The 53,460-nt window shown below is 64.0% G+C and carries 44 protein-coding genes and 8 tRNA genes; 35 read left to right on the forward strand and 17 right to left on the reverse strand.

What is annotated here, in order from left to right; genetic code table 11:
• The 4 genes from DOM56_RS14235 to DOM56_RS14250 form a co-directional block, all read right to left on the reverse strand.
• A partial coding sequence (locus tag DOM56_RS14235; protein WP_110709787.1) for a NahK/ErcS family hybrid sensor histidine kinase/response regulator occupies positions 1-3,853 on the reverse strand: 3,853 nt, incomplete at its 3' end.
• Positions 3,854-3,949: 96 nt separating this feature from the next.
• Positions 3,950-4,465, reverse strand: coding sequence for a hypothetical protein (locus tag DOM56_RS14240; RefSeq protein WP_110709788.1), 516 nt, complete (start codon positions 4,463-4,465; stop codon positions 3,950-3,952).
• 92 nt (positions 4,466-4,557) lie between these two features.
• Entirely contained in the window at positions 4,558-6,339 is a 1,782-nt protein-coding gene (locus DOM56_RS14245; protein ID WP_110709789.1) for a sodium:solute symporter family protein, read from the reverse strand.
• A gap of 6 nt (positions 6,340-6,345) precedes the next feature.
• Positions 6,346-6,606 (reverse strand): DUF4212 domain-containing protein, encoded by a 261-nt coding sequence (locus tag DOM56_RS14250; protein WP_110602498.1) that lies wholly within the window; start codon positions 6,604-6,606, stop codon positions 6,346-6,348.
• Between the two features lie 785 nt (positions 6,607-7,391).
• Here DOM56_RS14250 and DOM56_RS14255 point away from each other — a divergent pair.
• From DOM56_RS14255 to ttcA, 3 genes are all read left to right on the forward strand, one after another.
• Positions 7,392-9,209 (forward strand): putative nucleotidyltransferase substrate binding domain-containing protein, encoded by a 1,818-nt coding sequence (locus tag DOM56_RS14255; RefSeq protein ID WP_110709790.1) that lies wholly within the window; start codon positions 7,392-7,394, stop codon positions 9,207-9,209.
• Positions 9,210-9,220: 11 nt separating this feature from the next.
• Positions 9,221-9,838, forward strand: a complete 618-nt coding sequence (locus DOM56_RS14260; protein WP_110709791.1) for a 3'-5' exonuclease — start codon at positions 9,221-9,223, stop codon at positions 9,836-9,838.
• Between the two features lie 85 nt (positions 9,839-9,923).
• Positions 9,924-10,778, forward strand: coding sequence for a tRNA 2-thiocytidine(32) synthetase TtcA (gene ttcA, locus DOM56_RS14265; RefSeq protein WP_110602503.1), 855 nt, complete (start codon positions 9,924-9,926; stop codon positions 10,776-10,778).
• An 82-nt stretch (positions 10,779-10,860) separates the two neighbouring features.
• On the opposite strand, the gene hpxO is transcribed toward ttcA, so the two are convergent.
• Positions 10,861-12,033, reverse strand: coding sequence for an FAD-dependent urate hydroxylase HpxO (gene hpxO, locus DOM56_RS14270; RefSeq protein ID WP_110709792.1), 1,173 nt, complete (start codon positions 12,031-12,033; stop codon positions 10,861-10,863).
• Positions 12,034-12,213: 180 nt separating this feature from the next.
• Between hpxO and DOM56_RS14275 the strand changes: the two genes are divergently transcribed.
• From DOM56_RS14275 to DOM56_RS14330, 11 genes are all read left to right on the forward strand, one after another.
• Entirely contained in the window at positions 12,214-12,918 is a 705-nt protein-coding gene (locus DOM56_RS14275; protein ID WP_110709793.1) for an alpha/beta family hydrolase, read from the forward strand.
• Positions 12,919-12,995: 77 nt separating this feature from the next.
• Positions 12,996-13,071, forward strand: a tRNA-Val gene (locus DOM56_RS14280).
• 69 nt (positions 13,072-13,140) lie between these two features.
• Positions 13,141-13,217 (forward strand) — tRNA-Asp (locus tag DOM56_RS14285).
• 118 nt (positions 13,218-13,335) lie between these two features.
• Positions 13,336-13,412, forward strand: a tRNA-Asp gene (locus tag DOM56_RS14290).
• A gap of 45 nt (positions 13,413-13,457) precedes the next feature.
• Positions 13,458-13,534: transfer RNA gene (locus DOM56_RS14295), tRNA-Val, on the forward strand.
• A 4-nt stretch (positions 13,535-13,538) separates the two neighbouring features.
• Positions 13,539-13,615, forward strand: a tRNA-Asp gene (locus DOM56_RS14300).
• A gap of 319 nt (positions 13,616-13,934) precedes the next feature.
• Positions 13,935-15,947, forward strand: coding sequence for an NADPH-dependent 2,4-dienoyl-CoA reductase (locus DOM56_RS14305; protein WP_110709794.1), 2,013 nt, complete (start codon positions 13,935-13,937; stop codon positions 15,945-15,947).
• 265 nt (positions 15,948-16,212) lie between these two features.
• Positions 16,213-17,262, forward strand: coding sequence for a low specificity L-threonine aldolase (locus DOM56_RS14315; protein WP_110602511.1), 1,050 nt, complete (start codon positions 16,213-16,215; stop codon positions 17,260-17,262).
• Positions 17,263-17,601: 339 nt separating this feature from the next.
• Positions 17,602-19,524, forward strand: a complete 1,923-nt coding sequence (locus DOM56_RS14320; RefSeq protein ID WP_110602513.1) for a PrkA family serine protein kinase — start codon at positions 17,602-17,604, stop codon at positions 19,522-19,524.
• 109 nt (positions 19,525-19,633) lie between these two features.
• Positions 19,634-20,914, forward strand: a complete 1,281-nt coding sequence (locus DOM56_RS14325; RefSeq protein WP_110602515.1) for a YeaH/YhbH family protein — start codon at positions 19,634-19,636, stop codon at positions 20,912-20,914.
• A gap of 44 nt (positions 20,915-20,958) precedes the next feature.
• Positions 20,959-22,515, forward strand: a complete 1,557-nt coding sequence (locus DOM56_RS14330; protein WP_110709796.1) for a SpoVR family protein — start codon at positions 20,959-20,961, stop codon at positions 22,513-22,515.
• 27 nt (positions 22,516-22,542) lie between these two features.
• Here the strand turns inward: DOM56_RS14330 and DOM56_RS14335 are convergent, their stop codons facing one another.
• Positions 22,543-22,899 (reverse strand): high-potential iron-sulfur protein, encoded by a 357-nt coding sequence (locus DOM56_RS14335; RefSeq protein WP_232822312.1) that lies wholly within the window; start codon positions 22,897-22,899, stop codon positions 22,543-22,545.
• Between the two features lie 146 nt (positions 22,900-23,045).
• Between DOM56_RS14335 and DOM56_RS14340 the strand changes: the two genes are divergently transcribed.
• The 3 genes from DOM56_RS14340 to DOM56_RS14350 all read left to right on the forward strand — a co-directional run bounded on the left by DOM56_RS14340 (position 23,046) and on the right by DOM56_RS14350 (position 24,725).
• Entirely contained in the window at positions 23,046-23,522 is a 477-nt protein-coding gene (locus DOM56_RS14340) for a methylated-DNA--[protein]-cysteine S-methyltransferase (RefSeq protein ID WP_198655797.1), read from the forward strand.
• Positions 23,523-23,588: 66 nt separating this feature from the next.
• Positions 23,589-23,864, forward strand: coding sequence for an Lrp/AsnC ligand binding domain-containing protein (locus tag DOM56_RS14345; RefSeq protein ID WP_110602523.1), 276 nt, complete (start codon positions 23,589-23,591; stop codon positions 23,862-23,864).
• A gap of 6 nt (positions 23,865-23,870) precedes the next feature.
• Positions 23,871-24,725: a DNA/RNA non-specific endonuclease gene (locus DOM56_RS14350; RefSeq protein ID WP_232822313.1), complete on the forward strand. Its 855-nt coding sequence runs from the start codon at positions 23,871-23,873 to the stop codon at positions 24,723-24,725.
• 101 nt (positions 24,726-24,826) lie between these two features.
• On the opposite strand, the gene DOM56_RS14355 is transcribed toward DOM56_RS14350, so the two are convergent.
• From DOM56_RS14355 to DOM56_RS14365, 3 genes are all read right to left on the reverse strand, one after another.
• Positions 24,827-24,913 (reverse strand) — tRNA-Leu (locus tag DOM56_RS14355).
• Positions 24,914-24,960: 47 nt separating this feature from the next.
• Positions 24,961-25,047, reverse strand: a tRNA-Leu gene (locus DOM56_RS14360).
• A gap of 43 nt (positions 25,048-25,090) precedes the next feature.
• Positions 25,091-25,177 (reverse strand) — tRNA-Leu (locus tag DOM56_RS14365).
• A 270-nt stretch (positions 25,178-25,447) separates the two neighbouring features.
• Here DOM56_RS14365 and rnr point away from each other — a divergent pair.
• From rnr to DOM56_RS14415, 10 genes are all read left to right on the forward strand, one after another.
• Positions 25,448-27,883 carry a ribonuclease R gene (gene rnr, locus DOM56_RS14370; RefSeq protein WP_110709800.1) on the forward strand — a complete coding sequence of 812 codons (2,436 nt, stop codon included), beginning with the start codon at positions 25,448-25,450 and terminating at the stop codon, positions 27,881-27,883.
• Positions 27,884-27,923: 40 nt separating this feature from the next.
• Entirely contained in the window at positions 27,924-28,739 is an 816-nt protein-coding gene (gene rlmB / locus DOM56_RS14375; protein ID WP_110709818.1) for a 23S rRNA (guanosine(2251)-2'-O)-methyltransferase RlmB, read from the forward strand.
• 233 nt (positions 28,740-28,972) lie between these two features.
• Entirely contained in the window at positions 28,973-29,392 is a 420-nt protein-coding gene (gene rpsF, locus DOM56_RS14380) for a 30S ribosomal protein S6 (RefSeq protein WP_110602534.1), read from the forward strand.
• 26 nt (positions 29,393-29,418) lie between these two features.
• On the forward strand, positions 29,419-29,646 hold the full coding sequence (gene rpsR / locus DOM56_RS14385) for a 30S ribosomal protein S18 (RefSeq protein ID WP_035472385.1): 228 nt from the start codon (positions 29,419-29,421) through the stop codon (positions 29,644-29,646).
• 45 nt (positions 29,647-29,691) lie between these two features.
• Entirely contained in the window at positions 29,692-30,543 is an 852-nt protein-coding gene (locus tag DOM56_RS14390) for a hypothetical protein (RefSeq protein WP_110602536.1), read from the forward strand.
• A 16-nt stretch (positions 30,544-30,559) separates the two neighbouring features.
• A complete protein-coding gene (gene rplI / locus DOM56_RS14395; protein ID WP_071231349.1) occupies positions 30,560-31,006 on the forward strand; it encodes a 50S ribosomal protein L9 in 447 nt (148 codons plus the stop codon).
• A gap of 169 nt (positions 31,007-31,175) precedes the next feature.
• On the forward strand, positions 31,176-32,561 hold the full coding sequence (gene dnaB / locus DOM56_RS14400) for a replicative DNA helicase (protein WP_110709801.1): 1,386 nt from the start codon (positions 31,176-31,178) through the stop codon (positions 32,559-32,561).
• 63 nt (positions 32,562-32,624) lie between these two features.
• The gene (locus DOM56_RS14405) at positions 32,625-32,918 is read left to right on the forward strand and encodes a hypothetical protein (RefSeq protein ID WP_110602539.1); all 294 of its coding nucleotides are present in this window, start codon (positions 32,625-32,627) and stop codon (positions 32,916-32,918) included.
• 75 nt (positions 32,919-32,993) lie between these two features.
• The gene (locus DOM56_RS14410; protein ID WP_110709819.1) at positions 32,994-34,766 is read left to right on the forward strand and encodes a bifunctional diguanylate cyclase/phosphodiesterase; all 1,773 of its coding nucleotides are present in this window, start codon (positions 32,994-32,996) and stop codon (positions 34,764-34,766) included.
• Between the two features lie 183 nt (positions 34,767-34,949).
• Entirely contained in the window at positions 34,950-35,252 is a 303-nt protein-coding gene (locus tag DOM56_RS14415) for a DUF6482 family protein (protein WP_110709802.1), read from the forward strand.
• A 224-nt stretch (positions 35,253-35,476) separates the two neighbouring features.
• On the opposite strand, the gene DOM56_RS14420 is transcribed toward DOM56_RS14415, so the two are convergent.
• Positions 35,477-37,039 (reverse strand): cryptochrome/photolyase family protein, encoded by a 1,563-nt coding sequence (locus DOM56_RS14420; RefSeq protein WP_110709803.1) that lies wholly within the window; start codon positions 37,037-37,039, stop codon positions 35,477-35,479.
• Positions 37,040-37,149: 110 nt separating this feature from the next.
• On the opposite strand from DOM56_RS14420, the gene hemH reads away from it, so the two are divergent.
• Positions 37,150-38,133, forward strand: a complete 984-nt coding sequence (gene hemH, locus DOM56_RS14425) for a ferrochelatase (RefSeq protein WP_110602545.1) — start codon at positions 37,150-37,152, stop codon at positions 38,131-38,133.
• A gap of 14 nt (positions 38,134-38,147) precedes the next feature.
• On the opposite strand, the gene DOM56_RS14430 is transcribed toward hemH, so the two are convergent.
• From DOM56_RS14430 to DOM56_RS14455, 6 genes are read right to left on the reverse strand one after another with little or no spacing between them, the layout of a single operon-like run.
• Positions 38,148-38,540, reverse strand: coding sequence for a Na+/H+ antiporter subunit G (locus DOM56_RS14430; protein WP_198655798.1), 393 nt, complete (start codon positions 38,538-38,540; stop codon positions 38,148-38,150).
• Between the two features lie 11 nt (positions 38,541-38,551).
• Complete coding sequence (locus tag DOM56_RS14435) at positions 38,552-38,821, reverse strand: K+/H+ antiporter subunit F (protein WP_110602547.1); 270 nt, start codon at positions 38,819-38,821, stop codon at positions 38,552-38,554.
• Positions 38,818-39,315, reverse strand: coding sequence for a Na+/H+ antiporter subunit E (locus DOM56_RS14440; protein WP_110602549.1), 498 nt, complete (start codon positions 39,313-39,315; stop codon positions 38,818-38,820). The genes DOM56_RS14435 and DOM56_RS14440 overlap by 4 nt, the downstream gene beginning before the upstream one ends.
• The gene (locus DOM56_RS14445) at positions 39,312-40,829 is read right to left on the reverse strand and encodes a monovalent cation/H+ antiporter subunit D (protein ID WP_110602551.1); all 1,518 of its coding nucleotides are present in this window, start codon (positions 40,827-40,829) and stop codon (positions 39,312-39,314) included. The genes DOM56_RS14440 and DOM56_RS14445 overlap by 4 nt, the downstream gene beginning before the upstream one ends.
• A complete protein-coding gene (locus DOM56_RS14450; protein WP_110602553.1) occupies positions 40,826-41,176 on the reverse strand; it encodes a Na+/H+ antiporter subunit C in 351 nt (116 codons plus the stop codon). The genes DOM56_RS14445 and DOM56_RS14450 overlap by 4 nt, the downstream gene beginning before the upstream one ends.
• Entirely contained in the window at positions 41,176-43,980 is a 2,805-nt protein-coding gene (locus tag DOM56_RS14455; protein ID WP_110709804.1) for a monovalent cation/H+ antiporter subunit A, read from the reverse strand. The genes DOM56_RS14450 and DOM56_RS14455 overlap by 1 nt, the downstream gene beginning before the upstream one ends.
• Positions 43,981-44,832: 852 nt before the next feature.
• Between DOM56_RS14455 and DOM56_RS14460 the strand changes: the two genes are divergently transcribed.
• The 3 genes from DOM56_RS14460 to DOM56_RS14470 all read left to right on the forward strand — a co-directional run bounded on the left by DOM56_RS14460 (position 44,833) and on the right by DOM56_RS14470 (position 49,136).
• Entirely contained in the window at positions 44,833-46,191 is a 1,359-nt protein-coding gene (locus tag DOM56_RS14460; RefSeq protein WP_232822314.1) for a lytic murein transglycosylase, read from the forward strand.
• Between the two features lie 231 nt (positions 46,192-46,422).
• A complete protein-coding gene (gene flhF, locus DOM56_RS14465) occupies positions 46,423-48,687 on the forward strand; it encodes a flagellar biosynthesis protein FlhF (protein WP_110709805.1) in 2,265 nt (754 codons plus the stop codon).
• A complete protein-coding gene (locus tag DOM56_RS14470) occupies positions 48,684-49,136 on the forward strand; it encodes a hypothetical protein (RefSeq protein WP_110709806.1) in 453 nt (150 codons plus the stop codon). Before flhF ends, DOM56_RS14470 begins: the two co-directional genes overlap by 4 nt.
• Positions 49,137-49,188: 52 nt before the next feature.
• On the opposite strand, the gene DOM56_RS14475 is transcribed toward DOM56_RS14470, so the two are convergent.
• Entirely contained in the window at positions 49,189-49,899 is a 711-nt protein-coding gene (locus DOM56_RS14475) for a 16S rRNA (uracil(1498)-N(3))-methyltransferase (RefSeq protein WP_110709807.1), read from the reverse strand.
• Positions 49,900-50,048: 149 nt separating this feature from the next.
• On the opposite strand from DOM56_RS14475, the gene purD reads away from it, so the two are divergent.
• The 4 genes from purD (at position 50,049) to coq7 (ending at position 53,444) form a co-directional block, all read left to right on the forward strand.
• On the forward strand, positions 50,049-51,344 hold the full coding sequence (gene purD, locus DOM56_RS14480) for a phosphoribosylamine--glycine ligase (protein ID WP_110602562.1): 1,296 nt from the start codon (positions 50,049-50,051) through the stop codon (positions 51,342-51,344).
• A 153-nt stretch (positions 51,345-51,497) separates the two neighbouring features.
• The gene (locus tag DOM56_RS14485) at positions 51,498-52,370 is read left to right on the forward strand and encodes a phosphoribulokinase (protein ID WP_110602564.1); all 873 of its coding nucleotides are present in this window, start codon (positions 51,498-51,500) and stop codon (positions 52,368-52,370) included.
• A gap of 44 nt (positions 52,371-52,414) precedes the next feature.
• Positions 52,415-52,759, forward strand: a complete 345-nt coding sequence (locus DOM56_RS14490; protein WP_110709808.1) for a histidine triad nucleotide-binding protein — start codon at positions 52,415-52,417, stop codon at positions 52,757-52,759.
• Positions 52,760-52,802: 43 nt separating this feature from the next.
• Complete coding sequence (gene coq7 / locus DOM56_RS14495; RefSeq protein ID WP_110709809.1) at positions 52,803-53,444, forward strand: 2-polyprenyl-3-methyl-6-methoxy-1,4-benzoquinone monooxygenase; 642 nt, start codon at positions 52,803-52,805, stop codon at positions 53,442-53,444.
• Positions 53,445-53,460: the final 16 nt, after the last annotated feature.

Below are 53,460 nucleotides of genomic sequence, written 5' to 3' on the forward strand. Positions count from 1 at the left end.
GCTTGATCTCCTCGGCGACTTCTTCGGTGCGATCGGCGGTGATGACGATTCCCGGCACGGCTTGCTCGCAGAGCTCTTCCAGCGCCTCCAGCGCCATCATGCCGGTGACTTCGTTGTCGAGATGGTAGTCCGCCAGGATCGCATCCGGGTCGCCGCCCATGTTGCGGATCGCCGACTTGGCACCGCCGATGGAAGTGGCGGTATAGACCTCGCACTCCCAGCCTTCGAGCATCGCCTTCATGCCCTCGAGGATCAGGCGTTCGTTGTCGATACAGAGGATGCGAGTGCCCACCAGCTTGTTGCTGGCACGTCTGCCGGGCGCCTTCTCCTCCGGGGCGGCGGCGCCTCGTCGTCCGGCCACCAGCGGCACGGATACCGAAAAGACGGTGCCCATGCCGACTCGGGAGCGGACCAGGATCGGATGATCCAGCACCCGGCTCATGCGTTCGGCGATCGACAGACCAAGCCCCAGCCCACGTTCGCTCTCCTTGTGACGGGAGGCCTGATCGAGGCGGCGGAACTCCTGGAAGATCTCGCTCAGCTTTGACTCCGGGATCCCGGGTCCGGTGTCCCAGACCTCGATCACTATGCGCTCGGCATGGCGCCGGCAGCCCAGCAGGACGCGGCCTTGCTGGGTGTAACGCAGGGCGTTGGAAAGAAAATTCTGGACGATGCGGCGCAGCATCTGGGCGTCGCTGTCGACCCACAGGCTGGTGGAGACCATGTCGAGATCGAGGCCGCGATCGTCCGCCATGACCTCGAATTCGGCACGCAACGGCCTCAGGATGTCGGCCAGCGGGAACTGGCTGCGACGCGGGGTGAGTGCGCCGGCATCGAGCTTGGAGATATCGAGCAGCGTGCCCAGCAGCTCCTCGGCAGCCTGCAAGGAGTTGTCGATGTGACCAATGGTTCGGCTGTGGTCGGGTTGATCGATCTGCTGTCCGAGCGCCGAGGTGAACAGCCGAGCGGCGTTCAGCGGCTGCAGCAGGTCGTGACTGGCGGCGGCGAGGAAGCGGGTTTTGGAGGCGTTGGCATCCTCGGCGGTCTGCTTGGCCTGGCGCAGCGCCTGTTCGGCCTCGGCGCGGACCCGGTTCTCCTGACGTAGCGCCGCGTTGGCCTCGGACAGCGCCTGGGTACGCTCGCGCACGCGCTCCTCCAGGTTCTCGTTGGTCTCGCGCAGGGCGATCTCGGCCAGTCGGCGCTCGGTGATGTCCTGGTAAAGGGCGAAGAAGCCCAGAATGCGCCCGCCTTCGCCGAAATGAGGTGTGTAGGTCACCAGCATGTAGCGGACGCCGCCGTCGCCATCGTCGAGCGATATCTCGAAAGTGACCCGCTCCCCGCCCAGGGCGCGTTTCATCCACGGCGTGCGCTGCCGTGCCGTCTGGGCCGGCAGCACGTTGTCCGCTCGCTCCCCGATCACGGCGTTGCGGTCGATCCCCATGGCCGCTTCGTAGGCGCGGTTGGTGAAGAGGTAGCGGCACTCCTTGTCGAAGTAGGCGATCAATGCCGGCACGTTGTCGGTATAGATGCGGATGTTGCTCTCCGAGCGGATCAGCGCCTCCTCGGTGCGCTTCTGCTGGGTGATGTCCTGGTAGGTGTAGACGAACCCGCCTCCCGGCATCGGGTTGCCCAGCACTTCCAGCACCGAACCGTCGGGGCGGTAGCGCTCGTAGCGGTGGGGCTGGCCGCTTCTGATGTTCTCGATCAGCTGCTCGACATGCTCCTCCGGATCGCCGGGACCGTACTCGCCGTTGTGGGCGTTGTAGCGGAACACCTTCTCCATCGGCGTGCCGACGCGGATCAGGTTGTCGGGGAAGCGGAAGATCTCCAGGTAGCGCTGATTCCACACCACCAGGTTGAGGTTCTGGTCGACCACCCCGATACCCTGGTTGATGTTCTCGATGGTCGCCTGGAGCAGGGCGCGGTTGAACTCCAGCACCTGGGACGCCTCGTCGACGATCGAGATAACGTCGGAGATGCCGATGCCGCGGCCCTGGAGCGCCGAGTTGACCACGATTCGCGATGACGAGGCGCCGAGGACCGACGCCAGCAGGCGCTCGGTGAACTGAATGACGTCGATCGAGGCGCGGGTGTTGTTGTCCACCGGCTTGGCGTTGCGCCGGGCGTAGTCCTCGAAGGCCCGCTCGACCTGCGACTTGCCCAGGAACCGTTCGCACAGCACCTTGAGGTCGCCCATGGTGGTCGCACCGGTCCAGGGGCGATTGACCGTGGTCTGGCGGGTCTCGATACTGTCGACGAACAGCGACGCCTGGATGCGCTCGACCACTCGCTGGGGCGTCAGCTGCGAGATGAATATGTAGAAGAACAGGTTGAAGCCCAGCGACAGCATGGCACCGTGGGCAAAACTGTCGGTGACGTTGAGCCCGAACAGGTGCAGCGGCGAGAGCCACTCCACGCCCAGCGGCCCGCCCACCAGCCACGCTTCCGGTAGCAGCCCGGCCTGGATCAGCGCCGGCATCAGCAGGGTATAGGCCCAGATGGCGAAACCGACATTGAGCCCGGTCACCACGCCCAGGCGATTGCCGCGCTTCCAGTAGAGCCCGCCCAGCACCGCGGGAGCGAACTGCGCTATGGCGGCAAGGGAGAGCAGGCCGGTGGCGGCCAGCGAGCTGTATTCGGCGACCAACTGGTAGAAGAGATAGGCCAGGGCGAGAATGACGACGATGGTGAGGCGTCGAGCGCGCAGCACCAGACGGCCGTAGTCGCGCGGCTTCTTCTCGAACCAGCGTAGCCGGAACAGCGCCGGCAGCAGGATCTCGTTGGAGATCATGATGGCGTTGGAGACGACCGCCATGATCACCATGCCGGTCGCCGCCGAGAGGCCGCCGACGAAGGTCATCATCGCCAGCCACGGTTGGTCGGCGACGATCGGCAGGGCGAGCACATAGCTGTCCGGGGCCAGGTCCTCGCCGGCGAACAGCGAGAGACCCGCCGCGGCCAGCGGCAGGACGAAGAAGCCGATGGCGATCAGGTAGATCGGAAAGAGCCAGCGCGCCCGCTTGGCATCGTCGGTATGGGTGTTCTCGACCACGGTGATATGGAACTGGCGAGGCAGGCAGAAGACCGCCAGCATCGCCAGCAATGTCTGGGTCCAGAAGCTGGTGTCGAAGTTCTGCTCGGTCAACTGCTGCTGCAGTTTCAGGTAGGTGTCGGCGCGCGTCAGCAGTTCGCCGAGCCCGTCGAACATGCCCCAGGTAACGTAGGCACCCAGGACCAGGAAGACCAGCAGCTTGACCACCGATTCGAAGGCGATGGCCTGGATCAGCCCTTCGTGGTGCTCGGTGGCGTTGGTGTCCCGGGTACCGAAGAGAATCGCGAATGCCGCCATGAAGATGGTGATGTAGAAGGCGGTGTCGTCGACGATCGGTGCTTTCACCGCGTGGCCGTCGCTGGTCATGACCCGGAAGGCGGTGGAGACCGCCTTCAGTTGCAGTGCGATGTACGGCAGGGTGCCGATCAGCGCGATCAGGCTGGCGAACGCCGCCAGTGACTGCGACTTGCCGTAGCGGGACGCGATGAAGTCGGCGATCGAGGTGACGTTCTGGCGCTTGGCGACGCGGATCATCTTGGTGATGACCGGCCAGAACAGCAGGAAGGCAAGCACCGGGCCGACGAAGATGCTGGCGAACGACCAGCCGGAAGTCGCGGCCTGACCCACGCTGCCGTAAAAGGTCCAGGAGGTGCAGTAGACGGCCAGCGCCAGACTGTAGACGATCGGCCGGCGGCTGGCAGGGCCATGACGCCTGGCATGGCGATCCCCTCGCCAGGCAATCGCGAACAGCGTGGCCACGTAGAGCAGCGCCACGATGATCAACAACCCGCCTTCAAACATGAACTCTCTCCCTTGACCTGAAGCCATCCTCGAGCCATTTCGGCCCAGTGGGTCGCCACGACCCGGCGCGGCCCGACAGTGGTGCCGCGTGTTGCATCAACCCCTGGAGCATACCGTTTCGAGTTGCGAGTCGTCGTCCGAGAGATGACGCAGACGATCGATGTCGGGCCGGCGATCATCGCCGACGAGCGGAACGCGTTCGCGGGTGCTGCAGTTGACCAGGTACGCCTGGTGGGTCAGCACGTCGCGATACTGCATTTCGAAACGATAGAGGACGAACTCGACGAGGCGCTCGCCGTCGGCTTGCGAGGTCACCAGTTTGTCACGATCCACCACGCTGAACGCCGTGGTCAGCGGATAGAGATAGGTCCACGGGCGCCACGGCATCCGGCTCTTCTCGGTCGACACCACGGCCGCCGACTGGGGCAACTGCTCGCGCTTGGCTTCATACCAGCCGTACTCGTAGCTGATCTGGTAGGCCAGCAGGCCCAACCCCGCACACGCGGGAATGATCCAGCGAGGCAGCCGTCCACCGCTGAGAGAACGCAACAATAGCGCTACGCCGGCGGCGCCCAGGCCGGCCGAGGCTGCCGCGACCAAATGCCATATCATGGTGATTCCTTGCGCAAAGAATCGGGCTTCCCGCTGGGAAGCCCGATTCGATTGAAACCCGTCAGCCTGGTTGGTCAGGATGGCATTGTCGCCTAGTGATCGATCGCGACACCAGCCCCCTTGGGATAGCGTACGCTTTCCACCAGATCCTGAATCTCCTGGGGTGGCTCCTCGGTGACGCTGGAGACCAGGTAGGCCACCACGAAGTTGAGGATCGCGCCGACGGCGCCGATCGATAGCGGCGAGATGCCCAGCACCCAGTTGGCCTCGACGTCGGCCAGGTTGTTGGTGTCGGGAATGAAGAACCAGCCCTTGTAGACGAAGATGTAGACCAGGGTGAAGACCAGCCCCGAGAGCATGCCGGCGATGGCCCCCTTGTTGTTGATCCGCTTGGAGAAGATCCCCATCATCAGCGCCGGGAACAGCGAGGCGGCGGCGATACCGAAGGCCAGTGCCACGACCTGGGCGGCGAATCCGGGCGGGTTCACGCCGAGATAGGTCGCCACCACGATCGCCACGGACATCGAGATTCGCGCCGCCCGCAGTTCGCCTTTTTCGGTGATCTTCGGATTGATCGCCCCCTTGATCAGGTCATGACTGATCGCCGAGGAGATCGCCAGCAGCAGACCTGCCGCGGTGGACAGCGCTGCAGCCAGGCCTCCCGCCGCGATCAGACCGACCACCCAGCCGGGCAGGTTCGCGATTTCAGGGTTGGCCAGTACCAGAATGTCGTTGCTGACCTCGAGTTCGTTGCCTCGCCAGCCGCGGTCGGAGAAGTCGGCGGCATTGTTGTAGAGCTGGATCTTGCCGTCGTTGTTCTTGTCGTCGAAGGTGATCAGCCCGGTCTCCTCCCAGGTGCGAATCCAGTCGGGACGATCTGCATAGGCGATGGGGTTGGCGGCGGCATCCTCGTAGTTCTGGACCTGGGCGGCCATGTCCGGGTAGATGGTGGTCACCAGGTTGAGTCGGGCCATCGAGGCCACGGCCGGCGCCGTCAGGTAGAGCAGGCCGATGAAGACCAGTGCCCAGCCGGCGGACCAGCGTGCGTCGGCGACCTTGGGCACCGTGAAGAAGCGCATGATGACGTGCGGCAGCCCCGCGGTACCGATCATCAGCGATAGCGTGAACAGCACCATGTTCAGCTTGTTGTCGACCATCGCAGTGTATTCGTTGAAGCCCAGCGCCGTCACGACCTCGTTGAGCTTGGACAGCAGCGGCTCGCCGGAGGCGCTGTGATCGGAGAACAGGCCGAGCGGCGGGATCGGGTTGTCGGTCAGCTCCAGCGAGATGAACACTGCCGGGATGGTATAGGCGACGATCAGCACGATGTACTGAGCCACCTGGGTATAGGTGATGCCCTTCATGCCCCCGAGGACCGAATAGAAGAACACGACGATGGCGGCGATGATGAGGCCGGTCGTCGCATCGACCTCCAGAAAGCGCGAGAAGGCCACCCCGGCGCCGGCCATCTGACCGATGACGTAGGTGAGCGAAGCGACGATCAAGCAGACCACCGCTACCATTCGTGCCGGCTTGCTGTAAAAGCGATCGCCGATGAACTCGGGAACGGTGAACTTGCCGAACTTGCGCAGGTAGGGGGCCAGCAGTAGGGCCAGCAGGACATAGCCACCGGTCCAGCCCATCAGAAAGGTGGAGGCGCCGTAGCCTGCCGAGGCGATGATACCCGCCATGGAAATGAACGAAGCGGCGGACATCCAGTCGGCACCGATCGCCATGCCGTTGGTGATCGGGTGAACGCCGCCGCCAGCGACGTAGAAGTCCCTGGTCGAACCGGCCTTGGCCCAGATCGCAATGCCGATGTAGATAGCAAAGGAGCCGCCGACAAAGAGAACGTTGATCGCGAATTGGCTCATGCCGACTTACTCCCCGAGACCGAATTTTTTGTCCAGCCGGTTCATCTTCCAGGCATAGAAGAAGATCAAGCCGATGAAGACCAGAATGGATCCCTGCTGGGCGAACCAGAAGCCCAGATCGGTGCCGCCGACGGAGATGCCGGCCAGCAAGGGGCGTAGCAGGATCGCGCAGCCGTAGGAGACCAGTGCCCAGACGATCAGGCAGCCGGTTATCAGGCGAAGATTCGCCTTCCAATAGGCAGCAGCTTTGGATTTGTCATCTGCCATATTATCGTTCTCCGCATCGTTAAGGGGGGAGGTGGCTCTTCGTTTATGAGTATTCGGCAAAACAATCGCTCGTCCACAAACCACATTTATTCTGAGTGATTCACAGGTGCACGAATCCAGCGCTGGGCGAATAGCCCGGTCGGCGCTTTTCGATCACAGTTGGTGTAGCGACTAAAGTTGCACTTTATTTGAGTTATTGGTCTTGTGGCGAGATGGATTGTCGGCATGTGATTCCCTGAGTCACTTGATAGCAACATTGATTAATGAAAACAAGATGTTGATTACCCTACCTTAGTATCGGGCGTGACAGTGGTGGCTATGTATTATTAGCCGGTTAAATATGAGCAAGAGTGGCCCCGCGCTGCCTTCAAGACATGCCGGCATTCTGCAACGAAAGTCTGTGTGTTCAGGACAATAATGGTGTCAAATTCGGGTGGCAGTTATCGGCCGAGGAAAGTCGTCTTCATCCATTTACGTATTGCGATGCCAAACCCTGATGATCTCTTGCTGAGCGGGACCGGGGCCAAAAGTCAGTCGCGAGTTGACGGTGGCGGGAATAGAATTCTACGACAGTGAATTGATAGTTGCCGTTCTCCTGTCGTCAGGCTCGCTACGCCTTTTTCAGGGGGAATTGACTTGGCCAAGATGACGATAGCGCGAGCGGGCCCTGGCGAGGCATCCCGGCCCGACCGGCGGAGCCTGGAGTCGTGTCGTGATCGCCACTCGAATCATTCACCGCAGCGCAGCCGGCCGGAGTACGGCGGCGTTGGGGCGGGGGCCGCCTGATGGTCGACATCGATCTTTCCCAGTTGCCTTTTACGCTGCTCGACGACCGCGGGCGCGAACGGGTGGCGCGTGGCGCCGATATGGCCTACTTCGACAGCGACGAGGTCGTGCTCGAAGCCGGTCAGCCCGGCGAGTTCGTCTTCATCATCCACAAGGGCGAGGTTGCCGAGTTCGATCCGCACGCGCCGGCCAGCCATTCGCGCATCGCCCACTACACGGCAGGCGACCTGTTCGGGGCCATCAGCATCCTCAACGGCACCAGTCGATACCGCTTCAAGGCGGAGCAGGAGAGTCTCTGCTACGTGATACCCAAGGCGCTGTTCGAGCGCCTCTGCGACGATTACCCGGCTTTCGCCGACTTCTTTCGCCATGGGCTGGTGCAAAAGACCCGGCTGCTGGCCGAGCGTCGCATCGAGAGTGGCGTGAACATGGCAGGGTTCATGCTCGCGCGAATCAGCGAATGCATGCGGGCGCCGGTGATCGTCGATGCCGTCACTACCATTGCCGCGGCGGTCGCCCGACTCAACGAGAGCCACGCGGATAGTCTGCTGGTAGGCGAGGGCCGCCGATTCGGCGTGGTGACCAAAACCGACTTGCTCAATGCGTTGGTGATGGAAGGCGCGACACAGGAGTGCCCGGTCGTCACCATCGCCCACTTCGAGCTGGTCTCCGCCGGTCCCGATCAGTACTTGTTCGACGCGCTGGTACAGATGACTCGGCATCGGGTGGCCCGGGTGGTGGTGGTCGAGCAGGGTCGTCCAGTCGGCGTGGTCGAGCTGACCGACCTGCTCAGCTATTTCTCGAGCCACTCCTACATGGTCGGACTGGAGCTCGAGCAGGCCGACACCGTCGAGAAACTGGCTCACGCCAGCGCGAAACTGCCGGGTCTGGTCCAGACGCTGATGGCTCAGGGGGTCAAGCTCCGCTTCGTCATGGACCTGCTGGCGGCGCTCAACGGGCGCATCGTCGAGAAGGCCTTCCAGTTCCTCACCCAGCCGCACCATCGTGCCCGGAGCTGCCTGATGGTCATGGGCAGTGAAGGTCGTGGCGAACAGATCCTCAAGACCGATCAGGACAATGCCCTGATCGTCGCCGACGGCATTGACTGGCCGGAGTGCGCCGCCGTCATGCAGCGCGTCACCGAAACGCTCTGCACGTTGGGCTATCCGCCATGTCCGGGCAACATCATGGTGTCCAACCCGGCCTGGGTGAACAGTGAAAGCGGATGGCGGACGGCGATCACGCGCTGGGCCGAACGTCGCGACGGTACCTCGTTGATGAACCTCGCCATCATGATGGACGCTCACGGCGTGGCCGGCGACACTCGCTTGCTGGAGCGCCTGCGCAGGCATCTCTTCGACAGCTGTGCCCACGATGAGCTGCTGCTGTCGCACTTCGCCCGCGCGGCGCTGCACTTCTCCGCGCCGTTGACCCTGTTCGGTTCGCTCAGGAAGCCCCGGCATGGTATCGACATCAAGAAGGGCGGCATTTTCCCGATCGTGCATGGGGTCCGTACCTTGGCGCTGGAGTGCCGCATCACCGCGACATCGACCCTGGCCCGGCTGGAGGCGCTTGCCGGCCAGGGGCGGCTGGAAGCGGATTTCGCCGCGGATCTGGGCGAGGCGCTGGCGCTGTTCATCGAACTGCGCCTCAAACGGCAACTGGCGCAACTCGACGGTCGGCAGAGCAGCGACGAACCCAATCTGATCATGGTTCAGAGCCTCTCCTCGCTGGAGCGCGATCTGCTGCGTGAGGCGCTGCACATCGTCAAGGACTTCCAGCAGCGCCTGACGCACCGCTTCCATCTCGAGTACTGACGAGGAGTGCGATGATACGTTCGCTACGCCGTGCTGCCGACCGGCGCCGCCAGGCCGATGGCCGCTACGGCAGGCTGTTCGGCGCCTACGCCGGCGACGAGATGGTGGCCATCGACTGCGAGACCACCGGCCTCGACACCCGGCGCGCCGAGCTGATCTCGATCGCTGCGGTGGCCTTCGAGGGCGAGCGAGTGCTGACCAGCGGGGCCCTGGATCTACGCCTCCAGCCGCCGGCCAGCCTGAACGGCGATTCCATCAAGATCCATCGCTTGCGCGGTGTCGACCTGGATGATGGCGAGGCGCTGGGCGAAGCGCTGGAGAAGTTCCTGGACTTCGTCGGCAACCGTCCGCTGCTGGGTTGGTGTATCGATTACGACCTGGCCGTGATCGATCGCCAGTTGCGGCCGCTGTTCGGCTTCGGCCTGCCCAACCCCAGCCTCGACATGGCACGGATATACCGGCGCGAGATGCATCGGACGCGGCCGCAACGGGAGCCGGCAGTGAGTTTCGAGGCGGCCGCCGAGGCTCTCGGGGTGCCGGTGATGGGCCGTCATACCGCCCTTGGCGATGCGGTGACCACGGCCCTGATGTACATCCGTCTGAAGCAGGGCGCGCTGGTGGCTCGCTAGAGACCCGTCAGGCCATGGCATCGCAAGTCGCCGGGCGCGGTGATAGCATGAGCACGCCTTCATATCCCTGTGTGTCATTCGACCCATGCAAGCATCTACCGGTACCCAGAAATACGAGTTCAACAAGCTGCAGAAGCGGCTGCGTCGCCAGGTCGGCAATGCGATCATCGACTACGGGATGATCCATGACGGCGACAAGGTGATGGTCTGCCTTTCCGGCGGCAAGGACTCCTACACCATGCTGGAGATTCTGATGAATCTGCAGCGCAACGCGCCGGTCGACTTCGAACTGGTGGCGGTCAATCTCGATCAGAAGCAGCCCGGCTTCCCTGAGCACGTGCTGCCCGAGTATCTCGATGCCAAGGGGGTGGGTTACCACATCCTGGAGCGTGACACCTACTCGGTGGTCAAGGAGAAGACACCCGAAGGCAAGACCACCTGCGCGCTCTGCTCGCGCCTTCGCCGTGGCTCGCTATACGGTTTCGCCGAGGAGATCGGTGCGACCAAGGTAGCGCTGGGTCATCACCGCGAGGACATCCTCGAGACTCTGTTTCTCAACATGTTCTTCGGTGGTTCGCTCAAGTCGATGCCGCCCAAGCTGCTGTCGGACGATGGCAAGAACATCGTCATCCGTCCGCTGGCGTACTGTCGCGAAGCCGATATCGCCGAGTTCTCCCGCCAGATGGCGTTTCCGATCATCCCCTGCAACCTGTGCGGTTCCCAGCCCAACCTGCAGCGTCAGGTGGTCAAGGAGATGCTGGCGGAGTGGGAGGCCAAGCACCCCGGGCGCCTGGAAACCATGTTCAAGGCGGTGACCAACGTCGCACCCTCGCAGCTTGCCGATCGCAACCTGTTCGATTTCGAGGGCCTGGAAGCCAAGCAGCGCCAGATGCAGGAGACGCGGATCGACACGTTCGACCTGCTCGCTCGCGAAGCCTGAGCGATTGCGGATTGCCGAAGGCCTGCCGGGGAGAGTTTCCGGCGGGCCTTCGACGTTGTGGCTGGCGTTTTTGGAGCCGAATTTATCCCAACGGGCCGCCCAGTATCGTCTTGCTCATTCCCGCCATGATGTGACTGCCGTCCTCGCCTGCCAGTTCGGCGTACCACGCCCGTGTGGCGTCAGGGTCGGCGCCGTGAGTGGTTTCGGCGCGCTTGCGGGCACGGCTGACGATCTCCCCGACTCGCTCGACCCGGGCGCCGTCGTAGGCCTTCAATGCCTTCGCTACATCGCCGTCGGCATCATCCAGCGCCCGCGCCAGCACCCAGGCATCCTCCATCGCCTGGCAGCCGCCCTGGCCCAGGTCCGGGGCCATGCCGTGGGCCGCATCGCCCAGGATCGCCGCGCTTTCGCCGACGACCGTCTCGAGCGGTTCGATGTCGTGAATTTCGACGCGGGCCATGGCCGCGGGATCGAAACGCGCGATCAACTTCTGCACCGGCTCTGCCCAGCCGGCGAAGTGGCGTGCCAGTTCGTCGCGGTAACGCATCGGGTCGTTCGGTGTGTCGATCGGCAGGGGCACGTCGAAGAAGCAGTAGAATTCCGGGGTGGCGGGATCGCCGCTCATCGGCATCATCGAGACGCGCTGGTGGTCACCGACGTACTGGACCCAGCTCTCGAGCGGTGCCAGGTCCGGCGTGGCAGCCACGCGGACGTTCCAGTTGACGTAGCCGCAGTAGCGCCGCTCGACAGGCCTGCCGAGGGCGCGTTCGCGCAGCGCCGAGTGGGTGCCGTCGGCGATCACGATCAGGTCCGCCTGGCGGGTCGAGCCGTCGGCGAATTCGGCGGTGACGCCGCTGTCGGTGGTCCGGAAGTCGGTACATGCCAGCCCTAGGGTGACGTTGTCTTCGCCGACGGCGTCCAGAAGCAACTGCTGGAGGGTCGCCCGGGCGATGGGGCAGGCGCGCTGGCCGACCTGGTCATAGAGCGGCTGCAGGCTGAACCGCGTCAGCGGGGCGCCATCCTTGCCGTGATACGCCATGGCATCCATGCGGCCGCTGGCCTGCTCGATGGCGTCGCCCACGCCCAGGGCCTTGAGCACCTTGACGCCGTTGGACCAGACCGAGATGGCGGCACCTACCGGGCGCAGTTCGGAGACCCGGTCGACCACCTCGACCCGGTGTCCCGATTCCTGCAGGGCCAGCGCCGCGGTGAGTCCGCCCATACCGGCGCCGATGACGAGAACGTTGAGCGTCATGGTTTATCCTGGTTGTTGTCGTTGGTTCGATAAAATCTGACCGATCGATCAGGTTTTGTCATCCTACGCACAAACCCCGTCCGCTGGGAATGCTGGCAGTGTCGTGTCGTGCCATCAGCCAGGGTAGCGTGTTGATTGATCCGATAAGCCAACAGGGGGGGCGATACGGTGACTGTGCCGATGCAGGAGACCCAGGGTAGCGACAGGCTGCGCGAGGCGCTGGCGGCCGGCGATGGCTCGCGCCACGAGACTGCCTCGGGAGGATTCATCGTGGAGGGACGAGCGCCAACGCCCGCGCGCCTCGTTCTCTGTCACGGCGCGGGCGCGGGCCACGATTCCGAGTTCCTGGTTCGGTTGCGCCGGCGACTGGCCGCGCTCGGCATCCAGGTCGTGGCGGTGGAGTTCGATTACATGACTGCCATGGGTCGGAGTGGCAGACGGCGCCCCCCGCCGAGGATCGAGACGCTGGTGGACGAGCTCGCCGCGTGGCGTCGGATGCTGACGGAACTGGACGCGGAAACGCCGCTGTGGTTCGGCGGCAAGTCGATGGGTGGCCGGGTCGCTAGCCTGCTGGCGACCCGGATCGACCTGGCGGGGTTGGTCCTGTTCGGATACCCGTTCCATCCTCCCGGCAAGCCGGCCCGTTTGCGACTCGAGCACTGGCCGCAGATTGCCTGTCCCCTGCTGCTGTTCCAGGGGACCCGCGATCCATTCGGGCGGCGTGACGAGGTCGAAGGGTATCGGCTGCCGGGGCAGGTCGAGTGTCACTTCATGGAGGGTGGAGACCATGACTGGCAGGTGCCCAAGCGTGCTGCGCACACGCAGTCGATACTGATCGACGAAGCTGTCGGCCACGTGGCGCGGAGGCTCGGTGCAAGTGGATGATCCGGATGGAGAAAAGCGGGGTGAAAAGCTGTTGACTTTCAACCGGTCACAGGTAGAATGCAGCGCCACGTGACCACGGGTGGTTAGCTCAGCTGGGAGAGCACCAGCCTTACAAGCTGGGGGTCACAGGTTCGAACCCTGTACCACCCACCATCATGGTTTCATGATGCTCTGGTATCACGTGTTGCAAGTCGCAGTAGCGGGAAAAGCGTTGGAATATGCGGACCGGTAGTTCAGTCGGTTAGAATGCCGGCCTGTCACGCCGGAGGTCGCGAGTTCGAGTCTCGTCCGGTCCGCCATTTCAGCAGTTTTCTCACGCCGTCAAGGTATGCGATGTTGTTGCAGGTGGGGCAGTTCGCTAGTTGCGTAGTTCGTATCGGGGTCCGTGTTTCGGCATGAATTCTCGATGCACAGAGTGGACCGGTAGTTCAGTCGGTTAGAATGCCGGCCTGTCACGCCGGAGGTCGCGAGTTCGAGTCTCGTCCGGTCCGCCACGCTTCGCACTGGTTGTATTTGTAGTATTGAGTCGTTTGATGTTTGGGTGGTTAGCTCAGTTGGTTAGAGCACCAGCTTCACATGCTGGGGGTCACAGGTTCGAGTCCCGTACCACCCACCATAGCGGACCGGTAGTTCAGTTGGTTAGAATGCCGGCCTGTCACGCCGGAGGTCGCGAGTTCGAGTCTCGTCCGGTCCGCCATATCGACGTCTTCTGCTGCACTCGATACGTTCCACGCCTCGCTGTATGGCGCCGCCGCGATGATCGCGGTTTCCCGCGCTCGAACTTCTGAAGTTTTTTATTCTCTCTCGTATTCCATGCCATGGTTTCGCCCCGTCTGGCGGCCGAATCATCACCTCTTCTTGTCTTTATACACCCTAACCCCGTGCTCCCTATCCCCCATGCGGTGCTACCGCTTTGGTGGAATGGCTCTCGTTGCGGTTTTCGTTACACTGACCCTCATACGTGCGTTTGAAACCGCTGCTGGCGGTGTGCGCCTCGACATGAGTGGATCCGATTCGTGACGCGTTTTCCCAATCTCTTTCGTCCTTTGCAAGTTGGCTCGCTGACGCTGCGCAACCGCGTGGTGATGGGGTCGATGCATACCAACCTGGAAGAAGCACCGAACGGCTTCGATCGTCTGGCGGCGTTCTACGCGGAACGGGCGCGTCATGGGGTGGGGCTGATCGTCACCGGTGGCATTGCGCCCAACCCTGAAGGGGCGGTCTTCCAGGGCGCCGCCAAGCTCACCGACGAAGCCGAGGCCGAGCAGCACCGCCCGGTGGTGGAAGCCGTCCAAGCACGCGGCGCGCATATCTGCCTGCAGATTCTGCACGCGGGCCGCTACGCCTACTCTCCGGATCTGGTAGCGCCTTCGGCGATCGCCGCGCCGATCAACCGCTTCACGCCACGCGCGCTGAGTGACAGCGAGGTCGAACGGCAGGTCGATGATTTCGTGCGCTGTGCCGAGCTGGCGCAGCGCGCGGGATACGATGGCGTCGAGATCATGGGGTCGGAGGGATATCTGATCAATCAGTTCCTGTGCCGCCGGACCAACCACCGCGACGACGCCTGGGGCGGCGATAGCCAGCGCCGGCAACGCTTCGCCACCGAGATCGTGCGTCGCGTTCGTGACGCGTGTGGCCCGGATTTCCTGTTGATCTTTCGGCTGTCGATGATCGATCTGGTGGAGGAGGGCAGTACCGGCGACGAGGTCGTGGCGCTGGCGCTGGCGATCGAGCGTGCCGGTGCGGATGTGATCAATAGCGGTATCGGCTGGCATGAAGCGCGGGTGCCGACCATCGTCACCAGCGTGCCGCGTGCCGCTTTCGTCCCGGTCAGCCGGGCGGTGCGCGAAGCGATTTCGATACCGTTGATCGCGACCAATCGTATCAACATGCCGGCGATCGCAGAGGCGGTACTGGCCGAGGGGCACGCCGACCTGGTCTCGATGGCACGTCCTTTTCTCGCCGATCCGGCCTGGATGGCCAAGGCCGAGCAGGGTCGAGTCGAGGAGATCAATACCTGTATCGCCTGCAATCAGGCCTGTCTCGACCACACTTTCCAGGGCAAGCTGACTTCCTGTCTGGTCAACCCGCGCGCCTGTCATGAAACGGAGCTGACGCTACCGCCGACCGACACCCCCAAGCGCATCGCCGTGGTGGGGGCCGGTCCGGCGGGCCTGGCCGCAGCCACCGCCTGCGCCGAGCGTGGCCATCGGGTGACGCTTTTCGAACGCGATCCGCAGATTGGCGGTCAGTTCCGGTTGGCGCAGCGCATACCCGGGAAGGAGGAGTTCGCCGAGACGCTGCGCTATTTCTCGACTCGGCTCGGGCTGCTGGGCGTGGAGCTGCGCCTCAACGCGGATGCCGATGTCCAGCAGTTGCGGGAGTTCGACGAGGTCATCATCGCCACCGGCGTCAGGCCCCGCGAACTCGAACTGGAGGGCAGCGACCACCCCAGCGTGGTCTCCTACCCCATGGCGATCCTGCACCCGGAGCGCGTCGGGCGTCGCGTCGCCATCATCGGTGCCGGCGGCATAGGCTTCGATGTCGCTGAACTGTTGGCGCATGCCGAGCATCCGGCGCTCGATATCGAGCGTTGGTGCGACGAGTGGGGCGTCGACTTGACGGTTGAGCACGCCGGCGGCTTGAAGCCGCGGCTGAAGCCCACGGTGCCGCGACAGATCACGCTGCTGCAGCGCAAGACCGGCAAGCCAGGCGCAGGGCTCGGGGTGACTACCGGCTGGGTCCACCGGGCCGCGCTTCGGGCTCGGCATGTCGAGACGCTGTCGGGCTGCGTCTATCGGCGCATTGATAGTGACGGTCTGCACCTTGATGTCGAGGGGGAGTCCAGGCTACTGGCGGTCGACAGTATCGTGATCTGCGCCGGGCAGGAGTCGCAGCAGGCGCTCCATGAGGCGCTGGTCGCAACCGGGGCGCGAGTTCATCGTATCGGCGGCGCCGATCTGGCGGCGGAACTCGATGCCAAGCGGGCCATCGACCAGGGGGTGCGGCTGGCGGCGACCTTGTGAGCGCGAGCCGGGTTTGCGTTGAGTCAGCGTGAGAGGGAAGGGCTCTCGCGCTGCCGATAGTCAGGAGCAGATGTTAGACTCGGATGTTCACCAGTGAGCGCGAGCCGGGCGACGGCGACCCCGTCGCTGACTGGATCGCGCTTCTTGTTATTCAGGCCGCCGTGGAATCGACCGCGATGCCTGACCCTCAGAAAACGCGGACTCTGTACGCCGTGACTGGCCCGAGTCGCTTTTCTCGATGGAGGGATCGTACAAGGACCCCCAGATGACATCCGACTGTAACCCTCGCTATCTGGCGAGCGACAATACCTCCGGCATCTGCCCGGAAGCGCTTGATTACCTGATTCGGGCCAATGCCAGCGACGATCTCGCCTACGGCAACGATGCCTGGACTCACCGTGCCGCGGATCGTTTCCGCGAACTCTTCGACTACGACTGTGACGTCTTCTTCGTCTTCAACGGCACTGCCGCCAACTCGCTCTCGCTGGCGGCGCTGGGCCAGAGTTATCACAGCGTGATCTGCCACGAACTGGCCCATATCGAGACCGACGAGTGCGGTGGGCCGGAGTTTTTCTCCAACGGCTCCAAGTTGCTGACCAGCCCGGGTGAGAACGGCAAGCTGACGCCGGAGGGCATCGAGCGTCTCGTGGTCAAGCGCAACGATATCCACTACCCCAAGCCGCGAGTGGTCTCGATCACTCAGGCCACCGAAGTGGGGACGGTCTATTCCCGCGAGGAGCTGCTGGCGATTCGCACCGTGGCGGACAAGTACGATCTGCGCGTGCACATGGACGGGGCGCGTTTCGCCAATGCCTGCAGTGCGCTGGATGCCTCCCCGGCCGAGCTGACCTGGCAGGCAGGCGTCGACGTACTCTGCTTTTCCGGCACCAAGAACGGCTTACCGATGGGCGAGGCGATCCTGTTCTTCAACAAGGAGCTGGCCGAGGATTTCGCCTATCGCTGCAAGCAGGCGGGGCAGCTGGCTTCCAAGATGCGCTTCATCGCCGCGCCCTGGCTGGGCCTGCTGGAATCCGGTGCCTGGCGGCGCAATGCCGATCACGCCAACGCCATGGCACGCTATCTCGCCGACGGCCTGGCATCGCTTCCCGGCGCGTCGCTGATGTTCCCGACCCAGGCCAACAGCGTCTTCGTGAGCCTGCCGGAGCCGGTCATCTCCCAGTTGCGCGCCCAGGGCTGGACGTTCTACACCTTCATCGGTGCCGGCGGGGCGCGTTTCGTCTGCTCCTGGAACACGACCTCGGAGCTGCTCGACCAGCTGTTGGCCGATGCCCGCGCCGCCTTCGAGGTGCCCTGAGGGGCGCCGGCGCCCGACCCCCTCGGGCGCCGACCGGGCCCCTCGGGCGCCGACCGGGCCTCGTCATCCGCGCGATGATTCGCGAGCGAATTTGTCCCGGATTTTCTATGAGTTACCGATACCTGCGTGAATCGACGCATTTTGTCGATGCAAATTCCCCGTGCATCGAAACCGGATCGTGGTAGCGTGTTCTAAAGCGTGTATTCCGACGCTGCGTTGAAAAGACTCGCAAAAAGAGTCTTCCCGACGCTTCGTGCATCTGTCTATGCTGATAGTCAGCTAGCCCGGCTGGCAGGGCGTTCGCCCTGAGCGGTTGGGGGTCACGACCAGGAGGCTTCCATGAGCATCTTCGATCACGTGCAGAGCCGTTACGAGCAGGTTCAACAGGAAGAGATGAGCCTGCAGGAATATCTAGAGCTGTGCCGGAAGGATCCCCGTGTCTACGCCAATGCTGCTGAGCGGATGCTGAACGCCATCGGGGAGCCCGAGACGATCGATACGGCCAAGGACTCCCGTCTGTCGCGTATCTTCTCCAACAAGGTCATTCGCCGCTATCCCGCCTTCGCCGAGTTCTACGGCATGGAAGAGGCGATCGAGCAGATCGTCGCCTACTTCCGCCACGCCGCCCAGGGGCTTGAGGAGCGCAAGCAGATCCTCTACCTGCTGGGCCCGGTTGGCGGCGGCAAGTCATCGCTGGCCGAGCGCCTGAAGCTGCTGATGGAGCGTGTCCCGTTCTACGCGATCAAGGATTCGCCGGTCTACGAGTCGCCCCTCGGGCTGTTCTCGCCGGAAGAGGATGGTGAGCTGCTCGAGAAGGAGTACAGCATCCCGCAGCGTCACCTGCGCGGGCCGATGTCGCCCTGGGCGGCGAAGCGACTCAAGGAGTATGGTGGCGACCTGTCGCGTTTCCGGGTGGTGCGTCTGCATCCCTCCCGCCTCAACCAGATCGCGGTCTCCAAGACCGAGCCCGGTGACGAGAACAATCAGGACATCTCATCGCTGGTGGGCAAGGTCGACATCCGCCAACTGGAACTCTATTCCCAGGACGACCCGGACGCCTATAGCTTCTCCGGCGGCCTGTGCAAGGCCAACCAGGGGCTGATGGAGTTCGTCGAGATGTTCAAGGCGCCGATCAAGGTGCTGCATCCGCTGCTGACGGCCACCCAGGAAGGCAACTACAACCCCACCGAAGGCATGGGCGCGATCCCCTTCGACGGCATCATCATGGCTCACTCCAACGAGAGCGAGTGGCAGCAGTTCCGTAACAATCGCAACAACGAGGCGTTCCTCGACCGCGTCTACATCGTCAAGGTGCCTTACTGCCTGCGCGTGTCCGAGGAGATCAAGATCTACCAGAAGCTGCTCGAGCACTCCTCTCTCGACGAGGCGCCTTGCGCGCCGGATACCTTGCGCATGCTGGCGCAGTTCTCGGTACTTTCGCGACTCAAGGAGCCGGAGAACTCGAGCATCTATTCCAAGATGCGCGTCTACGACGGCGAGAACCTGAAGGATACCGATCCCAAGGCCAAGTCGATCCAGGAGTATCGTGACGCCGCTGGCGTCGACGAGGGCATGAATGGGCTCTCCACGCGGTTCGCGTTCAAGATTCTCTCCAAGGTGTTCAACTTCGACGCTCACGAGATCGCCGCCAATCCGGTGCATCTGCTCTACGTGCTGGAGCAGGCGCTGGAGCGCGAACAGTTGCCGAAGGAGACCCACGAGCGCTACCTGCGCTTCATCAAGGAGTATCTGGCGCCGCGCTACGTCGATTTCATCGGCAAGGAGATCCAGACCGCCTACCTCGAGTCCTACACCGAGTACGGCCAGAACATCTTCGACCGCTACGTGACCTATGCCGATTTCTGGATTCAGGATCAGGAGTACCGCGATCCCGAGACCGGAGAGCTGTTCGACCGGCAGTCGCTCAACGAGGACCTCGAGAAGATCGAGAAGCCGGCCGGCATCTCGAATCCTAAGGATTTCCGCCATGAGGTGGTCAACTTCGTACTGCGGGCGCGGGCGCACAACAATGGCATGAACCCCAGCTGGCAGTCGTACGAGAAACTTCGCGGGGTGATCGAGCACAAGATGTTCGCCAACACCGAGGAGCTGCTGCCAGTGATCTCGTTCAACGCTAAGGCGTCGGCCTCCGATCAGCGCAAGCACGAGGATTTCGTCGATCGCATGGTGCAGCGCGGTTACACCGAGAAGCAGGTGCGGCTGCTGTCGGAGTGGTATCTGCGGGTGCGCAAGTCGCACTGAACGATCTTGAGTCGATGTCAGCGGCGCGGGATCGCGGGTCGGATTCCGCGCCTTGGGGCAGGGGCCATAGGCGGGCGGCCGCTGTCGCAGTCAGTCTGCGGGAGGTGCCATGAGCTACTTCATCGATCGACGCCCCAATGCGCGCAACAAGAGTGCCGTGAATCGTCAGCGGTTCCTGCAGCGCTATCGCTCCCACATTAAGCGGGCCGTGGAAGAGTCGGTGAATCGGCGCTCCATCACCGACATGGAGCGTGGCGAGAAAGTCTCCATCCCCGCCAAGGATATTTCCGAACCTTCGTTTCAGCACGGCCCGGGCGGTCGGCGGACGGTCGTGAGTCCCGGCAACAGGGAGTTCGCCGAGGGCGACCGGCTGAGGCGACCCAGCGGTGGCGGTGGGCAGGGTAGCGGCGAGGGTCAGGCAGGCAATCAGGGCGAGGGCGTGGACGAGTTCGTGTTCTCGCTCTCCCGGGAGGAGTTTCTCGATTTCGTCTTCGACGGCCTGGAGCTGCCGCATCTCGAGCGTAAGCAGTTGCAGGTATTGGAAGAAACGCGACCGGTGCGTGCGGGGATCTCCAAAGAGGGGGTGCCGGCACGGATCAATATCGTGCGCTCGATGCGCGAGGCCCAGGCCCGGCGGATCGGCATGCGGGCGCCGCTGAAGCGCGCCTTGCGCGAGGCCCAGGAAGCGCTCGAAGCCGAGGAGCGCAAGGACCCGGTTCTGCGTAACCCGGCGCGTGTCAGCGAGCTGAAATCCGAGATCGAACGACTGGAAAAGCGGATCGAGGCGATCCCGTTCCTGGATACCTACGACCTGCGCTACAACCATCTCACTCATCAGCCGATGCCATCGAACCAGGCGGTGATGTTCTGCATCATGGATGTCTCGGGGTCGATGACTCAGGCGCACAAAGACATCGGCAAACGCTTCTTCCTGCTGCTCTATCTATTCCTCGAGCGCAATTACGAGAAGGTCGAGCTGGTGTTCGTGCGTCACCATACCGTGGCCAAGGAGGTCGACGAGGAGGAGTTCTTCTATTCCCGGGAGACCGGCGGCACCATCGTTTCCAGTGCATTGACCCTGGTCGACAGCATCATCGAGGCGCGCTACGCGCCGGAGCAGTGGAATCTCTATGTGGCGCAGGCCAGCGATGGCGACAACTGGGACGACGACTCGTCCACCTGTCTCGAGTTGCTCGACGAGTCGCTGATGCGCAAGTTGCAGTATTTCACCTACGTGGAGATCACGCCTCACGCCCACCAGGCGCTGTGGGAAGCCTACGATTCGGTCAGGGCGGCCTATCCCGAGCGCTTCGCCATGCAGCAGATCGTCCAGGCGGAAGATATCTACCCGGTTTTCCGTGAGCTCTTCCGCCAGCGGGCGAAGGGATGATCGCAGAGGCCTGGTGACGTAACGCAGCGAGGAGATAGAGAGCGATGACGCGACGCGAGCCCATTGCCACCGGTTCGGACTGGAACTTCGAGGCGCTGGAAGCCTACGAAAACGCCATTGGCGCCTTGGCGCGGGAGTATCGGCTGGATACCTATCCCAACCAGATCGAGATCATCACCTCCGAACAGATGATGGATGCCTACGCCAGCGTGGGAATGCCGATCGGCTACCACCACTGGTCGTTCGGCAAGCAGTTCCTGTCGGTGGAGCAGGCCTATCGCCGGGGCCAGATGGGGCTGGCCTACGAACTGGTGATCAACTCCGACCCCTGCATCGCCTACCTGATGGAGGAGAACTCGCTGATGATGCAGGTGCTGGTCATCGCCCACGCCTGCTACGGCCACAACTCGTTCTTCAAGGGCAACTATCTGTTCCGCGCCTGGACGGACGCTTCGGCGATCGTCGATTATCTCGTCTTTGCCCGTAAATATGTCGCCAAGTGCGAAGAGCGGCATGGCGTCGAGGCGGTGGAGCAGCTTCTCGACGCCTGCCACGCGCTGCAGAACTATGGCGTCGACCGCTACAAGCGCCCGTCACCGGTCTCCGCCGAGGAGGAGGTGCGGCGCCAGGACGAGCGCGAGGCCTACCTCCAGACCCAGGTCAACCGGCTCTGGAGCACGATCCCGACCCCGATCAGCGGCCTGGTCCAGCAACCATCGCACGATTTCGAGAACGATCCCCTGGGGCTGCACAGACACGACCGCTACCCCAGTGAGCCCCAGGAAAACCTGCTCTATTTCCTGGAGAAGAATGCGCCACTGCTGGAGCCCTGGCAGCGCGAAATCGTGCGCATCGTGCGCAAGCTGGCCCAGTACTTCTACCCGCAGCGCCAGACCCAGGTGATGAACGAGGGTTGGGCCACCTTCTGGCACTACACGCTGATGAATCGTTTGTACGACGACGGCCTGATCGACGAAGGCATCATGCTGGAGTTCCTGCAGTCCCATACGTCCGTGGTCAGCCAGCCGGGTTTCGACAGTCCCTATTTCAACGGCATCAATCCCTATGCGCTGGGATTCGCGATGTTCAGCGACATCCAGCGCATCTGTCAGTCGCCCACCGACGAGGACCGCGAATGGTTCCCCGAGATTGCCGGCAGCGACTGGCTGGAGACGCTGCATTTCGCGATGCAGAACTTCAAGGACGAGTCGTTCATCCAGCAGTTCCTGTCACCCCAGGTGATTCGCGATCTCAAGTTGTTCAGCCTGGTCGACGACGACCGTGACGACAGCCTGCAGATCGAGGCGATTCACGATGATCGGGGTTATCGGCGCATCCGCGAGGCGCTGAGCGTGCAGTACGCGCTGTCGGCCCGGGAGCCCAATATCCAGGTGTGGGAGGCCGACATTCGCGGTGACCGCTCGCTCACCCTGCGCCACGTACAGGACAGGCGCCGGCCGCTGGGCCAGAGCCTGTTCCCGGTAATGCGCTACCTGCACCAGCTCTGGGGGTTCCCGATCAAGCTCGAATCGATGGAGGAAGGTGAGGTCGTGCGTCGCTATCAGTGGCCGATTCCGGAGTCGAATCGCGAGTCGGCATGAATTCTGGGTCCGCCTCCGGGGGTGATGTCAGGACGCGCTGGCCGTCCAGCCGCTGCACCAGCCATCGCTGGCGACCCGGTGGTCGGGAAACAGGCCACACGCCTGGCTCGACGCGGTGAAGAAGTCGCAGTTGGCGCAGCGCCGACCCGCCTGGTAGGCAGGGTTGTCCGCAGCATTCGAGGCCTCCTCGACATAATCGAGCGCCTTGGCTTGATAGGCATCCGGGTCCAGCTTCGGCTTGTCCTGGGCCAGGGTGGGCAGGCCCCTCCAGCCCAGCAGCAGCAGGCCGGAGGCGCACATGCCGTGGCGCAGAAAGCGCCGACGTCCTTCACCATTCGGCGACCCGCCGGCCTCTCTCGTCCTCTTTTTCGCTGGTTCCCGCATGACCCGTCTCCGGTTCGTTGTCCTGACGCACACCGCTTCTGGATGACTGGAAGTCTGCGATGTGTCGTGACATTGTCACAATACGCTCGCAGCCGCCATTCGCTGCCGGGCAATTTCGCCATTCACGGTGTCGCCAAGGGTCGATTATGCGCTATGTCCAGTTTGTGACCGATCATGGAGAGATGATGCTGGTGGGGGACGAGCAGGGCTTGCGCGAACTGCGCCTGCCCGAGAGTTCCCGTTCCGGGACGCCGGAGTCGAGCTGGCAGGAGGACGCCGACTTCTTTGCCCAGGCCCGGGCCGAGCTCGACGCTTACCTGGCGGGGCGGCGGCGGAGCTTCAATGTCACGTTGGCCCCCGAGGGGAGTGATTTCCAGTTGCAGGTCTGGCAAGGCCTGTTGCGTATCCCATATGGGCAGACCAGTACCTATGGCGAGATGGCACATCGCCTGGGCAAGGATGGCGCGGCGCAGGCGATCGGCGGTGCGGTGGGGGCCAATCCGCTGCCGTTGTTCATCCCCTGTCACCGGGTCGTCGCCGCCCGGGGGATGGGTGGCTACAGCGGCGGCGAGTCGTTGAAGCGCGCCCTGCTGACGCTGGAAGGCGGTTGGTCCGGAAGCTGATATACTCGCGCCGGATCATTCATTCTTCGGGCCTCGCGAAAGGCCGAACGCCGGTGGGAGAGGGAAATGCAGAACGCCGTCATTCTGATCAATGTCGAAAAGGGCCGGATACGGGGTGTCGCCGAGCGCCTGGCCGATCTCGAGGGTATCAGCGAAGTCTATTCGACCTGCGGTCGTTACGACCTCATCGCCATTGCCCGGACACGGGACTTCGAATCCCTGGCCTCGCTGGTGACCGAGCGGCTGATGAGCGTCGAGGGCATCCGTGACACCGAAACGCTCAATGCCATGCAGGTGCACTCGCGCCACGATCTCGACGCCATGTTTTCCGTCGGCCTGTAGGTCGGGGTGGCGCGTCGTCGAAAGCGGGGGCTGCTGGGGCAGCTGGCTCGCTCGTCCCGGATAGGCCTGATCTTCGTCGTTGTCATCAGCGGGTTGTGGTACTGGCAGGAGGGGAGCGTCCGCGACCAGTTGAGCTGGATGGGCGTACCCGAGTGGCAGTGGAACGACTGGCGGGGCTGGAACCGCGTGCTTCGCAACGACGGCTTCCTGTTGGGGTGGTCGGACGTGCGGGGCGGACCGCTCTGGGTTGGCTACGTGTTGAATCGGGTCGACGATCCCCACAGTCTTCCACGGCCCGACCGATTTGAGTCCGACTGGCGCAGCCTGTGGCCGATCAACAGCAGTGACTACACTCACAGCGGCTATGATCGGGGGCATCTGGCGCCGAACTACGCCATGTCGGTCGTCCATGGACGGGATGCGCAGATGGCCAGCTTCCTGATGACCAACATCGCGCCGCAGCGACCCAAACTCAATCGACAGCTATGGCAGCGCCTGGAGGAGGCGGTCATCGACGATTTCGTGCCCAGATTCGGGCGCGTCTGGGTCGTCACCGGGCCGATCTATGACGACCAGTTGCTGCATCGGGTAGGGTTTTCTCAAATTCCCGTGGGATTCTACAAGATCCTGATCGCACCTGGCGCGACACCCCGTGCGCTGGCATTTCTGATGCCGCAGAACGTCGAGGGCAACGAGCCTCTCGCCCGCTTTGCGGTCACGATCGACGAGATCGAGGCGCGTACCGGCCTGGATTTCTTCCCTCAACTGGCCGATCCCGTCGAGCGTAAGCTGGAAGGGCGGGTAGACGAAGACGGCTGGGGGCTCGAGGCGGTCTCGACGCGGCCTGGGCGTTATCGATGATGGCGATGCCATCTCTGACGGATCACGATAGGGAGAGGCGTGCGGGGATGATTGCGACAGCGCTTGCGAGGAGGGTCTCAGAAGAAAACGATCATGACACGTGGTGCCCAGGAGAGGACTTGAACCTCCACATCCGTAAGGATACTAGCACCTGAAGCTAGCGCGTCTACCAATTCCGCCACCTGGGCGTGTCATGTATCGGGTGCTGCCAGGAGTTTGGAAAACTCCTCTGGAATGGTGCCCGGAAGAGGACTTGAACCTCCACATCCGTAAGGATACTAGCACCTGAAGCTAGCGCGTCTACCAATTCCGCCATCCGGGCCAAACCGGCCTTGTACATTCTAAATGACCATCGTCGAAGGCGATGGTGCCCAGAAGAGGACTTGAACCTCCACGTCCGTAAGGACACTAGCACCTGAAGCTAGCGCGTCTACCAATTCCGCCATCTGGGCCAAGGCGCGATGCATAATACCGATTTTGCATCCGAATGCAAGCGTCCGGTAATGACGCTTGGGCTTCCGCCCGAACGGTCCACTGAGCGATTCCCATACCCGGCAATCGACCACGGCCTTGGCCGTTTGGCAGCGCATGGTTGGGTCGAACAGGCGTGAACGCTATACTTGGAGAATGAATCCAAAAAGATTGAACGGCTCAGGCCGCCCGCCGCGTGAATTCTCTCTACCGCCTAGGCCCAGCAGGCTCAACGCAAGGACGATGGTTGCATGACTCATTGGACGTTGGATGACGATCCGCACGCGGCTCGTGAAACGGAAAAATATGACAACCCCGTGCCCAGTCGCGAGTATCTGCTGGCACGGCTGGAGAGCTACGGCAAGCCGATCACTCATGAAGACATGAGTGCCATGCTGGGGCTCGAAGACGACAACCAGCTGGAAGCCGTGCGCCGCAGGCTGGCGGCGATGGAGCGCGACGGCCAGATCCTCAAGGATCGCAGAGGCGCCTATGCCCTGATCGACAAGCTCGATCTGATCAAGGGGCGTGTTCAGGGTCACCGTGACGGCATGGGCTTCCTGATTCGTCACGATGGCGTCAAGCCCGACCTGGTGCTGCCGCCGCGCCAGATGCGCCGTGTGTTCGATGGCGACGTGGTACTGGCTCGCGTCAGCGGCAAGGATCGCCGAGGTCGCGCCGAGGGCACCATCGCCGAGGTGCTGGCCCGCAACACCCAGACGCTGGTCGGTGTGTTCCGTCAGAACAGCTCCGAATTCGCGGTGCTGATCCCGGAGAATTCGCGGATCAGCCAGGAAGTGATCATCCCCCATAGCGTCAGCGGTGGCGCGAAGGACGGCCAGATCGTCTCCGTCCACATCACCCAGCAGCCGGAGACCCGCAAGCAGCCGGTGGGTGAAGTGGTGGAGGTTCTGGGAGAGCGGATGGATCCCGGGCTCGAGATCGACATCGCGATTCGCTCCCACGATATTCCCGCGGAGTTTCCGCCGGAAGTGGACGAGCAGATCGCCGGCATGTCCGCCGAGGTGAAGGAGGAGGACAAGACGGCGCGAATCGACCTCCGCGAGATGCCGCTGGTGACCATCGACGGTGAGGACGCCAAGGATTTCGACGATGCCGTCTGCGCCTGGAAGACCAAGTCCGGGAGCTGGAAGCTGGTCGTGGCGATTGCCGACGTCTCCCACTACGTTCGCGGCGGCAGTGCCCTCGATAACGAGGCCTACATCCGCGGCAACTCCGTCTACTTTCCCGGCCAGGTCGTACCGATGCTGCCGGAGCTGCTCTCCAACGGGCTCTGCTCCCTCAACCCGCACGTCGACCGCCTGACCATGGTCTGCGAGATGAACATCTCCCAGAACGGCACCATCAGTCGCTACAAGTTCTACGAGGCGGTGATCCAGTCTCACGCCCGGCTGACCTACAACCAGGTCGGCGCGATGCTGGAGGAGCCCGACAGCGACGAGGGCGCGGCACTTCGCGAGCGCTACCACGAACTGGTGCCGTCGCTGGAAAACCTGCACGCGCTCTACAAGGTGCTGCGCCAGGCACGCGAAGTGCGTGGCGCCATCGATTTCGAGACCACGGAGACGCAGATCGTCTTCAACGACGAGCGCAAGATCGAGAAGATCGTGCCGCGTACGCGCAACGACGCCCACAAGCTGATCGAGGAGTGCATGCTGGCGGCCAACGTGGCCACGGCGCGCTTCCTCGACAAGCATGACCTGCCCGCGCTCTATCGCGTCCACCAGTCGCCGGCCCCCGAACGGCTCGAGAACCTGCGCGTGTTCCTGGGTGAGCTGGGGCTGACCCTGGGCGGCGGTGAAGAACCGACGCCCAAGGACTACCAGGCGCTGCGGGAGGTGATTCAGGGGCGTCCCGACTTCGACATCATCCAGACCGTCATGCTGCGCTCGATGAGCCAGGCGGTCTACTCGCCGCAGAACGACGGGCATTTCGGTCTCGCTTACCAGGCGTATGCGCATTTCACGTCGCCGATCCGCCGCTATCCCGACCTGCTGGTGCATCGTGCGATCCGGTCGGTCATTCGCGGCCCGCGTCAGACCCAGACCGTGCAGCGGGCGGAGGGGGCGCCGGTCGAGAAGCCCTCGATCTGGTGCCCGTACACCTTCGAACAGATGGTCGAGCTGGGCGAGCACTGCTCGATGACCGAGCGTCGCGCCGACGAGGCGACGCGGGATGTCACCGACTGGCTGAAGTGCGAGTTCCTCTCCGACAAGGTCGGCGAGGTCTACGAGGGCACCATCGCCTCGGTCACCCAGTTCGGGATCTTCGTGCGGCTCGACGACGTTTACGTGGAAGGGCTGGTGCACGTGACGTCGCTGCCTTCCGACTACTATCACTACGAAGCGGAAAAGCACCGTCTCAAGGGCGAGCGCAGCGGGGTCGCCTATCGTCTGGGAGATGGCGTCACCGTGCGTGTCGCCCGCGTCGACCTCGACGACCGCAAGATCGATTTCGATCTGGCCGACGCGGCGCCGCGTCACCGCCGCACGCCGCGTGGCCAGAAGCCCGGTGGCGACGCCCCCGCCGCTGGCGCGCCCGCCAAGAAGTCCTCTTCACGCAAGAGCCGCCCGGGCAAGCGCGAGCGCCAGGGGGCAGCGGAGGGCAGTGAAGAAAGCGGCAAGCGCCGTTCCCGCGGCCCGCGTCAGCGCGGTGGCAAACGATGACGGCGGCCACCGGCCAGTCGTCCAGCAGGTGCCAGCCGAGATGAGTCGTCCTGCGAATCGCCGCACCTCTGCGAAGCCGTGCGAACTGCCTCGCATGCCGGACGGGCTGGAACCCGTCTATGGCGTTCACGCCGTTCGCGCGCTATTCGAACGCGGCCAGCCGCCGAAAGTGCTTTGGGTTCAGCAAGGTCATGCCGAGCAACGCCTGGAGACTCTCCTGCAGCAGGCCCACGCGGCGGGTTGCGAGTTGAGACGAATGGCGCGCGAGGCGCTCGACGGCGTCTCCCACCAGGCATCACACCAGGGCGTGATCGGTTTCTGCGAGCCGTTGATCGCCGAGAACGAAACGACCCTGTGGTGGCGGCTCGAGCAGTGGCAGGCCAGCCGGCCGCCGTTGCTGCTGATTCTGGATGGCGTCACCGATCCCCATAATCTGGGAGCCTGCCTGCGTAGCGCCGACGCTGCCGGGGTCAATGGCGTGATCGTACCCAAGGACAAGTCGGCGCCGCTCAACGCGACGGTGCGCAAGGTGGCGTGCGGGGCGGCGGAACTGGTGCCGGTGTTTCAGGTCACCAATCTCGCCCGCTGCATGGAGAAGCTCAAGCAGCATGGGGTCTGGATCACCGGTACCGCCGGCGAGGCGGACTCGCTCCTGTACGATGCCGATTTCACCGTGCCCTGTGCCCTGGTGATGGGTGCCGAGGGCAAGGGCATGCGCCGTCTGACTCGCGAGGCCTGCGATGGGCTGGTCAAGCTGCCGATGCAGGGCGGTGTCTCCAGTCTCAATGTCTCGGTCGCCACCGGCATCTGTCTGTTCGAGGCGGTGCGCCAGCGGGCCGGGGTTATTGCCGGTTAAACTTGCGCTGGCAGGGCTTGGTCTCTACAATTGCGCGGTTCTGTGGGCAGGCTATGCTCATGGAGCGCGACTCCCGCTCGGACCTGTCCGGGCGAATCGCCAATTGGTCTGAATATCCGGGATCGTGAGCGGGGCATGACGCCGTTCACCCGATATCGACTCCTTGCTTCTCGTGGTGGCCATCTCTTCAGGAGCGTCGCCGCGCGGAAGCTGCCAAACCGCAAGGAGCTAACATGCGTCATTATGAAATCGTGTTTATGGTCCATCCGGACCAGAGCGAGCAGGTTCCGGCCATGGTCGAGCGCTACACCAGCCTCGTGACCGAGAACGGCGGTACCGTGCATCGTCTCGAGGATTGGGGCCGTCGCCACCTGGCCTACCCGATCAACAAGATCCACAAGGCACACTACGTGCTGATGAACATCGAGTGCAGCGGCGAGACCCTCGACGAGATCGAGAACATCTTCCGTTTCAACGATGCCATCATCCGCAGCATGATCGTGCGCAACAAAGAGGCCGTTACCGAAGCCTCGCCGATGATGAAGCCGGCTGAAGAGAAGAGCCGTCGCCGTGACGACAAGCCCTCCGAGCGTGGCGATCGTGAGCGTTCAGAGCGCCCCGAGCGTTCCGAAACCACCGCCGAAACCAACTGATTCGATTTCGCTAAGGAGAGACTCTCATGGCACGTTTTTTCCGTCGCCGTAAGTTCTGCCGCTTCACTGCCGAAGGCGTGAAGTACATCGATTACAAAGACATCGATACGCTGAAAGCCTACGTCACCGAAACTGGCAAGATCGTCCCGAGCCGTATTACCGGTACTCAGGCGCGCTACCAGCGTCAACTGTCTACCGCGATCAAGCGGGCGCGTTACCTGGCGCTGCTGCCGTACTCCGACAGCCACCAGTAAACCCTGATCCGGTAGTCCACGATCGGTAATCCATAGCGAGGCATCATGCTGGCACTGGCACGTTGGATCATGCGCGGTACGCCACAAGCGATAGCGGCGGCCGCACTGACAGCGCTGGTGCCGTGGCTGTTCTGGTTCAGCGCCGCCGTTGCCGGGTTGGTTACCTTGCGCCGGGGCATGACCACGGCGGCGCCGGTATTGCTGGCCGCAGCCCTCCCCGCCGGTTGGTGGTGGATGCAGGGCGATTCGGTTCCGCTGGCCAGCATTCTGCTGGTGACGTTGATGGCGACGGTGCTGCGTTCACGCATGCGCTGGTCTGAAGCGCTCATCGTCGGCAGCGTGGTCTGCATGGTTCTTGTCCAGCTTGGCATCTTCGTGCCGGCCGGAGGGACAGCGCCATTGCTGGCGGAACTGCGGCAGAGTTCGTCGGAGGTTGCCAGCATGCTCGACCAGCTATCGGCGCAGGGCGTCGATACCGAGCTGATGGCGACACTGGTGATCGGCGGGGCAACCGGCCTGGTCGTGCTGCTCGCCGGAATCGCCTGCCTGGCGCTGGCCCGCAGTTGGCAGGCGGGGCTATATAACCCCGGAGGGTTTCGCGAGGAGTTTCATTCACTGAAGCTATCGCGCAAGCAGCTCCTGTTGCTGGTGGGTTTGATGGCGCTGGGCATGGTGCTGGCCGTTCCCGCCGCCAGTCTGCTGGCCTGGGTTCCGCTGCTGGTCGCCGGCGTGGCACTGGTTCATGGGTTTATCGGTTTGAAGGGAATGAGCGGGTTCTGGCTGGTAGGCTTTTATGCCTTGCTGTTGACCACCTGGCCCACGATTCTGATTGTACTGCTGTTGGCGTTGGTAGATACCTTCGCGGATTTTCGCGGTCGACTGACACGCAGTGATTGACGAGAGGTTCACGAGAATGGAAGTCATTCTGCTCGATAACATCGGCAAGCTGGGCGACCTGGGTGACAAGGTCACCGTCAAGCCCGGATACGGCCGTAATTACCTGGTTCCCTACGGCTTGGCCGTGCCGGCAACCAAAGACAATGTCGAAGCGTTCGAAGCGCAGCGCGCCGAGCTCGAAGCCCAGGCTGCAGAGCGCAAGGCCCAGGCCGAGACTCGCGCGGCACAGCTCGCCGAAATCGAACTGTCTCTGGTCGCGAAAGCGGGCGATGAAGGCAAGCTGTTCGGCTCCATCGGCCCGCGCGATCTGGCCGAAGCCATGGCTCAGGCTGGCATCGAAGTCGCCAAGAGCGAAGTGCGCATGCCGGAAGGCCCGCTTCGCCAGACCGGCGAATACGACATCGCGCTGCAGCTGCATGCCGAAGTCACTTCCAGCGTCCGTGTGGTGGTGGTGGCCGAGTAAATCTCGACTGTCGTCGTCGCCGAGACGTCTGGCCGAAGGCACGCAGGGCTCACGCCCTGCGTGCCTTTTTCATGGCCGGGAGGCGTGGCGATGGTGGCTGCCGACTGGGTAGAATGAGCGCCAGACTTTTGCAGCGTGTTCTGCGCGCGACACGGGATGAACGCCAAGCATGAATCAACGCGTCGACAGTGATCACGAAACCGCCCAGCTGAAGATGCCGCCCCACTCGCTCGAAGCGGAGCAGTCGGTGCTGGGCGGGTTGATGCTCGACAACAGCAGCTGGGATACGGTGTCGGAGCGGTTGGTCGCGGACGACTTCTATCGTCACGAGCATCGCCTGGCATTCAATGCGATGGCGGAACTGGCCGAGAGCGCGCATCCACTCGATGTCGTCACGCTGTCGGAAGCGCTGGAGCGCCGCGATCAGCTCGAGAGTGTGGGGGGGCTCGCCTACCTGGCGGAACTGGCCCGCAATACGCCGTCGGCCAGCAACATTCGCGCCTACGCCGATATCGTCCGTGAGCGGGCGACACTGCGGAAGCTGATCCAGGCCTCGCGTCAGATCGCCGACAGTGCCTACTCGCCGGAAGGGCGGCCGCCGGACGAGCTGGTCAACGAGGCCGAGCGCCTGGTGTTCCAGATCAGCGAGTCGCGACCCAAGTTCGGTGGGCCGATCGGCATGAGCGACCTGCTGACCAAGGCGGTGGACCGGATCGACGAGCTGTTCAACATGAAGGGGCAGATGACCGGGATCTCGACCGGTTTTCGCGATCTCGACGACATGACCTCGGGTCTGCAACCCTCGGACCTGGTGATCATCGCGGGCCGCCCCTCCATGGGCAAGACCACCTTCGCCATGAATCTGGTCGAGCACGCGGTGGTTTCCAGCGACAAGCCGGTCATCGTGTTCTCGATGGAGATGCCGGCGGAATCGCTGATGCTGCGTATGCTCTCTTCGCTGGGGCGAATCGACCAGACGCGGGTGCGTACCGGCCAGCTCGAGGACGAGGATTGGCCGCGCCTGACCTCGGCGGTCAATCTACTCAAGGATCGACAACTGTTCATCGACGATACGCCGGCGCTGTCGCCCAACGAGCTGCGGTCGCGGGTGCGTCGCATCGCCCGCGAGCATGGCAATGTCGGGCTGGTGATGATCGACTATCTACAGCTGATGCAGGTACCGGGGCTGTCCGAGAACCGTACCGCCGAGATTTCGGAGATATCGCGCTCGCTGAAGGGCGTGGCCAAGGAGTTCAACTGCCCGGTGGTTTCGCTCTCTCAGCTCAACCGCTCGCTGGAGCAGCGGCCCAACAAGCGCCCGGTGATGTCGGACCTGCGCGAGTCGGGCGCCATCGAGCAGGACGCCGACGTCATCGCCTTCGTCTACCGTGACGAGGTCTACAATAGCGATAACCCCGATAACAAGGGGTTGGCCGAACTGATCATCGGCAAGCAGCGTAACGGTCCTATCGGTACCGTCCACATGGCTTTCATCGGCAAGTACACGCGATTCGAGGATCTGGCGCCGGATAGCTACGGTCAGCACTACGAGTAAGTCGACGGATAGTGAAGAAGCCGGCGTTGCCGGTGTTTTGGAAAGATATCAAGGAGTCGAATCATGGCAGGTGGATTTCAGCGGGGGCGTCGTCAGCGGGTTCCCAAGATCGAGGTGCGTGGCCAGTTGGAAAAGCTGGAGCGTGAAGGCCCTTTCAAGGAGTGGCTGGGCATGCCCGATCTCTACCGCCATTGGCTCACGGTCGATGGCGAACTCTATAGTTATCAGACGGAAGATGCCGAACTGCCGGTTGCCATCGGTGACCGCGTGGTGTTTCGCTACAAGGAGGCGAAGGCGGGCAGGTGGATCGACCGCAACTCTCTGGGCAAGGCGATCGATCCTTCCGCTTATCAGTAGTCGCTGCCATGACGATGCGGGATTGTAACTTTATGTGTCATGACGGTGTCATGATGTTCCGCTTTCATGGCGTTCATGAACCCACCCTCCGCTTCCCTCGGCAGCCCTTCTCTCGACGAGATCGTCGCCCGTCGTGATCTGAGCGTTCATTTCCAGCCGATCGTTGCCGTCACGACCGGACATATTCTGGCGTACGAGGCGTTGTCTCGCGGTCCACGGGACTCGCCCTACGCCAATCCGATCCCGATGTTCCGGGCGGCCCGCGAGCGCGGCCTGCTTACCGCGCTGGAGCGCGGATGCCGGGAGCGGGCGATCAAGCGTTGGGTGGATACCGGCCTCGGCGAGCTTCTGTTCCTCAACGCCAGTCCGGAAGTCCTGATCGACCCTGAAGATCTCGGCGGCCAGACGCTGGCGCTTCTTCACCAGCACGGTCTCTCGCCCGACCGCATCGTCATCGAGATCACCGAACAGTCGCCGGGGATCGATTGCGAGCTGATGGCCGAGGCTGCCCGCCATTATCAGTCGATGGGGTTCTCCATCGCGCTGGACGACCTGGGAGACGGCTACGCCGGTCTGCGACTCTGGTCCCAGCTCAATCCCGACTACGTCAAGCTGGATCGCCACTTCGTCAGTCGCCTCGACGAGAACCCCGTCAAGCGCCGGTTCGTTCGCTCCATCATCGATATTGCGCACAGCATGGATAGCCGTGTCATCGCGGAGGGCGTGGAGCGAGAGGGGGAGCTGGATACCCTGCTCGAGCTGGGGGCGGATTATTGCCAGGGGTGGTTGTTCGCGCGCCCCGATGCCGCTCCCCACCGGGTACGCGAGGCTCTCGAAGCCCGACTGGTGTCACTGGCTGCCAACCATCGCCCGCCCACTGCCGCGACAGAGATCCGGCGCCTCAGTGTGCCGCTGCCCGCGCTGGACGCCGGTCTCTGCGTGGCGGAGGCGTCCGAGCGATTCAGCCGTCTGCCCCATGCCAACGCATTGGCGGTCGTCGATGGCCGGAGTCGACCGATCGGCATCCTGGGGCGCCAGCAACTGATGGCGCTGCTCGGCAAACGCTTCGGCTTCGATCTTCACGGCCGTCAGCCGGTCACCAAGGTGATGCGGACCCAGGCGCTCTGCGTGGAGGCCCACGAGCCTCTGGAGCGGGTCTCGCGCAAGGTGACTGGGCGCGAGGAGGCATCCCGCGACGAGGATTTCGTCATCACCGACGGTGGCCGCTATCTGGGTATGGGGCACGTCATCAACCTGCTGCAACTGTTCACCGAGCAGCAGGTCCAGTTGGCGCGCCAGGCCAATCCGTTGACCCAACTGCCAGGCAACCGCCCCATCAGGTTGGCGTTGGAACACTATCAACGCCAGGCCCGGGGTTTCGTCGCCTGCTATCTGGATCTGGACAACTTCAAGCCCTTCAATGACCGGTTTGGTTACGCCCTGGGGGATCGAGTGATTCTCGCGCTGGCGAGCCTGGTGAGAAGCGAGCTGGGGCGGGAGGACTTTCTGGGCCATCTTGGCGGTGACGATTTCATACTGCTGCTGAATGACGGGAAGGATCTCCACCGTCGGCTTGCCGGCATACAACGCCGCTTCAGCATGGAGAGCCACGCGCTGGTGCCCGCCGACGCCAGAGCGGAAGGTGGCTTTCATGCCAGGGATCGCTACGATCAATGGCGTTTTTTCCCGCTGGTCCGGCTGTCGATCATTGCGCTTCGCGTCGGTGCCGAGGCCAGGGTCGATAGCTTCGGCGATCTCTGGAGCCACTTCAAGCCGGCGGCCAAGCGTGCCGCCAACGGTCGAATCGTGGTGACGCTGGACCGCCGTTCGGCAGATCTCCGGGGGTGAACGATCGGCGTGTCTTGGCGTCTTAGGATCTGTTCACACCCTCCACGCGACTCGCGGCGTAGCTTGTGAACAGGCCCTGGTCACAGTTTTGTCACATCCGAGTGTCAGGGTGTCGCGACGGGATGGCAAGGAGCGTCTCCCGATTCAGAACACGATTCCATCAACGACCCACAGGAGGGAACCATGGAACTCAAGGAGCTAGCGCACTATCAACGACATCACGAGAACTTCGAGATCCGCGTCATCGCCCATGCCGGCAGCCGCTACTATCAGGTCATGCTGGAGCCGGAAGACGGTACCACGCAGGCCTTGACCCGGCGCGGCAAGCCGATGCTGTTTCGCGCTCTCGACGATGTCTACGGCGAACTGAAACAGGCCGGCATCCACCGCGCCTATCTGGTCCAGCAGGTTGCCAACGACGAGATCGTCGGCCACGAGTCCCACTATCACGATCCGCTGCTGTCGCGGATGCCTCTGGTTTTCTGATCCCGGGTCGACGGTCTCCAGGACTCCAATCCGACCTATTTTCCATTCACCAACCTGATTTCCCTTCGGCGAGTCCTGTAGTGACTTGCCATGGTCTGGAGGGAATACTGTTTCTCTTCTCTCTTCTCTCTTCTCTCTTCTCTCTTCTCTCTTCTCTCTTCTCTCTTCTCTCTTCTCTCGTTTACACCGATGCCGGGCTGCCAGGCTAAGTGGACCTGCCGTCGTCAGTGCCGCCGATAGCCTTCTGCGTGATCACCTTGGCCGTAGGGCGCCTCGAAGTGGATCGAACGCAGGAATCGCTCTGCCTGGTCGAGGATGGCCGCTCGCTTTTCTTCCTGCATCCGATCCCAGCTTCCGTAGATCAGTTTCATGCGGTGGTTGCCCCGTAGACGCTCGCGATGCCGCTCCAGAAAGTGCCAGTACAAGCTGTTGAAGGGGCAAGCGCCCTCGCCGGTGACCTGCTTGACGTCGTAGCGGCACTGGCGGCAGTGGTCCGACATGCGGTCGATGTACTTTCCCGACGCGCAGTAGGGCTTGGAGCCGAGATAGCCCCCGTCGGCGTAGAGGGTCATGCCCAGCGTGTTGGGCAGCTCGACCCATTCGAAGGCGTCGACGTAGACCGCCAGATACCAGTCGCAGAGCGCTGCCGGGGCGACCCCGCAAAGCAGCGCGAAGTTGCCGGTGATCATCAGGCGCTGGATATGGTGGGCATAGGCGTTATCGCGGGTCATCTCCAGGGCGCGCCGGACGCAGCGCAGATCCGTGTCGGCGGTCCAGTAGAAATCGGGCAGCCCACGCCGTGCGTCGAGCCGGTTCTCGCGCTTGTAGTGCGGCATGCGTTGCCAATAGATGCCGCGGACGTACTCACGCCAGCCCAGGATCTGGCGCACGAAACCCTCCACGGCGTTGATGGGTGCCTCCTCGCGCCGCCAGGCCTCCACGGCGGCATCGCAGACCTCTCGGGGCGAGAGCAGACCGATGTTCAGCGACGCCGAGAGTCGCGAGTGAAACAGCCACGGGTCCGCGTCGCTGATGGCGTCCTGGTAGGTGCCGAAGTCCGGTAGCGCGTGGGCGACGAAATGGCGCAGGTCGCCTAGTGCCTGGCGTCGCGTCACCGCCCAGTTGAAGCCATCCAGGGTGCCGAAATGGTCGCCGAACTGCGCTTCGACCAGCGCCTGGACCTCGCGGGTGATAGCGTCCCGACGATGACGTGGCGGCTCAGGGAACTGGAGGCCTTCGTCGACGGGTCGCCGGTTGTCGTGATCGAAGTTCCACTGACCGCCGGCCGGTTCGTCCTCCTCCATCAGCAATCCGGTCCGCTTGCGCATCTGGCGGTAGAAATCTTCCATCCGAAAGCGTCTGCGCCCCTCCAGCCATTCGCCGAACTCGGCGATGGAGCAGTAGAAGCGGGTATCGTCGTACAGTCGCCAGCGCGTGCCCCGACGCTGGATACGCTCCAGCAGCCGCCATTCGCCGGGATGTGTCACCCGGATTTCGTCGCAGCCATAGGCGTCGGCGAGTCGCTCGGCTTCCTGTAGCAGATCCTGGTGGTTGTCGTCGTCGTCGAGCCGGCTGTAGTGGACCTGATACCCTTTGTCGCGCAGGGTATCGGCGAAGTGACGCATCGCCGACAATATCAACACGATCTTCTGGGGGTGGTGAGGGACGTATTCCCCTTCCGCCTTGACCTCGCAGAGAGCGACGACGGCATCGGCGGGGGCGTTGGCGAGGGGCTCCAGCTCCTCGCACAACTGATCACCCAGAATCAGGATCAGCGGACGCGACATTAAGTTATCCATAAATTATACACATTGTATTGATCGTATAAGATGATCGGGTAAGTACAAGCGACGTTGGTAGAATTTCATCAAAAGATGGCAGGGAAAGGAGTGGTGCTATGGCGGCCCGTTACGGAGTGTTGCTGGTCAATCTGGGAACGCCCGAGGCGCCCACGGCCAAGGCCGTGAGGGAATATCTCGGGGAGTTCCTCGGCGACCCCCGGGTCATTGATGCGCCACGCTGGCTGTGGTGGCCGATTCTGCACGGCGTCATCCTGCGAATTCGCCCGCCCAAGGTCGCCAAGGCCTATGCCTCGGTCTGGCAGGAGGAGGGGTCACCGCTGCTGGCGATCGGACGGCGCCAGCAGCGCGCGCTGAGGGAGTCGCTGGCTATCCGCAGCGGTGAGTCCATCCCGGTGGAGCTGGCGATGACCTACGGCAAGCCGAGCATGGAGGAGGCCGGGCTCAAGCTGCGTGAAGCCGGCGTCGGGCGCATCCTGGTGGTGCCGCTCTATCCCCAGTTTTCGCGTACCACGACCGGCGCGGTATTCCAGCGCCTGGCCAAGGCGCTGGAACCCTGTCCGCACCTGCCGGAGCTGCGCTTCGTGCGCGACTATCACGACCACCCGGACTATATCGCGGCGCTGGCGGCCAGCGTCCGCCAGCACTGGGAGGCCAATGGCGACCGGGGGCGGCTGTTGATGTCCTATCACGGCATTCCCAGGCGCTACGTCGACAACGGCGATCCCTATGCCAGGCACTGCGAGACGACCAGTCGGCTATTGGCCGAGGAGCTGGGACTCGGTGAAGGGGAGTGGTTTCAGAGTTATCAGTCGCGGTTCGGCCGCGAGGAGTGGCTCAAGCCCTACACTGACGAGACGCTCAAGGCCTGGGGCGCGGACAAGACCGAGTGCGTCGATGTCATCAGCCCGGCCTTTGCGGCCGACTGTCTGGAGACCCTGGAAGAGATCGATGCCGAGAACCGTCACTACTTCCAGCAGGCCGGGGGCGGACGATATCGGTACATCCCGGCGCTCAATGAACGTCCGGAGCACGTCACCCTGCTGACCCATCTGGTCGAGCAGCACACCGCCGGCTGGTAATGCCGGCGGCGCTCCTAGGGCAGCGGTGAGTTGCCCTGGGGGGCTTCCTCGATGGTGTGTCTGGGCTTGTCGCTCTCCAGCTCCACCGGATTGCCGCGGGTGCGGGGATCCGGCTTCAGTTTGTGGTGCAGTGCGCTCTTGGCCAGCATGTGGGCCGATACCGGTGCGGTGATAAAGGCGAAGATGGTGATCAGCAGTTCCTGGATGACCGGCCCGTCTTCCCGGCTGAAGTAGATCAGCGAGCCGATCAGGGTGAAGCCGACACCCAGTGTCGTCGTCTTGGAAGGGCCGTGGAGACGCATGTAGAAATCCTTGAGATGCGTCAGACCCAGCGAGCCGATGAAGGCGAATGCGCCACCGGCAATGAGCATGAAGGCGACCGCGCCCTCGATAATCGTATCCAGCATCGTCACGCCTCCTATTCGATGATGTCGCCGCGCAGCAGGTACTTGCAGATGGCGATGGTGCTGACGAAGCCCAGCATCGCGATCAGCAGTGCCGCCTCGAAGTAGTCCTTGTTGTTGACCCAGATACCGAACAGTACGATCAGTGCGATCGAGTTCATGTACATGGTGTCCACCGCCAGCACGCGATCCGGCAGACTCGGTCCGACCACGGCGCGATAGAAGTTGAGTACGATGGCGGCGCAGAACAACGCCAGCGCGATCCACAGGGCCATGTCGATCATGATTCGAAGATCTCCAGCAGGGGGCGCTCGTAGCGCTGGTGAATTTCGTCGATCAACGCCTTGGTGTCCGCCACGTCCAGCGCGTGGATGAGCAGCGTCCTGCCGTCGAGCCGCAGGTGGGCGGAGACGGTTCCCGGCGTCATGGTGATGGTGCTGGCCAGGATGGTGATCGGAAAATTCTCCTTCAGCGTGAGCGGGTACTCGACGAAGGCCGGTCGCATCCGGCCCCGGGGGTCGAGAATCAACTTCGAGACCTGGATGTTGGCGGTCACGATATCGCCCAGTACGCGGAAGAAGTAGCCCAGCAGTTTCAGAGGGCGCTTGATGGTCGGCTGGCGCTCCCAGAAAGGTCGGCAGACCACCGGGATCAGAATCGCCAGCACGCCGCCGAGGAGCCACTGCCCCAGCGCGACGCTCTCCTGCAGCAACAGCCACACCACCAGCAGCAGTAGCGATAACACCGGCATTGGCAGCCAGCGAGTGGGAGGAATCATGAGTCACCTCCGGCGACGTTGCCAGACAGGACTGCCTCGGCATAGGCGTCGTGATCGAGCAGTTGAGTGGCGCTGGCATCGGTGAACCGCGTGACCGGGCCGGCGAGAATCGACAGTGCCGGTGACGCGCCGAGCAGCAGGATCAGTCCCGCCAGCATCGCCGGCTTCAATCTGGGGCCGTCGCTGTCACCGCGCCCCGCCTTCCAGAACACGGTCGAGCCGCTACGCGCCATGGCGACGAGTCCGGCCAGGCTCGACAGCAACAGCAGCGACCACAGCCAGGGTTGCTCGCTCGGCAACGCGGCATTCAGCAGCAGCGCCTTGCCGATGGCGCCTGACAGCGGCGGCAGGCCGATCACCGTGACCGCACCGACGAAGTAGAACAGTCCCAGCAGGGCCGGTTGGGTCACGCCGCGGCCGGGAACGATCCGCGCGCCAGCCTTGCCGCGCTGCTCGCCGATCGCATCGGCCAGCAGGAACAGGCCGCCGCTGACCAGGGTGGTATGGATCATGTAGTAGAGCACGGCCGCGAGGGGCGCCTCACGATTCATGCTGACCCCGACCAGCAGGGTGCCGACCGAAATCAGGATCAGATAGGCCACCTGGTTGCGCAGGTCGCGGGCCGACAGCACGCCAAGGCCGCCGAGGGCGAGTGTCGCCAAGGCGAACCACCACAGCCAGGGTTGAACGAAATTGGCCAGCTCACCGGCCCCGCCGCCGAAGATCAGCGTGTAGACCCTCAGGATTGCGTAGATGCCCACCTTGGTCATGATCGCGAACAGGGCCGCTACCGGCGCCGGCGCGCTGCTGTAGGCGCGCGGCAGCCAGAAATAGAGCGGCAGGATCGCGGCCTTGAGACCGAATACCACCAGCAGCAGGAACGCGCCCGCCTTGATCAGACCGAGCCGGTCGGGATCGAGCGCAGCGACCTTCTGCGACATGTCCGCCATGTTGAGCGTGCCGGTGGTGCCGTAGAGCACGCCGAGCGCGATCAGGAACATCGCCGAGCCGGCCAGGTTCAGCGCCACGTAGTGGAAGCCGGCCTGGGTGCGATCCTTGCCACCGCCATGCATCAGCAGCGAGTAGGAGGCGATCAGCAACACTTCGAAGAATACGAACAGATTGAACATGTCGCCGGTCAGGAAAGCACCGTTGATCCCCATCAACTGCAGCTGGAACAGGCCGTGGAAGTTGCTGCCCTTGCGGTCGTCGCCGGCGCAGGCATAAGCGACGCTGCCCAGGGCCAGGAAGGCTGTCAGGCAGACCATCAGCGCCGAGAGTCGATCGAGCACCAGCACGATGCCGAAAGGTGGCTGCCAGTCGCCCAGCGCGTAGTAGGTGATCTCTCCGCTATCGCTCTGGATCACCAGCACGACGCTGATCACCAGCAGTGCCGCCGTGCTGGCCAAGGCGATCGCCCGTCGAGGCAGCACGATCGAGTCTCGTTTGACCAGCATCAGCAGTCCGCTCAGCAGCGGCAGGAGGACCGGAAGCACGATCAGGTGATGCATCATGACTTCTCCTCCTTCGGCTCTTCGCCGCGCTGGTCGTTGACCTGGTCGCTACCCTGGTCGCCGCGCACGCGCATCGCCAGGATCACCGAGAATGCGGTCATGGCAAAGCCGATCACGATGGCGGTCAGGACCAGGGCCTGGGGGAGTGGGTCGGCGTAGTGGGTGACGCCTTCGCGAATGACCGCCGCCCCGTTGGTGGTGAGCCCGCCGGTGGAGAACAGGAACAGGTTGACCGCATAGGAGAGCAGGGTCAGTCCCACGACCACGGGAAAGGTGCGGCCCCGCAACGCCAGGTAGAGACCACTGGCGGCCAGGAAACCGGTTACGGTGGCGTAGAGCGCTTCCATCAGACGGTCTCCCTTTCGTTCTCTTTGCTGGGCCGGTGTCGCGTGGTCAGTTTGCCCAGGTTGGCCAGAATCATCAGCGTGGCGCCCACGACCGTCAGGTAGACCCCGAGATCGAACAGCATCGCCGTGGCCAGCTCGATCTCGCCGATAAACGGAATCGAGAAATGGCCGAAGGCGGAGGTCAGGAAGTTGTGGCCGAACAGCCAGCTGCCGAGGCCGGTCAGGGTGGCGATGGCGACGCCCGTCACGGCGATGGGCTGGTACTGGAAGGAGAGGCGCTGCTGGGCCCAGTCCACGCCACGGGCGATGTAGAGGAGAATCAGTGCGACCGCCGTCACCAGGCCGGCGATGAAGCCGCCGCCGGGTTCGTTGTGACCCCGCAGGAAGATGAATACCGATACCAGCAGCGCCAGCGGCAGCAGGGTCTGTGACACCGTGGCCAGCAGCATCGGGTGCAGGTCCTTGGACCAGGGGCGGCCTTCGCTGTCGCTCGATGGCATGAACAGGCGCAGGCGATTGAGCAGCTTGTAGATGCCGATGGCGGCGATGCAGAGCACGGTGATCTCGCCCAGGGTATCGAATCCGCGGAAGTCGACCAGGATGACGTTGACCACGTTGTGCCCGCCACCGCCGCTGACGCTGTTGTCGAGGAAGAAGCCGGAGATGCTGTCCAGCGGCCTTGTCAGCAGGGCGTAGTTGAGGCTCGCCACCACGCCACCGAAACCGGCCGCCAGCAGCACGTCCCTCACCACGCGTGCGCCGGTGGACTCCTTGGGCGTGCGCTGGGGCAGGAAGAACAGAGCCAGCATCAGCAGGATCACGGTCACCACTTCGACCGCCAGCTGCGTCAGCGCGAGATCGGGGGCGGAGAAGCGGGCGAACGCCAGCGACACCATCAGTCCGACGACCGACAGCATCATCAGCGAGACCAGCCGGCGGCGGTGGAGCACGGCGGTACCCAGGCCCGCCAGGATCGTGATGCCAGCGCCGGCGAGCAGCAGGCCGTCGAGCGGCTGCGGCTGGCGCGAGCCCTGCAACTGGTCCAGGTCCAGCAGTCCGCTGCCGGTGAGGAACAGCACCGCCACGATCAGCCATAGCATGTAGCGCTGCAGCGAGCCGTTCTCGAGCCGGTCGATGGCGATCTGGGTCCAGTGCAGCAGGCGGCGCACGCTGTGCTCGAAGATCATCAGTGCGTTGCGCTGCGGGAATTGGCGCTGGAAGCTGAACAGATTGCGGCGCACGGCGTAGATGCCGACCCCGCCGGCCAGCGCGATGGCGCTCATCAGCAGTGGCAGGTTGAAGCCGTGCCAGATCGACAGATGAAGCTCCGGCCTCGGCGCCAGGATCGTGGCCCGGGCGGCGGCATCCAGCACTCCCGACACGATCACTGCGGGTATCAGCCCGATGACGACGCACAGACCGACCAGCAGCAGCATGGGCAGGCGCATCGGAAACGGCGCTTCATGCGGCGCCTTGGGCAGCTCCTTCGCTTCCGGGCCGAAGAAGACATTCCGGATCAGGCGCAGCGAATAGGCCACCGACAGTATGCTGCCGAGCGTCGCCAGCACCGGGATCAGCCAGGCCAGGCCGCCCAGCAGGCTGCTCTCCAGTGTCTCGGTCAGCATCATCTCCTTGGAGATGAAACCGTTGAGCAGCGGCACCCCCGCCATGGAGGCCGCGGCCAGGCCCGACAGCGCCGCCGTCATCGGCATGCTGTGGCGCAACCCGCTCAGCTTGCGGATGTCCCGCGTGCCGGTCTCGTGATCGATGATCCCGGAGGACATGAACAGCGCCGCCTTGAACATCGCGTGATTGATGATGTGGAAGAGCCCCGCCACCACGGCCAGCTTGCTGTCCAGCCCGAACAGCATGGTGATCAGTCCCAGGTGACTCACGGTGGAGAACGCCAGCACGCCCTTGAGGTCGTACTTGAGCAGCGCGAAGTAGGCGGCGTAGATCATCGTCACCAGCCCGGTGAGGGTGACGATGTAGAGCCACAGCTGGGAGCCGGCCAGCGCCGGGTGCAGGCGGGCGAGCAGGAACACGCCGGCCTTGACCATGGTGGCGGAGTGCAGGAACGCCGAAACCGGCGTCGGTGCGGCCATCGCATGGGGAAGCCAGAAGTGGAAAGGGAACTGCGCCGATTTGGTGAACGCGCCGAGCAGTACCAGCAGCAGCGCCGGCAGATAGCGCGGGTCGGCCTGGATCAGCTCGCGGCTGTCGAGCACCGTCTGCAGGTCGAAGGTACCGACGATATGGCCGATCAGCAGGAAGCCGGCCAGCATCGCCAACCCGCCCATGCCGGTGACCGCCAGGGCCATGCGCGCGCCGCGACGTGCCTCGCTCTGTCGATACCAGTAGCCGATCAGCAAGAACGACGACAGGCTGGTCAGTTCCCAGAACACCCACAGCAGCAACAGGTTGTCGGCCATCACGATGCCGATCATGGAGGTCATGAACAGCATCAGGTAGGCGTAGAAGCGCGGCATGCTGTCCTCGGGCGACAGGTAGTAGCGCGAGTAGAGAATGATCAGCAGGCCGATGCCCAGAATCAACAGCAGGAACAGCAGCGAGAGGCCGTCGAGACGGAAGGCCAGGTCGAGGCCCAGCTGCGGCACCCAGCTCATGCTGGAGTGGTACACCTCACCCGCAATCACGCCCGGAGCATGGGCGATCACGATGCCCAGCGCGATCGCGGGAAGCAGGGCGGTGGACCAGGCATTGAGATTGCGTTGCCGGTTACTGCTCAGCAAGGGTATGAGGCTGCCCAGAAGCGGCAGCAGAACGATCAGCGGCAGTGACATGAAGTTGTCGCTCTATTCTTGGATCAGGGAGGCCCGTTTCTCGATCTGCCTCATGGTGGCAGCCGGTCCGCTCGAGCTTCGTTTCTCGCCCGTCGCAATCGATCCGCGCCCCTAGCTCGCCTTAGTGTAAGCGATGTTGCCAGTCGCACGAGGCGTGCGTCTTGGGGATGGTCGAAGTCGAGGGCGATGATGTCCTTCTCCGCGCGAGACGGGGCGGGTGGCCCACTGCGGACAAGCGGCAATGGCGGTATCCATGGTCTCATGGCGTACCGGTCGCCAGGTCAGAGTCGCTGGGGCGGATCGGTCAGATAAGGACGACGGACGCCGCGGGGTGCCAGCATCCAGGCAGGAGTCCGGCCACCAGGTGTGATCGTGCCAGCGATGGATGGCGGTGTCTGGGCACCGATACGAGTCGGGGCACCAATACGACAGGTCGCGCATGTCAGCGAAAGCTGGCTAGGCATGTGGCCCGGCATGGTGTCTCTCCTCCCTTCAGGAAACGCCTGGTCATGGTTCGCTGAGCGCGAAATTATTGAAAATATTAGTAAATTATGGAAACCGAATGGTGGCGTTGGTCCGACTTTACCACGCCGATATACACCTAGCCATAGGGGGCGATGGATGGTGGCTGCCCCGGCGTGGGTAACCTGGAACCTCCAATCTGGCCCCGGCGAAGGCGCGAAACGCCGGGGGCCGGCGCCGCTTTCCGGCCCTCGCGCAGGGCACGATGTCATCCGCCGCGGGTCACTTCCCCGGGCGACGGGATACGCTACACTGCGGTGCAATCCGCCAGCGCAACCGCATCGGCGTCCAGCGTCATTTGGAACCACTTCAGCATAAGGATATGTCTCCGTGAAGCGTCCACTACCGGTCAAGGCTCCCGCCGCACTCTCGCTCTGCCTCTCGCTGGCGCTGCTGGGGTGCCAGAGCGTCGCCGATACCCATACTGCGTCGAAAGGTCGCGCCAGCGAAACAATCGCCTCCAGCGCTCCCCAGAAGACCACGTCAAGCCCGTCCGACTCCCGGACGGCGACCGAGGAGGCCGACGACGGTTCCGGTGCCGCCGCGGATGCCGGGGTCGTGCAGGACCCGGCTGGATTCGACGCCTGGGTCGACCAGTTCCGGCAGCGGGCGGCCGCCGAGGGGATCGATCAGGCGACGCTGGCCGAGGCGTTCGATCGGGCCAGTTACCAGCCCCGCATTCTCGAGTACGACCGCTCCCAGCCCGAGTTCACCCGCCAGATCTGGAGCTATCTCGACAGCGCCGTCTCGGCGTCGCGCGTCTCCAATGGTCGTGAGCGCCTTGCCGCCAACCGGGCCACGGTGGATGAGGTCAACCGGCAATACGGCGTCCCTGGGGAAATTATCGTTGCCATCTGGGGGATCGAGAGCAACTACGGCAGCAACTTCGGCGACTTCGAGACCATCGATGCGCTCTCGACGCTGGGTTTCGACGGACGACGTCAGTCGTTTGCGCGGGGTGAACTGATGGCGGCCCTCAAGATACTGCAGAATGGCGATATCGACCGGGATCACATGCGAGGCTCCTGGGCGGGGGCGATGGGACATACCCAATTCATCCCGAGCAGCTTCCTGGCCTACGCGGTCGACGAGGACGGTGATGGCCGTCGGGATATCTGGGGCAGCATTCCCGACGTGATGGCATCGACGGCCAATTACCTGGATGCATCCGGTTGGCAGCGCGGGCAACCCTGGGGCGTCGAGGTCACGTTGCCGGAGGGCTTCGATTACTCCCAGACCGAGCTGTCGGTGCGTCACCCGAGTCAGGCATGGCAGGCCCAGGGGGTGGAGCGCCTCGACGGCCAGCCGCTGCCGAACTTCGATCAGGCCTCGGTTATCGCCCCCGCGGGCGCCCAGGGGCCAGCGTTTCTGGTCGGGCCCAACTTTCGCGTGATCATGCGCTACAACGCCTCGACCAGTTACGCGCTGGCCGTCGCCACACTGTCGGACCGGCTGGCCGGACGCCCGGGGATCCAAGGTGAATGGCCGCGGGACGAACCGGCGCTCTCGCGTGATCGCATCCGTCGCATGCAGCAGGGGCTCAACGCCCACGGCTTCGATGTAGGCACGCCGGATGGTCTGGTCGGTCCCAACACCCGCGCCGGCCTGCGCGCCTACCAGCGCAGCATCGGCGTGGTCCCCGACGGCTATCCGACGCAATCTCTGATCCAGCGCCTGACCAGCGGCTGACCCCACCTCGGCGCGCGGCGGGGGCTCTTTCCGCGTCGCGCGCTCGCTCGCGGCCATCCCCGATGGATCGCGCTCGCGCGTTATCTCGATATCGCCCAGCCTCGGAATTGGCACCGATTTGACCGCCATTCCCGGCCATGCCCGGTGTCCGGCGGCTGGCAGACTGTGACCGCGAATCTTCAGTGGCGGTCGGCGACTTCTGGCGGACTGCCCCGAACCATCGAGGAAGTCATGGGCGTCCAACGTTTCATAGCCAGTAACAGCCGCGAGGCCATGCGTCAGGTGAGGTCGGCACTGGGGGATCAGGTGCTGATCCTCTCCAACCGTGCGGTCGAAGGGGGTGTCGAGATCATCGCCATGCCGGAGCAGGCCCATGAGCAGGCGCTGGCCGGTCTCGAGTCGCAGGTGAGTCCCGCGGCGACCGCCGTGCCGGAGCCTGCCGCCACGCCCACGGTGGAGACGCTCGAGGCGCTCAACCGCCGGTTGCTGGATGACGTGCGCGCGCTGCTGCGCGACAACGCCTCATCCCCGCGGACCGATTCTCCATCGCTCACGGCCTCGTTGCGCCGACGCCTGGTGCAGGCGGGGTTCAGCGCATCGCTGGCCGATGACATTCTCCAGGACCCGCCGGAGGAGTTGCACGAGGAGACGCCTGAATCTCCTCTCGTGGAAGCCTGGCTGCTGCGCCAGCTGCGCTCGCGGCTGGCCTGGCTGGAGGACGAGGACGCGCTGTTCGCCGAGGGCGGGGTGTTCGCGCTGGTCGGCCCCACCGGCGTCGGCAAGACCACCACCACGGCCAAGCTGGCCTCTCGCTACGTGATGCGCCACGGACCCAAGGACGTGGCCTTGGTGACCACGGACAGCTACCGCATCGGCGCCGCGGAGCAGTTGCGAATCTACGCCAGGCTACTCGGAACCGAGGTCCACGCGCTCGAGGAGGATGGCGACCTGGGGGAGCTGGTCGCCAGACTGACACAGCCGCGTCGCGCCCTGCTGTCACGCAGCGCAGGGAAAAAGCTGACGGTGATCGATACCGTCGGCATGAGTCAGCGCGACCAGCGGCTGGTGGGGGAGATCTCTCGCCTGGCCGAGGGGCCCGCGCCGGCAAGGCGCGTACTCGTGCTCAACGCCGCCAGCCACGGCGATACCCTGGCGCAGGTCATCGAAGCCTGGCAGCAGGCGTCGCTGGATGCCGGGGCGCCGCTGTGGGGCTGCATCCTGACCAAGCTCGACGAGGCGGCGCGACTGGGCAGCGTGCTCGATGTGGTCATGCGGCATCGTCTCAAGCTCTGTTACGTCTCTCGCGGTCAACGCGTGCCGGAGGATCTCGAGCGGGTGGAGGCCGATGTGCTGCTCGCCGAAGCGCTGTCGCTGGCGGGCGAGTCGCCCTTCGACGAGCTTCGGGAAACGGAGGCGCTGCCACTGCCGCGGGCCCGCCAGCAGGCGCTCTCCCGCGGCGTGCTGCGTCAGGGCGGGGCACTGGAGACGACACTCGCTACCTTGAGGCAGCACAACCTGGGCATGGCGTTGCTCGAACAGGTCTGGCATCGCGCCAATCGCGTCGGGGCCGCCGCCGGCGATTTTGCGCGACTCATGGACGACATGACTCAGCAGCGGCTGGTGGCCTCCAGCCGGAGTGCCCATGCGCTGTACTGGTCCAAGAGTGGCAATGTCAGCGGTGGCGACCGGGCGATGCCGCTGATCTCGCTGGATCATCACGGCATGCCGCAGCCGCTGGCCTGGCCGCGCCACCGGCTGCCGGCCGGCCAGCGCGGTCAGCTGGAGTGGGCGCGGCCGCTCGGCGTCGGCTGGCATCTGTTCGCGCAGCTGCCGAATGTCGCCGAGCTCGAGGATCTCGATAGCCAGGGGCAGGGCTGGCTGGCATCGGTCACGGGAAGTCGCCGCTTGCGTCTCGCTGGCGAATGGCTGGCGTTATCCCAGGCGATGGCGCTGGGCGAGAAGGTGGGCAAATGGCCGGTGCGCCATCAGGGCCGCGCGGCGGACCTTCATGTGACACGACTGGAGACGAGCCTCAGCCAGCGTCGCCAGGATACTCACGCGCTGCCGGTCGTGGCCTGGCATGGCGAAGTCCGCGATCGTGACGACGGCCGCCGGTTGGCGAGCCGTTACTGGCTCGGCACGGCACAAGCCGGGTTCGATGCCGCCTCGCGGCTGCCATCGGCACTTGCCGGCGATGCCCTGCCCGGCATGACGCGGCAGGCGGATCGGATTCTGGTCGATCGCGGCCTGGTGACCCACGACAGCGAGCAGCGCTGGCACCTGGCCGCGATGCTGGCAGCGCTGGCGCTACGGCTGAGCGAAGAGGAGCAGGCCTGGGCGATGGATGTCCGGGCCAGCTTGTCGGGGATTGCCCAGCGTCGCTGTGGACGGCGTCCCAAGGCGCTGCTGGAGGCGCTCATGGATACGCTGAGCGCGCATGCCGCGCTGGCGCGGGCGGGAGTGGTCACGTCTGCCGATGTGGCCGTGGCGGCGTGAGCGACCAGGCGGCCGGCTTGCGCGCCCGGCTGAGCCCCGCTGCGGTCCCCCTGCGGGTATTAGGCGAGCCGGGGGACGATGCGCTGGGGCGGGCACTGGCCACGCTGCCCGCCCCGGAAGGCAGAACCTGGCTGGCGCTGGGAGAGCACGAAGCGGGGATGTCTCCGGTCGGTTGGTTGCTGTGGGTGGATACGACAAGGCTCGACGTGGCGGATCTCTATCGGCGGCTCAAGCTGGCGGTTCCCGCCGGCCGCGCCCGGGTCCCCGTGCTGTGCTGGTTGCACGACTCCCGTGGCGGCACCTTCTTCCCGGCGCTGGACGAAGAGAGCGCTCGCCTGCTCGATAATCTCGGCGTCACCGCGGCCCGATTTCTCGGTATCGAGCTGATTCGCGACCCCGCAAGCTGGCTGAGTCGATATTCACCGAAGGTCCGGGCATCGGCGGGTTGATGCCGCTCGCCGCTGCCGTTGGCACGGCTATCCGACGGGATGGATCGCCGCCTCAGAAGAGTCGCGCGAGCAGCGCGGTGACGGCGGTTTCCACGCGCAGAATGCGCTCTCCCAGATGAATCCCCTCGAAGCCCAGCTCGAGGAACTTTTCGACCTCGTAATCGACGAAGCCGCCCTCCGGGCCGATCGCCAGCAGCGTCGGCTCGGTGATGGCGCGAGGGCAGGCCTGGGCCAGTCCGGGGTGCGCCAGCAGCCCACGCCGGCCCTCGAGCAGAGCTGGCAGTCGATCTTCCACGAACGGCTTGAACCGAGTCTCCAGCGTGATCTCCGGCAGCCGGGTATCGCGCGCCTGTTCCAGCCCGAGCAGCAAGTGCTGGCGGATCTTCTCCGGCTTCAGTTCGGGGGATTGCCAGTAGCTCTTCTCGACACGCCGGGTATGCATCAAGCTCACGCGTTTGACCCCGAGCGCCGAGACGTGCTCCAGCGTCCTCGCCAGCATCCGCGGGCGGGGCAGTGCCAGCAGCAGATGGACCGGCAGTGGCGCCGGTGGCTCGCGTTCGAGGGTAACCCGGAACCGCGCTTCGCTGTCGCTCAACGCGAGCAGTTCCCCGCGGCCCATCAGGCCATCCAGGGCGCCAACGGTCAGGCTGTCGCCGGGTGCGGCGCGGTGGACGTCGACGAGGTGGCGCAGGCGGCGCGGATCACGGACGGTGGCGTGAGTGTCGTCCAGCCACTCGTCGGGCTGCAGCAGAATCAGGTTCATGAGGTAGCGGGTCGGCGCATCGTGACGGAGAATCGGGCAGGGCGATCATTCTGCCTGAAGCCGGGGGGCCTGAACACAGCGGCGAGCGCCTGGCCTTTCTGACATAATGCGCCCATGCATTCAGTCACAGTTCCAGAAGAAGGCTAGCGATGAAGGTTCTGATCATTGGCGGGGGCGGGCGCGAACATGCGCTGGCATGGAAAGTGGCGCAATCGCCGCAGGTCGAGACGGTGTTCGTGGCGCCGGGGAATGCCGGCACCGCGCGGGAGCCCGGTCTGACCAACGTGGCCATCGACGTCATGGAGAGCGAGGCGCTGATCGCCTTCGCCCGCGACAACGCCGTCGAGTTGACGATCGTCGGTCCGGAAGCCCCTCTCGTCGCCGGCGTCGTCGACGCTTTCCAGGCGGCCGGACTGGCGATCTTCGGCCCGAGCGAGGGCGCCGCCCAGCTCGAGGGCTCCAAGGCGTTCACCAAGGACTTCCTGGCGCGCCATGCGATCCCTTCCGCCGACTATCAAACCTTCAGCGACGTCACGCCCGCCCTGGCCTATCTCGAGCAGATGGGCGCACCGATCGTGATCAAGGCCGATGGCCTGGCGGCGGGCAAGGGCGTGGTCGTGGCGATGACCGAAGCCGAAGCCGAAGCGGCGATTCGCGACATGCTCGAGGACAACGCCTTTGGTGACGCCGGGGCGCGGGTCGTGATCGAGGAGTTTCTCGACGGCGAGGAAGCGAGCTTCATCGTCATGGTCGACGGCGAGCACGTGCTGCCGATGGCCACCAGCCAGGACCACAAGCGGGCGGGCGATGGCGACACCGGCCCCAACACTGGCGGCATGGGTGCCTACTCGCCGGCCCCCGTGGTCACCGAAAGCGTCTACCGGCGCATCATGGACGAGGTGATTCTGCCCACCGTCCGTGGCATGGCCAGCGAGGGGCATCCCTACACCGGTTTTCTCTATGCCGGCCTGATGATCGACGCCGAAGGCGCCCCCAAGGTGATCGAGTACAACTGCCGCTTCGGCGACCCGGAAACCCAGCCGATCCTGATGCGCTTGAAAAGCGACTTGGTGGCACTGTGCCAGGCGGCGCTCGCGCGCCAGCTCGATCAGGTCGAGTGCGAGTGGGATTCGCGCGCCGCTGTCGGCGTGGTGCTGGCGGCGGAGGGGTATCCCGGCAGCTACCGCAAGGGTGACGAGATCACCGGGCTCGAGGCGGCTGACGCGGCCGGCTGCAAGGTCTTCCACGCCGGTACCCGCATGAGCGACGATGGTCGCGTCGTCACCAGCGGTGGGCGCGTGCTATGTGTTACCGCTCTCGGCGAGACGGTCGGCGCCGCGGCGGCACAGGCTTACGCCGGTCTCGACGTGGTGCGCTGGCCCGGCGCCGAGTACCGGCGCGATATCGCTTATCGCGCCATCGCCCGAGAGCGTCAGCCGTCGTGAAAAAACGGTCGCTCTAGCAACAAGGAAAATCCGCCATGCAGCAAGTGAGGCATCGATCAACGATCGGAGAGCGACTCGAACGCGCGAGTCGCCGCGGCATTGTGGCGGGTCTCTGCGCTAGCCGGTCGAGCATGCTGAATGACGAGGTTCTGCATGTCGCGTGAATTTCCGATCATTGCGGTGACAGGTTCCTCCGGCGCGGGGACTACCACGGTCAAGCGTACTTTCGAGCGGATGTTCGCTCGCGAGGACGTACATGCCGCGTTCATCGACGGTGACGCCTTCCATCGCTACTCGCGGGCGGAACTGGCGCAGATCCTGCAGGTCGAGCCGGAACGCAAGGCGGAGCTCTCCCACTTCTCGGTCAATGCCAACCTGCTCGACCGTCTCGATGCGCTGTTCCAGGAGTACGGCGAGAACGGCAAGGGCACCTATCGCCACTACATTCATGCCGAGGACAAGCGCATGATCGAGGCGGGCTGGCAGGTCGGGACCTTCACCGACTGGCAGCCGATCCCCAGCGGCACGGACCTGATGCTCTACGAGGGGCTGCACGGTGGCCTGGTGACCCATGAGGTCGACATCGCCAGGCACGTCGACATGCTGATCGGGGTGGCACCTACGATCAATCTCGAATGGCTGCAGAAGATCGACCGCGATACCAAGCTGCGCGGCTACTCCCAGGAGGCGGTCATCGACACCATCCTGGGGCGCATGCACGACTACGTGCGCTACATCCAGCCCCAGCTGTCGCGCACGCACATCAATTTCCAGCGCGTGCCGACGGTCGATACCTCGAATCCCTTCGAGCTGCAGGACGTGCCCAACGATGGCGAATCGTTCGTGGTCATCCGGTTCCGGGATCCGGCGGCCGTCGACTTCCCCTACCTGGTCACCATGATCCATGATGCCTTCATGAGCCGACCCAATACGCTGGTCGTCCCGGGGGCGCGCCTGTCGCTGGCGATGGACCTGATCCTTGCGCCCCAGGTGCGCCAACTGCTGGCCCAGCGTCGCTTCCGCTGAGCCTGGCCGCCGACCGATCCCTCACGCCGACATCAGGAGCTATCATGGAACCGACACTCTTCAGCAAGATCATCGATCGCGAGATACCGGCGGATATCGTCTACGAGGATGACGAGGTGCTCGCCTTCAACGATATCGACCCGAAGGCACCCACGCACATCCTGATCATTCCCAAGAAGCCCATCGCCACCTTGAATGACATCGAGGAGGGCGATCTGGCCCTGATCGGCCGACTGCAGTACACCGCCGCCAAGCTGGCCAAGGAGCTCGGGTTCGCCGAGGAGGGCTATCGCGTGGTGATGAACTGCAACGAGGCGGGCGGGCAATCGGTCTATCATATCCATATGCACTTGCTGGGCGGGCGTCGCATGCAGTGGCCGCCAGGCTGACAACCGGTCTGCTCGTCCGAGTGGCGTCAACAAGGAGGTTCCGATGACTCGCAAGATTTCCCGCGCCGACAACCTGATCCACCAGTTCGATACGGTGCTGCGCACGCTGGTGCCCAGGGCGGCCCAGCCTAGCCGGCCGTCGCCGGCCAACGTCCAGCCGGCTGGCGCGCTCGACGACGAGCAGCGCCATCACGTGGCGGGGCTGATGCGGATCAACCACACCGGTGAGGTCTGTGCCCAGGCGCTCTACCAGGGCCAGGGGCTGACGGCCAAGCTGACCGAAACCCGCGAGCGCATGGAAGAGGCGGCCGCGGAGGAGATCGATCATCTGGCCTGGTGCGATCAGCGGCTGCAGGAGCTCGACAGCCGTACCAGCTATCTCAATCCGGCGTTCTACGCGGCTTCGTTCGGATTGGGCGCGGTCGCCGGGGCGATCGGCGACCGGCTCAGTCTGGGATTCGTCGCCGCCACGGAAGAGCAGGTGGGGCGGCATCTCGAGGCCCATCTGCGCAAGCTGCCGATCGATGACAAGCGCTCGCGGGCGGTGCTCGAGCAGATGCGCATCGACGAGGCGCAGCACGAACGCTGGGCGCTGGAGTCCGGCGGCAGTCGCTTCCCGCTACCGGTGAAATGGGGCATGCGGCTGATGTCGAAGGTGATGACCAAGAGCGTCTATCGGATCTGAGCTACGGGCTACGGGC

Origin of the sequence: Salinicola sp. CR57 (assembly GCF_003206585.1) — a bacterium.
Lineage (GTDB): Bacteria > Pseudomonadota > Gammaproteobacteria > Pseudomonadales > Halomonadaceae > Salinicola > Salinicola lusitanus.

Coding starts and splice junctions, on each gene's coding strand:
- DOM56_RS14240 (WP_110709788.1), bottom strand. CDS start 4,465: ATGATATGGCATTTGGTCGCGGCAGCCTCGGCCGGCCTGGGCGCCGCC.
- DOM56_RS14245 (WP_110709789.1), bottom strand. CDS start 6,339: ATGAGCCAATTCGCGATCAACGTTCTCTTTGTCGGCGGCTCCTTTGCT.
- DOM56_RS14250 (WP_110602498.1), bottom strand. CDS start 6,606: ATGGCAGATGACAAATCCAAAGCTGCTGCCTATTGGAAGGCGAATCTT.
- DOM56_RS14255 (WP_110709790.1), top strand. CDS start 7,392: ATGGTCGACATCGATCTTTCCCAGTTGCCTTTTACGCTGCTCGACGAC.
- DOM56_RS14260 (WP_110709791.1), top strand. CDS start 9,221: ATGATACGTTCGCTACGCCGTGCTGCCGACCGGCGCCGCCAGGCCGAT.
- ttcA (WP_110602503.1), top strand. CDS start 9,924: ATGCAAGCATCTACCGGTACCCAGAAATACGAGTTCAACAAGCTGCAG.
- hpxO (WP_110709792.1), bottom strand. CDS start 12,033: ATGACGCTCAACGTTCTCGTCATCGGCGCCGGTATGGGCGGACTCACC.
- DOM56_RS14275 (WP_110709793.1), top strand. CDS start 12,214: ATGCAGGAGACCCAGGGTAGCGACAGGCTGCGCGAGGCGCTGGCGGCC.
- DOM56_RS14315 (WP_110602511.1), top strand. CDS start 16,213: ATGACATCCGACTGTAACCCTCGCTATCTGGCGAGCGACAATACCTCC.
- DOM56_RS14320 (WP_110602513.1), top strand. CDS start 17,602: ATGAGCATCTTCGATCACGTGCAGAGCCGTTACGAGCAGGTTCAACAG.
- DOM56_RS14325 (WP_110602515.1), top strand. CDS start 19,634: ATGAGCTACTTCATCGATCGACGCCCCAATGCGCGCAACAAGAGTGCC.
- DOM56_RS14330 (WP_110709796.1), top strand. CDS start 20,959: ATGACGCGACGCGAGCCCATTGCCACCGGTTCGGACTGGAACTTCGAG.
- DOM56_RS14335 (WP_232822312.1), bottom strand. CDS start 22,899: ATGCGGGAACCAGCGAAAAAGAGGACGAGAGAGGCCGGCGGGTCGCCG.
- DOM56_RS14340 (WP_198655797.1), top strand. CDS start 23,046: ATGCGCTATGTCCAGTTTGTGACCGATCATGGAGAGATGATGCTGGTG.
- DOM56_RS14345 (WP_110602523.1), top strand. CDS start 23,589: ATGCAGAACGCCGTCATTCTGATCAATGTCGAAAAGGGCCGGATACGG.
- rnr (WP_110709800.1), top strand. CDS start 25,448: ATGACTCATTGGACGTTGGATGACGATCCGCACGCGGCTCGTGAAACG.
- rlmB (WP_110709818.1), top strand. CDS start 27,924: ATGAGTCGTCCTGCGAATCGCCGCACCTCTGCGAAGCCGTGCGAACTG.
- rpsF (WP_110602534.1), top strand. CDS start 28,973: ATGCGTCATTATGAAATCGTGTTTATGGTCCATCCGGACCAGAGCGAG.
- rpsR (WP_035472385.1), top strand. CDS start 29,419: ATGGCACGTTTTTTCCGTCGCCGTAAGTTCTGCCGCTTCACTGCCGAA.
- DOM56_RS14390 (WP_110602536.1), top strand. CDS start 29,692: ATGCTGGCACTGGCACGTTGGATCATGCGCGGTACGCCACAAGCGATA.
- rplI (WP_071231349.1), top strand. CDS start 30,560: ATGGAAGTCATTCTGCTCGATAACATCGGCAAGCTGGGCGACCTGGGT.
- dnaB (WP_110709801.1), top strand. CDS start 31,176: ATGAATCAACGCGTCGACAGTGATCACGAAACCGCCCAGCTGAAGATG.
- DOM56_RS14405 (WP_110602539.1), top strand. CDS start 32,625: ATGGCAGGTGGATTTCAGCGGGGGCGTCGTCAGCGGGTTCCCAAGATC.
- DOM56_RS14410 (WP_110709819.1), top strand. CDS start 32,994: ATGAACCCACCCTCCGCTTCCCTCGGCAGCCCTTCTCTCGACGAGATC.
- DOM56_RS14415 (WP_110709802.1), top strand. CDS start 34,950: ATGGAACTCAAGGAGCTAGCGCACTATCAACGACATCACGAGAACTTC.
- DOM56_RS14420 (WP_110709803.1), bottom strand. CDS start 37,039: ATGTCGCGTCCGCTGATCCTGATTCTGGGTGATCAGTTGTGCGAGGAG.
- hemH (WP_110602545.1), top strand. CDS start 37,150: ATGGCGGCCCGTTACGGAGTGTTGCTGGTCAATCTGGGAACGCCCGAG.
- DOM56_RS14430 (WP_198655798.1), bottom strand. CDS start 38,540: ATGCTGGATACGATTATCGAGGGCGCGGTCGCCTTCATGCTCATTGCC.
- DOM56_RS14435 (WP_110602547.1), bottom strand. CDS start 38,821: ATGATCGACATGGCCCTGTGGATCGCGCTGGCGTTGTTCTGCGCCGCC.
- DOM56_RS14440 (WP_110602549.1), bottom strand. CDS start 39,315: ATGATTCCTCCCACTCGCTGGCTGCCAATGCCGGTGTTATCGCTACTG.
- DOM56_RS14445 (WP_110602551.1), bottom strand. CDS start 40,829: ATGATGCATCACCTGATCGTGCTTCCGGTCCTCCTGCCGCTGCTGAGC.
- DOM56_RS14450 (WP_110602553.1), bottom strand. CDS start 41,176: ATGGAAGCGCTCTACGCCACCGTAACCGGTTTCCTGGCCGCCAGTGGT.
- DOM56_RS14455 (WP_110709804.1), bottom strand. CDS start 43,980: ATGTCACTGCCGCTGATCGTTCTGCTGCCGCTTCTGGGCAGCCTCATA.
- flhF (WP_110709805.1), top strand. CDS start 46,423: ATGGGCGTCCAACGTTTCATAGCCAGTAACAGCCGCGAGGCCATGCGT.
- DOM56_RS14475 (WP_110709807.1), bottom strand. CDS start 49,899: ATGAACCTGATTCTGCTGCAGCCCGACGAGTGGCTGGACGACACTCAC.
- purD (WP_110602562.1), top strand. CDS start 50,049: ATGAAGGTTCTGATCATTGGCGGGGGCGGGCGCGAACATGCGCTGGCA.
- DOM56_RS14485 (WP_110602564.1), top strand. CDS start 51,498: ATGTCGCGTGAATTTCCGATCATTGCGGTGACAGGTTCCTCCGGCGCG.
- DOM56_RS14490 (WP_110709808.1), top strand. CDS start 52,415: ATGGAACCGACACTCTTCAGCAAGATCATCGATCGCGAGATACCGGCG.
- coq7 (WP_110709809.1), top strand. CDS start 52,803: ATGACTCGCAAGATTTCCCGCGCCGACAACCTGATCCACCAGTTCGAT.